Annotated in this window: 58 protein-coding genes and 1 other RNA gene (2 of these 59 only partly in view); 42 read left to right on the top strand and 17 right to left on the bottom strand. The window is 61.6% G+C overall.

Features of this window, described 5'->3' with window-relative positions; translation table 11 throughout:
- The 9 genes from mlaD to hisC form a co-directional block, all read left to right on the top strand.
- On the top strand, positions 1-209 hold the final stretch of the coding sequence (gene mlaD, locus ACVRRC_RS18105) for an outer membrane lipid asymmetry maintenance protein MlaD (protein WP_011912227.1). 250 nt of this gene lie to the left of the window's left edge; the window shows 209 of its 459 coding nt (coding positions 251-459); the start codon falls outside the window, past its left edge; its stop codon occupies positions 207-209.
- An 11-nt stretch (positions 210-220) separates the two neighbouring features.
- Positions 221-868: an MlaC/ttg2D family ABC transporter substrate-binding protein gene (locus tag ACVRRC_RS18100; protein ID WP_013981931.1), complete on the top strand. Its 648-nt coding sequence runs from the start codon at positions 221-223 to the stop codon at positions 866-868.
- Positions 861-1175: an STAS domain-containing protein gene (locus tag ACVRRC_RS18095; protein ID WP_472997328.1), complete on the top strand. Its 315-nt coding sequence runs from the start codon at positions 861-863 to the stop codon at positions 1173-1175. The genes ACVRRC_RS18100 and ACVRRC_RS18095 overlap by 8 nt, the downstream gene beginning before the upstream one ends.
- 13 nt (positions 1176-1188) lie before the next feature.
- Entirely contained in the window at positions 1189-1680 is a 492-nt protein-coding gene (locus tag ACVRRC_RS18090) for a phosphate-starvation-inducible protein PsiE (RefSeq protein ID WP_011912230.1), read from the top strand.
- A 91-nt stretch (positions 1681-1771) separates the two neighbouring features.
- Entirely contained in the window at positions 1772-2011 is a 240-nt protein-coding gene (locus ACVRRC_RS18085) for a BolA family protein (RefSeq protein WP_011912231.1), read from the top strand.
- A gap of 103 nt (positions 2012-2114) precedes the next feature.
- Positions 2115-3380, top strand: a complete 1266-nt coding sequence (murA, locus tag ACVRRC_RS18080; protein ID WP_013981934.1) for a UDP-N-acetylglucosamine 1-carboxyvinyltransferase — start codon at positions 2115-2117, stop codon at positions 3378-3380.
- Between the two features lie 237 nt (positions 3381-3617).
- Entirely contained in the window at positions 3618-4250 is a 633-nt protein-coding gene (hisG, locus tag ACVRRC_RS18075; RefSeq protein ID WP_013981935.1) for an ATP phosphoribosyltransferase, read from the top strand.
- Between the two features lie 293 nt (positions 4251-4543).
- Positions 4544-5851, top strand: a complete 1308-nt coding sequence (gene hisD, locus ACVRRC_RS18070) for a histidinol dehydrogenase (protein ID WP_125872856.1) — start codon at positions 4544-4546, stop codon at positions 5849-5851.
- A gap of 112 nt (positions 5852-5963) precedes the next feature.
- On the top strand, positions 5964-7010 hold the full coding sequence (gene hisC / locus ACVRRC_RS18065) for a histidinol-phosphate transaminase (RefSeq protein WP_014595952.1): 1047 nt from the start codon (positions 5964-5966) through the stop codon (positions 7008-7010).
- 46 nt (positions 7011-7056) lie between these two features.
- Here hisC and algW read toward each other — a convergent pair whose 3' ends face one another.
- On the bottom strand, positions 7057-8208 hold the full coding sequence (algW, locus tag ACVRRC_RS18060) for a Do family serine endopeptidase AlgW (RefSeq protein WP_242100617.1): 1152 nt from the start codon (positions 8206-8208) through the stop codon (positions 7057-7059).
- A gap of 153 nt (positions 8209-8361) precedes the next feature.
- On the opposite strand from algW, the gene ACVRRC_RS18055 reads away from it, so the two are divergent.
- The 3 genes from ACVRRC_RS18055 to cysN all read left to right on the top strand — a co-directional run bounded on the left by ACVRRC_RS18055 (position 8362) and on the right by cysN (position 12136).
- Positions 8362-9120, top strand: coding sequence for a Nif3-like dinuclear metal center hexameric protein (locus ACVRRC_RS18055; RefSeq protein WP_014595953.1), 759 nt, complete (start codon positions 8362-8364; stop codon positions 9118-9120).
- Positions 9121-9308: 188 nt separating this feature from the next.
- On the top strand, positions 9309-10226 hold the full coding sequence (gene cysD / locus ACVRRC_RS18050; RefSeq protein WP_011912238.1) for a sulfate adenylyltransferase subunit CysD: 918 nt from the start codon (positions 9309-9311) through the stop codon (positions 10224-10226).
- A gap of 11 nt (positions 10227-10237) precedes the next feature.
- Positions 10238-12136 (top strand): sulfate adenylyltransferase subunit CysN, encoded by a 1899-nt coding sequence (gene cysN / locus ACVRRC_RS18045; RefSeq protein WP_061374059.1) that lies wholly within the window; start codon positions 10238-10240, stop codon positions 12134-12136.
- A 122-nt stretch (positions 12137-12258) separates the two neighbouring features.
- Here the strand turns inward: cysN and tfpZ are convergent, their stop codons facing one another.
- From tfpZ to ACVRRC_RS18025, 4 genes are read right to left on the bottom strand one after another with little or no spacing between them, the layout of a single operon-like run.
- Positions 12259-12996, bottom strand: a complete 738-nt coding sequence (tfpZ, locus tag ACVRRC_RS18040; RefSeq protein WP_236450819.1) for a TfpX/TfpZ family type IV pilin accessory protein — start codon at positions 12994-12996, stop codon at positions 12259-12261.
- A gap of 8 nt (positions 12997-13004) precedes the next feature.
- Positions 13005-14396, bottom strand: coding sequence for an O-antigen ligase family protein (locus tag ACVRRC_RS18035; protein ID WP_242100619.1), 1392 nt, complete (start codon positions 14394-14396; stop codon positions 13005-13007).
- 24 nt (positions 14397-14420) lie between these two features.
- Positions 14421-14846, bottom strand: coding sequence for a pilin (locus ACVRRC_RS18030; protein WP_061374061.1), 426 nt, complete (start codon positions 14844-14846; stop codon positions 14421-14423).
- A 58-nt stretch (positions 14847-14904) separates the two neighbouring features.
- A complete protein-coding gene (locus tag ACVRRC_RS18025) occupies positions 14905-15324 on the bottom strand; it encodes a pilin (protein ID WP_061374062.1) in 420 nt (139 codons plus the stop codon).
- 319 nt (positions 15325-15643) lie between these two features.
- On the opposite strand from ACVRRC_RS18025, the gene pilB reads away from it, so the two are divergent.
- The 5 genes from pilB (at position 15644) to yacG (ending at position 20372) form a co-directional block, all read left to right on the top strand.
- Positions 15644-17347 (top strand): type IV-A pilus assembly ATPase PilB, encoded by a 1704-nt coding sequence (gene pilB / locus ACVRRC_RS18020; protein ID WP_061374063.1) that lies wholly within the window; start codon positions 15644-15646, stop codon positions 17345-17347.
- A gap of 2 nt (positions 17348-17349) precedes the next feature.
- Entirely contained in the window at positions 17350-18567 is a 1218-nt protein-coding gene (locus tag ACVRRC_RS18015; RefSeq protein ID WP_061374064.1) for a type II secretion system F family protein, read from the top strand.
- Positions 18568-18571: 4 nt separating this feature from the next.
- Positions 18572-19438, top strand: coding sequence for a prepilin peptidase (locus ACVRRC_RS18010; RefSeq protein ID WP_061374065.1), 867 nt, complete (start codon positions 18572-18574; stop codon positions 19436-19438).
- Positions 19439-19569: 131 nt separating this feature from the next.
- Positions 19570-20178: a dephospho-CoA kinase gene (coaE, locus tag ACVRRC_RS18005; RefSeq protein ID WP_080977605.1), complete on the top strand. Its 609-nt coding sequence runs from the start codon at positions 19570-19572 to the stop codon at positions 20176-20178.
- The gene (gene yacG / locus ACVRRC_RS18000) at positions 20175-20372 is read left to right on the top strand and encodes a DNA gyrase inhibitor YacG (protein ID WP_041771656.1); all 198 of its coding nucleotides are present in this window, start codon (positions 20175-20177) and stop codon (positions 20370-20372) included. The genes coaE and yacG overlap by 4 nt, the downstream gene beginning before the upstream one ends.
- A gap of 12 nt (positions 20373-20384) precedes the next feature.
- Here yacG and ACVRRC_RS17995 read toward each other — a convergent pair whose 3' ends face one another.
- Together ACVRRC_RS17995 and ACVRRC_RS17990 are read right to left on the bottom strand one after the other, a co-directional pair.
- On the bottom strand, positions 20385-21065 hold the full coding sequence (locus ACVRRC_RS17995; protein ID WP_472997326.1) for an energy-coupling factor ABC transporter permease: 681 nt from the start codon (positions 21063-21065) through the stop codon (positions 20385-20387).
- A 56-nt stretch (positions 21066-21121) separates the two neighbouring features.
- A complete protein-coding gene (locus tag ACVRRC_RS17990; RefSeq protein ID WP_472997325.1) occupies positions 21122-22162 on the bottom strand; it encodes an NADP(H)-dependent aldo-keto reductase in 1041 nt (346 codons plus the stop codon).
- A gap of 420 nt (positions 22163-22582) precedes the next feature.
- On the opposite strand from ACVRRC_RS17990, the gene rplM reads away from it, so the two are divergent.
- The 7 genes from rplM (at position 22583) to ACVRRC_RS17955 (ending at position 27379) form a co-directional block, all read left to right on the top strand.
- Positions 22583-23011: a 50S ribosomal protein L13 gene (rplM, locus tag ACVRRC_RS17985; protein ID WP_003287302.1), complete on the top strand. Its 429-nt coding sequence runs from the start codon at positions 22583-22585 to the stop codon at positions 23009-23011.
- Positions 23012-23026: 15 nt separating this feature from the next.
- Positions 23027-23419, top strand: a complete 393-nt coding sequence (gene rpsI / locus ACVRRC_RS17980) for a 30S ribosomal protein S9 (RefSeq protein WP_013981948.1) — start codon at positions 23027-23029, stop codon at positions 23417-23419.
- A gap of 254 nt (positions 23420-23673) precedes the next feature.
- Positions 23674-24267: a ubiquinol-cytochrome c reductase iron-sulfur subunit gene (gene petA / locus ACVRRC_RS17975; RefSeq protein WP_013981949.1), complete on the top strand. Its 594-nt coding sequence runs from the start codon at positions 23674-23676 to the stop codon at positions 24265-24267.
- A complete protein-coding gene (locus tag ACVRRC_RS17970; RefSeq protein WP_013981950.1) occupies positions 24267-25478 on the top strand; it encodes a cytochrome b in 1212 nt (403 codons plus the stop codon). Before petA ends, ACVRRC_RS17970 begins: the two co-directional genes overlap by 1 nt.
- A complete protein-coding gene (locus ACVRRC_RS17965) occupies positions 25478-26257 on the top strand; it encodes a cytochrome c1 (RefSeq protein WP_013981951.1) in 780 nt (259 codons plus the stop codon). Before ACVRRC_RS17970 ends, ACVRRC_RS17965 begins: the two co-directional genes overlap by 1 nt.
- A gap of 84 nt (positions 26258-26341) precedes the next feature.
- Positions 26342-26959, top strand: a complete 618-nt coding sequence (locus ACVRRC_RS17960; RefSeq protein ID WP_019405594.1) for a glutathione S-transferase N-terminal domain-containing protein — start codon at positions 26342-26344, stop codon at positions 26957-26959.
- Positions 26960-26971: 12 nt separating this feature from the next.
- On the top strand, positions 26972-27379 hold the full coding sequence (locus tag ACVRRC_RS17955; RefSeq protein WP_011912254.1) for a ClpXP protease specificity-enhancing factor: 408 nt from the start codon (positions 26972-26974) through the stop codon (positions 27377-27379).
- 38 nt (positions 27380-27417) lie between these two features.
- Here the strand turns inward: ACVRRC_RS17955 and ACVRRC_RS17950 are convergent, their stop codons facing one another.
- The 4 genes from ACVRRC_RS17950 to ACVRRC_RS17935 all read right to left on the bottom strand — a co-directional run bounded on the left by ACVRRC_RS17950 (position 27418) and on the right by ACVRRC_RS17935 (position 30863).
- Positions 27418-27996, bottom strand: a complete 579-nt coding sequence (locus ACVRRC_RS17950) for a BON domain-containing protein (RefSeq protein ID WP_011912255.1) — start codon at positions 27994-27996, stop codon at positions 27418-27420.
- Positions 27993-28586 (bottom strand): phosphoheptose isomerase, encoded by a 594-nt coding sequence (locus ACVRRC_RS17945; RefSeq protein ID WP_013981954.1) that lies wholly within the window; start codon positions 28584-28586, stop codon positions 27993-27995. Before ACVRRC_RS17945 ends, ACVRRC_RS17950 begins: the two co-directional genes overlap by 4 nt.
- A 112-nt stretch (positions 28587-28698) precedes the next feature.
- Positions 28699-29061: a YraN family protein gene (locus tag ACVRRC_RS17940; RefSeq protein ID WP_011912257.1), complete on the bottom strand. Its 363-nt coding sequence runs from the start codon at positions 29059-29061 to the stop codon at positions 28699-28701.
- Positions 29061-30863, bottom strand: coding sequence for a penicillin-binding protein activator (locus tag ACVRRC_RS17935; RefSeq protein WP_019405593.1), 1803 nt, complete (start codon positions 30861-30863; stop codon positions 29061-29063). The genes ACVRRC_RS17940 and ACVRRC_RS17935 overlap by 1 nt, the downstream gene beginning before the upstream one ends.
- A 121-nt stretch (positions 30864-30984) precedes the next feature.
- Between ACVRRC_RS17935 and rsmI the strand changes: the two genes are divergently transcribed.
- The 18 genes from rsmI to lpxC all read left to right on the top strand — a co-directional run bounded on the left by rsmI (position 30985) and on the right by lpxC (position 50292).
- The gene (gene rsmI / locus ACVRRC_RS17930; RefSeq protein ID WP_472997324.1) at positions 30985-31848 is read left to right on the top strand and encodes a 16S rRNA (cytidine(1402)-2'-O)-methyltransferase; all 864 of its coding nucleotides are present in this window, start codon (positions 30985-30987) and stop codon (positions 31846-31848) included.
- A 62-nt stretch (positions 31849-31910) separates the two neighbouring features.
- Positions 31911-32270, top strand: an RNA gene (rnpB, locus tag ACVRRC_RS17925) — RNase P RNA component class A.
- Between the two features lie 292 nt (positions 32271-32562).
- Positions 32563-33018: a division/cell wall cluster transcriptional repressor MraZ gene (gene mraZ / locus ACVRRC_RS17920; RefSeq protein WP_003281171.1), complete on the top strand. Its 456-nt coding sequence runs from the start codon at positions 32563-32565 to the stop codon at positions 33016-33018.
- On the top strand, positions 33015-33962 hold the full coding sequence (gene rsmH, locus ACVRRC_RS17915; RefSeq protein ID WP_013981956.1) for a 16S rRNA (cytosine(1402)-N(4))-methyltransferase RsmH: 948 nt from the start codon (positions 33015-33017) through the stop codon (positions 33960-33962). The genes mraZ and rsmH overlap by 4 nt, the downstream gene beginning before the upstream one ends.
- Complete coding sequence (gene ftsL / locus ACVRRC_RS17910) at positions 33959-34249, top strand: cell division protein FtsL (RefSeq protein ID WP_013981957.1); 291 nt, start codon at positions 33959-33961, stop codon at positions 34247-34249. The genes rsmH and ftsL overlap by 4 nt, the downstream gene beginning before the upstream one ends.
- Positions 34249-35976, top strand: coding sequence for a peptidoglycan D,D-transpeptidase FtsI family protein (locus ACVRRC_RS17905; protein WP_011912263.1), 1728 nt, complete (start codon positions 34249-34251; stop codon positions 35974-35976). Before ftsL ends, ACVRRC_RS17905 begins: the two co-directional genes overlap by 1 nt.
- On the top strand, positions 35976-37439 hold the full coding sequence (locus tag ACVRRC_RS17900) for a UDP-N-acetylmuramoyl-L-alanyl-D-glutamate--2,6-diaminopimelate ligase (protein ID WP_048328651.1): 1464 nt from the start codon (positions 35976-35978) through the stop codon (positions 37437-37439). Before ACVRRC_RS17905 ends, ACVRRC_RS17900 begins: the two co-directional genes overlap by 1 nt.
- The gene (locus tag ACVRRC_RS17895; RefSeq protein WP_048328652.1) at positions 37432-38808 is read left to right on the top strand and encodes a UDP-N-acetylmuramoyl-tripeptide--D-alanyl-D-alanine ligase; all 1377 of its coding nucleotides are present in this window, start codon (positions 37432-37434) and stop codon (positions 38806-38808) included. The genes ACVRRC_RS17900 and ACVRRC_RS17895 overlap by 8 nt, the downstream gene beginning before the upstream one ends.
- A complete protein-coding gene (gene mraY / locus ACVRRC_RS17890) occupies positions 38808-39890 on the top strand; it encodes a phospho-N-acetylmuramoyl-pentapeptide-transferase (RefSeq protein ID WP_011912266.1) in 1083 nt (360 codons plus the stop codon). Before ACVRRC_RS17895 ends, mraY begins: the two co-directional genes overlap by 1 nt.
- Before the next feature lie 6 nt (positions 39891-39896).
- On the top strand, positions 39897-41240 hold the full coding sequence (murD, locus tag ACVRRC_RS17885) for a UDP-N-acetylmuramoyl-L-alanine--D-glutamate ligase (RefSeq protein ID WP_472997323.1): 1344 nt from the start codon (positions 39897-39899) through the stop codon (positions 41238-41240).
- Entirely contained in the window at positions 41240-42463 is a 1224-nt protein-coding gene (ftsW, locus tag ACVRRC_RS17880; protein WP_013981962.1) for a putative lipid II flippase FtsW, read from the top strand. Before murD ends, ftsW begins: the two co-directional genes overlap by 1 nt.
- The gene (gene murG / locus ACVRRC_RS17875; protein WP_013981963.1) at positions 42453-43523 is read left to right on the top strand and encodes an undecaprenyldiphospho-muramoylpentapeptide beta-N-acetylglucosaminyltransferase; all 1071 of its coding nucleotides are present in this window, start codon (positions 42453-42455) and stop codon (positions 43521-43523) included. Before ftsW ends, murG begins: the two co-directional genes overlap by 11 nt.
- Positions 43516-44973, top strand: coding sequence for a UDP-N-acetylmuramate--L-alanine ligase (murC, locus tag ACVRRC_RS17870; protein WP_011912270.1), 1458 nt, complete (start codon positions 43516-43518; stop codon positions 44971-44973). Before murG ends, murC begins: the two co-directional genes overlap by 8 nt.
- Positions 44970-45914, top strand: coding sequence for a D-alanine--D-alanine ligase (locus ACVRRC_RS17865; RefSeq protein WP_053527690.1), 945 nt, complete (start codon positions 44970-44972; stop codon positions 45912-45914). Before murC ends, ACVRRC_RS17865 begins: the two co-directional genes overlap by 4 nt.
- Before the next feature lie 3 nt (positions 45915-45917).
- Complete coding sequence (locus tag ACVRRC_RS17860; RefSeq protein WP_011912272.1) at positions 45918-46775, top strand: cell division protein FtsQ/DivIB; 858 nt, start codon at positions 45918-45920, stop codon at positions 46773-46775.
- A gap of 12 nt (positions 46776-46787) precedes the next feature.
- A complete protein-coding gene (gene ftsA, locus ACVRRC_RS17855) occupies positions 46788-48035 on the top strand; it encodes a cell division protein FtsA (protein WP_011912273.1) in 1248 nt (415 codons plus the stop codon).
- Positions 48036-48083: 48 nt separating this feature from the next.
- On the top strand, positions 48084-49265 hold the full coding sequence (gene ftsZ, locus ACVRRC_RS17850; RefSeq protein WP_011912274.1) for a cell division protein FtsZ: 1182 nt from the start codon (positions 48084-48086) through the stop codon (positions 49263-49265).
- A 115-nt stretch (positions 49266-49380) separates the two neighbouring features.
- Positions 49381-50292 carry a UDP-3-O-acyl-N-acetylglucosamine deacetylase gene (gene lpxC, locus ACVRRC_RS17845; RefSeq protein ID WP_013981967.1) on the top strand — a complete coding sequence of 304 codons (912 nt, stop codon included), beginning with the start codon at positions 49381-49383 and terminating at the stop codon, positions 50290-50292.
- 79 nt (positions 50293-50371) lie between these two features.
- On the opposite strand, the gene ACVRRC_RS17840 is transcribed toward lpxC, so the two are convergent.
- The 6 genes from ACVRRC_RS17840 to ACVRRC_RS17815 all read right to left on the bottom strand — a co-directional run.
- Positions 50372-50905 carry a ferritin-like domain-containing protein gene (locus ACVRRC_RS17840; RefSeq protein ID WP_011912275.1) on the bottom strand — a complete coding sequence of 178 codons (534 nt, stop codon included), beginning with the start codon at positions 50903-50905 and terminating at the stop codon, positions 50372-50374.
- Between the two features lie 225 nt (positions 50906-51130).
- A complete protein-coding gene (locus ACVRRC_RS17835; RefSeq protein WP_048328657.1) occupies positions 51131-51529 on the bottom strand; it encodes a Rho termination factor N-terminal domain-containing protein in 399 nt (132 codons plus the stop codon).
- Positions 51530-51580: 51 nt separating this feature from the next.
- The gene (osmE, locus tag ACVRRC_RS17830; protein WP_014595977.1) at positions 51581-51922 is read right to left on the bottom strand and encodes an osmotically-inducible lipoprotein OsmE; all 342 of its coding nucleotides are present in this window, start codon (positions 51920-51922) and stop codon (positions 51581-51583) included.
- A 57-nt stretch (positions 51923-51979) separates the two neighbouring features.
- Positions 51980-53323, bottom strand: coding sequence for a PQQ-dependent sugar dehydrogenase (locus ACVRRC_RS17825; protein ID WP_472997322.1), 1344 nt, complete (start codon positions 53321-53323; stop codon positions 51980-51982).
- Positions 53324-53346: 23 nt separating this feature from the next.
- On the bottom strand, positions 53347-53865 hold the full coding sequence (locus ACVRRC_RS17820) for an MgtC/SapB family protein (protein ID WP_011912279.1): 519 nt from the start codon (positions 53863-53865) through the stop codon (positions 53347-53349).
- A gap of 58 nt (positions 53866-53923) precedes the next feature.
- Positions 53924-54156, bottom strand: the 3' portion of a protein-coding gene (locus ACVRRC_RS17815; protein WP_011912280.1) for a DUF5924 family protein. 790 nt of this gene lie beyond the right edge of the window; 233 of the gene's 1023 nt are visible here — the last part of the coding sequence; its start codon lies beyond the right edge, outside the window; it ends in the stop codon at positions 53924-53926.

Here is a 54156-nt window from a genome sequence, read left to right as displayed (position 1 = left end):
AAATCCAGGAAGACGTGAACATCCTGCCGGCTGACTCCACGGCGTCGATCCTGACGGCTGGTCTGCTGGGCGAGAAATATGTCGGAATCAGCGTGGGCGGCGACGACGAAGTGCTCAAGGATGGTGACACCATTCAGGACACCCAGTCTTCGCTGGTACTCGAGGATCTGATCGGCAAGTTCCTGCTCAATTCTGTGAATAAAGATTGAAGGAGACATCCATGATCACTGCCCTGCGTCGCGGTCTGCTGGTTCTGCTGGCCGTGTTGCCCCTGTTCTCCCATGCCGCGCTGACCGCGCATCAGGTGATCCAGAAGACCACCGACGAGTTGCTGGCCGACCTGAAGGCCAACAAGGAGCAGTACCGCAGCGATCCGGCGGCCTTCTATGACTCGCTCAACGAGATTCTCGGTCCGGTGGTCGATGCCGACGGGATCTCGCGCAGCATCATGACCGTCAAGTATTCGCGCAACGCCAGTCCCGAGCAGATGAAGCGCTTCCAGGAGAACTTCAAGCGCAGCCTGATGCAGTTCTATGGCAACGCCCTGCTCGAGTACAACAACCAGCAGATCCGTGTATTGCCGCCCAGCGGCAAGCAGGACCCCAAGCGCACCAGCGTCGGCATGGAGGTGGTGGGGCGCCAGGGCGAGATCTATCCGGTGTCCTACACCATGGTCAATGACGGCGAATGGCGCGTGCGCAACGTGATCATCAACGGCATCAACATCGGCAAGCTGTTCCGCGACCAGTTCGCCGACTCTATGCAGCGCAACGGCGGTGATCTGGACAAAACCATCGATGGGTGGGCCGAGGTCGTGGCGCGTGCCAAGGACACCGAGGCTGGACAGCAGGCTGTCGGCGATGAGTGAGGCCCGGATCGAGCGCGGTGGAGAAGGCGAGTTGCGCCTGATCGGCGTGCTGGATTACCGCAGCGGCCCGGCCTTGCGTGAGGCTGGTCGGGCGCTGATCGCCGGCAGCTGGGCGCCGTTGACGCTGGACTGCTCGGCGGTCGAGCGTTCCAGCAGTGTCGGGCTGTCGCTGCTGCTGGCCTTCATGCGCGATGCCAAGGCTGCGGGCATCGATCTGCGCGTCAGTGCATTGCCAGGCGATATGCACAAGATTGCAAAGGTGTCCGGCTTGTTGGATATCCTGCCGCTGGAAGCTTCCCAGGTTTAGAAAAGGATGCCTTATGAAACTGCGCTGGGCGGAAAATCTGCGCGATAGCCTGCACGAGCTGGCCGAGTCCCTCGGCAATCTGCTGGTCGAGAGCTTTCACTACCTGGCGCTGTTCGCCATCGGCGCCGTGACGGCCTGGGCGGCAGTCATGGCGTTTCTCGGCATGGTCGAGAAGGGCCATATCACGATCGATGACATCCTGCTGCTGTTCATCTATCTCGAGCTGGGCGCGATGGTTGGCATCTATTTCAAAACCAACCACATGCCGGTGCGCTTCCTTATCTATGTGGCGATCACCGCGCTGACCCGCCTGCTGATTTCCGATATTTCCCATCACCACCGTCCGGACATGGGCGTGGTCTATGTGTCCGGCGCGATCCTGCTGCTGGCGCTGGCGATCCTGGTGGTGCGCTTCGCCTCCTCGCGCTTCCCGGCCGTGCAGAGCGACAGCGGGCTGTCCCGGCATCGGCGCGAGCGCGATCAGGGGGCCGAAACGCTGGATTGAGATCTGTGCGCGAGGTTCGGGGTTCGCAGCCTTCGGGCTTTTTTGTATGATGGCCGGCCCGTGCGCGTCCTGCGCCCGATCGAGGTAGAACATGCAGGCCCTAGAAGTGAAGAATTTCCTGGAAGCGAAGATTCCGGGAGCCCAGGTGGAAGTGGAAGGCGAAGGCTGCAACTTCCAGCTCAACGTGATCAGTGATGAACTGGCCGCCCTGAGCCCGGTGAAGCGTCAGCAGCAGATCTACGCTCATCTCAATCCATGGATCGCCGACGGCAGCATCCACGCCGTCACCATGAAGTTCTTCAGTCGCACAGACTGGGCCGCGCGCGCCTGATCGGCTCAGGCCTGCGCAACCAATCATTCCAGGCAGAGCGCGTCTCGATGGCCGCGCCGCCCCCTTCGACAGTGCTTCGAGCCTGCGGCTTACGGGTATATCCATGGACAAACTGATCATTACCGGCGGCATTCGCCTCGATGGCGAGATTCGCATTTCTGGCGCGAAGAACTCCGCATTGCCGATCCTGGCCGCCACCTTGCTGGCCGACACTCCGGTTACCGTCTGCAACCTGCCGCACCTGCACGACATCACCACGATGATCGAGCTGTTCGGCCGCATGGGCGTGCAGCCGATTATCGACGAGAAGCTCAGCGTCGAAGTCGACGCCAGCAGTATCAAGACTCTGGTGGCGCCGTACGAACTGGTGAAGACCATGCGTGCGTCGATCCTGGTGCTCGGCCCGATGGTTGCGCGTTTCGGCGAGGCGGAGGTCGCGCTGCCCGGTGGCTGCGCCATCGGTTCGCGTCCGGTAGACCTGCACATCCGCGGACTCGAGGCCATGGGCGCACAGATCGACGTCGAGGGCGGCTACATCAAGGCCAAGGCGCCGGCCGGCGGCCTGCGTGGCGCGCACTTCTTCTTCGACACCGTCAGCGTGACCGGTACCGAGAACATCATGATGGCCGCTGCGCTGGCGAACGGCCGCAGCGTGCTGGAAAACGCCGCGCGTGAGCCGGAGGTGGTCGATCTGGCCAACTTCCTCAACGCCATGGGCGCCAAAGTGTCCGGCGCCGGCACCGATACCATCGTCATCGATGGTGTCAAGCGCCTCGGTGGTGGTCGCTACAGCGTGATGCCCGACCGTATCGAGACTGGAACCTATCTGGTCGCCGCTGCGGCGACTGGCGGGCGTGTACGTCTGAAGGATACCGACGCGACGCTGCTCGAGGCTGTGCTGCACAAGCTGGTGGAGGCTGGCGCGCATATCGATACCGGCAGTGACTGGATCGAGCTGGACATGAAGGGCAAGCGGCCGAAGGCGGTCAATGTGCGCACCGCGCCGTACCCGGCGTTCCCCACCGACATGCAGGCGCAGTTCATCGCCCTGAATGCCATCGCCGAGGGCACCGGCACGGTCATCGAAACGGTCTTCGAAAACCGCTTCATGCACGTCTATGAGATGAATCGCATGGGTGCGCAGATCCTCGTCGAGGGCAATACCGCCATCGTCACGGGCGTCGATCACCTCAAGGGTGCCCCGGTCATGGCGACCGACCTGCGCGCGTCGGCGAGCCTCGTGATCGCCGGTCTGGTGGCCGAAGGCGATACGCTGATCGACCGCATCTACCACATCGATCGTGGCTACGAGTGCATCGAGGAGAAACTGCAGTTGCTGGGGGCGAAGATTCGCCGCGTTCCCGGCTGATAGCGATCTGCTGCGCGTCGGTCCTGCTGCGTTAAAAACAGGCTCGGAATTGCTCATTTACAGCTAGTAAACTCTGCTTCCTCGCCTGTTTGACTCGCTGGCGCTCGCCCTTCGGGCCAGCCTTTGGCTGTTACTCTCGTTGGTCATTGCGCCTTGCATGACTCAGTTCGCAAGAACGCCGTTGGTCATTTGGTCGTCCCATCAAGGTTGGCCGTTGCCGTTCAAGGAAAACGCTCCATGCTCACCATCGCCCTGTCCAAAGGCCGCATCCTCGACGACACCCTGCCGTTGCTGGCTGCTGCGGGTATCGTACCCACCGAGAACCCGGACAAGAGCCGCAAACTGATCATTCCAACCACCCAGGATGACGTGCGGCTGTTGATCGTTCGCGCCACCGACGTACCGACATACGTCGAACATGGTGCGGCTGACCTCGGCGTCGCTGGCAAGGACGTGCTGATGGAGTACGGCGGCCAGGGCTTGTACGAGCCGCTCGATCTGAAGATTGCCAACTGCAAGCTGATGACCGCCGGCAAGGTCGGCGCGCCGGAGCCCAAGGGGCGTCTGCGCGTGGCTACCAAGTTCGTCAATGTCGCCAAGCGTTACTACGCCGAGCAGGGCCGCCAGGTCGACATCATCAAGCTGTACGGCTCCATGGAGCTGGCCCCGCTGGTGGGGCTCGCCGACAAGATCATCGACGTGGTCGACACCGGCAACACCCTGCGCGCCAACGGTCTGGAGCCACAGGAGCTGATCGCCACCATCAGTTCGCGTCTGATCGTGAACAAGGCTTCGATGAAGATGCAGCATGCGCGTATCCAGGCGCTGATCGACACCTTACACGCGGCGGTTGAGCAGCATCAGCATTGATGCGCCTCGCGGTCTTCACCGCGCCTGCCTATTCGTGCCATAGCTGAAATTCTCGGGTGCCCGCACGGTGGGCTTGATATTCTAGCGGCGCCTGAGAACCTGGCCGAAGGACGACGGTGCGTCGGTACTGCGGCCTTGGGAGCAGGCTCGGAAGGCCCATCTACAGCTCAACAGCTCATTGAAGGTGCGCCTCCTCGCCAGTTCTGCCCAGCATTGCTTTAGCGCGCGAGACGCTGCACAGGTCTCGAAAGCCAGTTTGTCGATCCGAAGCCCAGCCAACCATGAGGCCCACCATGACCGCACCTTCCGCCATTCGCCGACTCAACGCTGCCGATGCCGACTTTGCCCGTCATCTGGACCATCTGCTGAGCTGGGAAAGTGTTTCTGATGACGGTGTGAACGAGCGGGTCCTCGAGATCATCAAGGCCGTGCGCGAGCGTGGTGATGCAGCGGTTGTCGAACTGACCCAGCGCTTCGATGCTCTGGAAGTCGCCTCCATGGCGGATCTGATCCTGCCGCGCGCGCGCCTGGAGCAGGCGCTCGAGCGGATCACGCCAGCGCAGCGCGCGGCCCTGGAGATCGCCGCCGAGCGCGTACGCAGCTATCACGAGCGGCAGAAACAGGACTCCTGGACCTACACCGAAGCCGACGGCACGGTGCTCGGTCAAAAGGTCACCCCGCTCGATCGCGCCGGCCTCTACGTGCCGGGCGGCAAGGCTTCCTATCCATCTTCTGTGCTGATGAATGCCATCCCGGCCAAGGTCGCCGGTGTGCCGGAGGTGGTCATGGTGGTGCCCACGCCGCGCGGCGAGGTCAACGAGCTGGTGCTGGCTGCTGCCTGCATCGCCGGCGTAGACCGCGTCTTCACCATTGGCGGGGCGCAGGCCGTCGCAGCATTGGCCTATGGCACCGAGAGCGTACCGCCGGTGGACAAGATCGTCGGCCCGGGCAATATCTACGTCGCCACGGCCAAGCGCCACGTGTTCGGCAAGGTCGGCATCGACATGATCGCCGGGCCGTCGGAAATTCTCGTGGTCTGCGATGGCCAGACCGATCCGGACTGGATCGCCATGGACCTGTTCTCCCAGGCCGAACACGACGAGGATGCGCAGTCGATCCTGGTCAGTCCGGACGCCGCTTTCCTCGATCGCGTCGCCGAGAGCATTGCCCGTCTGCTGCCGACCTTGGAGCGCGCCGACATCGCTCGCACCTCCATCGAGGGTCGCGGCGCGCTGATCCAGGTGGCCGACATGCAGCAGGCCATCGAGGTGGCCAACCGCATCGCCCCTGAGCACCTGGAGCTTTCGGTCGCCGAGCCGGAGCAATGGCTGCCGCAGATTCGTCATGCCGGTGCGATCTTCATGGGACGCTACACTGCCGAGGCGCTGGGTGATTACTGCGCAGGGCCCAACCACGTGCTGCCGACCTCCGGTACAGCGCGCTTTTCCTCGCCGCTGGGCGTTTACGACTTCCAGAAGCGCTCGTCGATCATCAATTGCTCGGCGGAGGGCGCTTCGACGCTGGGCAAGGTGGCATCGGTTCTGGCCCGTGGTGAATCGCTGACCGCTCACGCGCGCAGCGCCGAGTATCGGATCAAGTAAGCCGTAAGGTGGGAGCGAGGCCGCCGGCCCCGTCCGCCTGATGTCACTGGTGGAAAGCGTCACGCGATTTCCACCCTACGCCAAGCAAATCGAATTCGAGGAGAGAAGGGCGGTGAGCAAATTCTGGAGCCCCTTCGTCAAGGACCTGGTGCCCTATGTGCCGGGCGAGCAGCCCAAGTTGAGCAAGCTGGTCAAGCTCAACACCAACGAGAATCCCTATGGCCCGTCGCCGCGGGCAATCGCCGCCATGCAGGCGGAAATCAACGACGGCCTGCGGCTGTATCCTGACCCCAACGGCGAGCGCCTGAAGCAGGCTGTGGCGGACTACTACGGTGTGCAGATGGCGCAGGTGTTCGTCGGCAACGGCTCGGACGAAGTGCTGGCGCATGCCTTTCACGGCCTGTTCCAGCATGGCCGCCCGCTGCTGTTTCCGGACGTGACATACAGCTTCTATCCGGTCTATTGCGGCCTGTACGGCATCGACTACCACGCCGTTGCGCTGAACGAGCAGTTCCAGATCGACGTGGCAGATTATCAGCGGCCGAACGGCGGCATCATCTTTCCCAACCCGAACGCCCCGACTGGTTGCCTGCTGCCGCTTGAGGCTATCGAGCGATTGCTGCAGGCCAATAGCGAGTCCGTCGTGCTGGTCGACGAGGCCTATGTGGACTTCGGTGGCGAGTCGGCGATTGCGCTGGTCGATCGCTATCCGAACCTGCTGGTCACCCAGACGCTTTCCAAGTCACGCTCGCTGGCCGGTCTGCGGGTCGGCCTGGCGGTAGGACATCCGGACCTGATCGAGGCGCTGGAGCGGATCAAGAACAGCTTCAACTCCTACCCGCTGGACCGCATCGCCATTGCCGGTGCGGCTGCAGCGTTCGCGGATCGTGAGTATTTCGAGCAGACCTGCCGGCAGGTCATCGCCAGCCGCGAGGCGGTGGTGGCGGCGCTTCACGAGCGCGGCTTCGAGGTGCTGCCGTCGGCAGCGAACTTCATTTTCGCGCGTCACCCTCAGCGCGACGCCGCCGCCATCGCCGCAGCGCTGCGCGAGCAGGGCGTGATCGTGCGTCACTTCAAGCAGCCGCGCATCGAGCAGTTCCTGCGCATCACCATCGGCACGCCGGAACAGAACCAGGCTCTGCTCGAGGCGCTCGGCTAACGCAGGGCGGGCGCGTCCTCCGGTGGTTTTTCGGGGGCGTCCCGGGTTACTTCGGCGCCACTGGCGGGCGCATGCCCACTTCCGCAGTCAACGTCAGCGGTTTGCCGTTGCGCAGAATGTCGATATCGATCTTCTCGCCTGGGCGGGCGCGGGCAACCTGGTTCATCGAGCTGCGTCCGTCGGCGGACTGTACGCCGTCGATGCTCAGGATCAGGTCGCCCGGCTGCAGCCCGGCACGAGCAGCCGGACCGTCGCGGTAAACGCCCGCGACGACGATGCCCGGGCGGCCTTCCTGGCCGAACGACTCGGCAAGCTCTTGGGTCAGCGATTGCACCTCCACGCCGAGCCAGCCGCGAATAACCTGGCCGTGTTCGATGATCGATTTCATCACCTCCAGCGCAAGCTTCACCGGGATGGCGAATCCGATGCCCTGCGAGCCGCCGGACTCGGAAATGATGGCGGTGTTGATGCCGATCAGGTTGCCTCCGGCATCCACCAGCGCGCCACCCGAGTTGCCACGGTTGATCGCAGCATCGGTCTGGATGAAGTCCTCGTAGGTATTGAGGCCCAACTGGTTGCGACCGGTGGCGCTGATGATGCCCATGGTGACGGTCTGCCCGACGCCGAAGGGGTTGCCTATCGCCAGGGTGACGTCGCCTACGCGAATGCGGTCGGAATGGCCGAGCGTGATGGCGGGCAGGTCGGCCAGGTCGATCTTGAGCACGGCGAGGTCGGTTTCCGGATCGCTGCCGATCACCCTGGCCAAGGTTTCGCGGCCGTCCTTGAGCGCTACCACGATCTGCTCAGCGTTGGCCGTCACATGGTTGTTCGTGAGCAGGTAGCCTTCCGAACTCATGATCACCGCCGAGCCGAGGCTGGACTCCATCCGCCGCTGCCTTGGCAGGTTGTCGCTGAAGAAGCGCTGGAACAGGGGATCCTTGGATAGCGGCGGCTGCTGCTCGGTCTTTTCGATAACCTTGGTGGTGTACAGGTTGGCAACGGCCGGTGCGGCCCCGGCCACGGCATTGGCGTAGGAGTACGGGCCCTGCTGCGGTGCGGCGGCCACCAGCGGCGCCTGTTGCAGGCCGAGGTCGTGCTTCTTGAGTCCTACCAGCTGCGGATAACGCTGGATGATCAGCAGTGCTACGAGTAGACCGACCAGCAGCGGCCAGCCGAGGAAACGCAGGGCATTGAACATCGCGCGGGAGTCCGGACAGAGTTGCGGGCATGGGGAGTGCCCCTTAAGGTGGCGGCATTATACGAAGCTGTGACCGAAATGCAGCTTCATCCGTAAGATCGATTCGGTCGCGCTGTTCGACTGCTGCGCGCCGGCTGCGACGAAGGGGAACCCATGCCAGTAGCACTCACCACCCTGGTACAGGAGGCGGACCGGTTTCTCGATGCCGCCAGGATCGCCGATTACTGCCCCAACGGACTGCAGGTCGAAGGGCGGCCGCAGGTCGCCCGGATCGTCAGCGGCGTGACCGCCAGCCAGGCACTTCTGGATGCTGCGGTTCAAGCACAGGCGGATGTGGTGCTGGTGCATCATGGCTACTTCTGGAAGAACGAGGATGCCCGTGTCGTGGGCATGAAACAGCGCCGCCTGAAAACCCTGCTGAGCCACGATATTTCGCTGCTGGCCTACCATCTGCCCCTGGATGTGCATCCTGAGGTGGGCAACAACGTGCAGCTGGCCGCCCTGCTTGGTCTGAGCGTCGAGGGGCCGCTGGAGCCTGGTAATCCGCGGTCGGTTGGCCTGGTCGGCTCGCTGCCCGAGTCGCTGGCACCGGGCGAGTTCAAGGCGAAGATCGGACAGGCGTTGGGCCGCGAGCCGCTGATGGTCGACGGGCACAGGCCGATCCAGCGCGTGGCCTGGTGTACCGGCGCGGCCCAGGGTTATATCGAGCAGGCGGTGGCCGCCGGGGTGGATGCCTATATCACCGGGGAGATTTCCGAGCCCACCGCACATGTCGCGCGGGAGAACGGCCTCAGCTTCTTCGCCGCCGGTCATCACGCCACAGAGCGTTACGGGGTGCGTGCGCTGGGCGAGTACCTTGCCCGGCATTTCGGCATCGAGCACCGCTTCATCGATTGCGACAATCCGGCCTGAGCCGATCCGCACTGTCGCATCACCGTGCTTCCGGCGCCTGTCATTTGCCTGCGTCGGACCGGCTTCGAGTCGGTATAAATCTATAGCTTTTAGGTCTAAAAGGCGGCCTGATTAGAATCTATGGCCGTGTTAGAGTTGCGCCCAATTCACGGCCGTCTGGCCGTCAACCTGCAAAATCGTGAGTAGCCATGGTCGACAAACTGACGCATCTGAAACAGCTGGAGGCGGAAAGCATCCATATCATTCGCGAGGTTGCTGCGGAGTTCGGCAACCCGGTGATGCTCTATTCCATTGGCAAGGATTCGGCCGTGATGCTGCACCTGGCGCGCAAGGCCTTCTTCCCGGGCAAGCTGCCGTTTCCTGTGCTGCATGTCGATACACGCTGGAAATTCCAGGAGATGTATCGTTTCCGCGAGAAGATGGTCAGCGAGATGGGGTTGGACCTGATCACCCACATCAACCCGGACGGTGTCGCGCAGGACATGAACCCCTTCACCTATGGCAGCGCCAAGCACACCGATGTGATGAAGACCGAGGGCCTCAAGCAGGCGCTGGACAAGTACGGCTTCGACGCCGCCTTCGGTGGTGCTCGCCGCGATGAGGAAAAGTCCCGTGCCAAAGAGCGCGTCTACTCCTTCCGTGACAGCAAGCACCGCTGGGACCCGAAGAATCAGCGCCCCGAGCTGTGGAACCTGTACAACGGCAAGGTGAAGAAGGGCGAGTCCATCCGTGTGTTCCCGCTGTCGAACTGGACCGAGCTGGACATCTGGCAGTACATCTATCTGGAGCAGATCCCGATCGTGCCGCTGTACTTCGCTGCCGAGCGCGAAGTGGTCGAGCTCAATGGCACCCTGGTGATGATCGATGACGAGCGAATCCTCAGCTACCTCACGCCCGAACAGAAGGCGAGCATCCACAAGAAGATGGTGCGTTTCCGCACCCTCGGCTGCTACCCGCTGACCGGTGCGGTCGAGTCCACCGCAACCACGCTGCCGGAGATCATCCAGGAAATGCTCCTGACCCGGACCTCCGAACGCCAGGGCCGCGTCATCGACCACGATGCCACGGGCTCGATGGAAGAAAAGAAACGCCAGGGTTACTTCTAAGGAAACGCATCATGAGTCACCAATCCGATCTGATCAGCGAGGACATCCTCGCCTACCTGGCGCAACACGAGCGCAAGGAACTGCTGCGTTTCCTGACCTGCGGTAACGTCGATGACGGCAAGAGCACGCTGATCGGCCGCCTGCTGCACGACTCGAAGATGATCTACGAGGACCACCTCGAAGCCATCACCCGCGACTCGAAGAAGGTCGGCACTACCGGCGAAGACGTCGATCTGGCGCTGCTGGTCGATGGCCTGCAGGCCGAGCGCGAGCAGGGCATCACCATCGATGTGGCGTACCGTTATTTTTCCACCGCCAAGCGCAAGTTCATCATTGCCGATACTCCTGGCCACGAGCAGTACACCCGCAACATGGCCACCGGCGCGTCCACCTGCGACCTGGCGATCATTCTGGTCGATGCGCGCTATGGCGTGCAGACCCAGACCAAGCGTCACAGCTTCATCACCTCGCTGCTGGGCATCAAGCACATCGTCGTCGCCATCAACAAGATGGACCTGATGAACTTCGATCAGGACGTGTTCGAGCGCATCAAGGCCGACTACCTGGCATTCGCCGAGCGCATCGAGCTGAAGCCGTCGTCCCTGCACTTCGTACCGATGTCAGCGCTCAAGGGCGATAACGTGGTCAATCGCAGCGAACGTGCACCCTGGTACCAGGGGCAGTCGCTGATGGAGATTCTCGAGAGTGTCGAGATCGCTGGGGACCGCAACTTCGATGATCTGCGCTTCCCGGTGCAGTACGTCAATCGCCCCAACCTCAACTTCCGCGGTTTCGCCGGGACCCTGGCGAGCGGCATCGTGCGCAAGGGCGACGAGATCGCCGTGCTGCCGTCCGGCAAGACCAGTCGAGTCAAGTCCATCGTCACCTTCGATGGTGAACTCGAGCAGGCGACCCCTGGCGAGGCTGTCACCCTGACGTTAGAAGATGAGATCGATGTCTCCCGCGGCGACATGCTGGTGCATGCCGACAGCCGCCCGCGTATCGCTGACAGCTTCGAGGCGATGCTGGTGTGGATGGGCGAAGAGCCGATGCTGCCGGGCAAGAAATACGACATCAAGCGCGCCACCAGTTACGTGCCGGGCTCCATCGCAAGCATCAGCCATAAGGTGGATGTGAACACGCTGGAGAAGGGCGCTGCGAGTAGCCTTCAGCTCAACGAGATCGGCAAGGTCAAGGTCAGCCTGGACGCGCCGATCGCTCTGGACGGCTACGCACAGAACCGCACCACCGGTGCCTTCATCGTCATCGATCGCCTCACCAATGGCACCGTCGGCGCCGGCATGATCATCGCCGACCCGGTTGCCCATGGATCGGGTGGTCATCACGGTGCGCTGGCGCATGTTTCAACGGAAGAGCGCGCCACACGCTTCGGTCAGCAGCCGGCAACCGTGCTGTTCACTGGGCTTTCCGGCGCCGGCAAGAGCACCCTGGCCTACGCGGTGGAACGCAAGCTGTTCGATATGGGCCGCGCGGTTTACGTCCTCGATGGACAGAACCTGCGTCACGATCTCAACAAGGGCCTACCGCAGGATCGCGCCGGCCGCACCGAAAACTGGCGCCGCGCTGCCCACGTCGCTCGGCAGTTCAACGAGGCGGGCCTGATCACCCTGGCGGCGTTCGTTGCACCAGACGCCGAAGGGCGCGAACAGGCCAAGGCATTGATCGGCGCTGAGCGTCTGATCACCGTCTACGTCCAGGCCTCCCCGCAAGCCTGCCGTCAGCGCGATCCCCAGGGGTTGTATGCGGCTGGTGGGGATAATATTCCGGGCGAGTCTTTCCCGTACGATGTGCCGCTGAATGCGGATCTGGTTGTCGATACCGAATCTGTTGGTATCGCAGAGGGAGTGAGGCAGGTGATTGGACTACTACGCCAGCGGGACGCGATTTAGGTCGCAAGAAAAAACGCCCTGCCAATACAGGGCGTTTTTCTTTGTGGCATCAGGGCGATTGGCGCATTTGGTCCGTACTACGAGACTTCGCGAGATCCTAGCCTGCCCCAGCGTCTCGGTTTTCAGTTCCAAGGCCGAGCATCGACAATAGCGATAACCTCGCCATTGTTTTCTTTCAGCAAAACCACCATGTCTTTCTGATTGGTTTTTACGGGCAGCCAAGCGCCTGCGTTAGGGTGCATTTTAAGGATGGCCGCGACCGCTTCTGGGGCGTTGTATTTCTCAAGCAATGCTAAGGGTTTTGCTGCTTCTTGCATGGCAGAGCCGGCAAGGCTCAACGACTGGTAAAGCTCGGGGTGTTGTGAAATATCGATACCTGCGAAAACAGACTCAAACAGCAAGTCGCTTCTTTCGTCCGCGTCTTCCGGCGCCAGTACAGAAACCCACTTCGGTCCTGTCCATGGAGGGCTTCGATATTCCAGTTGCGCTTCACCTAGCTTGCGTTCGTCAATTTCGTTGACGCGCACTAGCTGGAAGCGGTCATCAGCGAAAACAAGCCATGCGGGGCGGCCATCGGCCACAGCGTGCAATCCATAGAGCAATGCGCCGAGTTGTATAGCACAGATTATTGAGAGATCCATGGTCAAGGTCTTTTTGCCCTGCTTGTAAACTAAAAAAGTAAGGCAAGGGCCGAGAATCAAGTCAATTCCTATCAGCATAAGAAATATCTTGGTCACACCCACAGCCGTGTGAAGCGGGCTGGGATACCAGATAAAGAAGACTAGGGAAACAACCGCTATTGCTACGCAGCCTGAAAGCAGCAGGTGAATAGAAAAAGCTTTGATACGTGGATTGAACATGCAGAGCCTCACATCGGAATCCAGCCCTGATCCCAGAATCTGGGTGGACTGCCAATATTGTGTTCCTTATAAAACCTTATGGATGTTTCATGCAGTAGGGGAACATCCATAATCAAGATGCTTGCAATGATAGCCATCGCTACCATCAACAGTATGGAAAATATTGCATGTTGCATCGGTAGCGCCATGGCGGCAGGGCTTGCAGGGCTTCTCCAGCGAGCCAAGGCTAGCCCGGCAATAACTGCCAGCCAGCCTTCGGTATAGGGCATGGCAAATACTCCATCGACCTGAGCAAGCGTCAATGAGCCTAAAAGAGCCATCCATAATGCTGCATCAAGTATATCTGTTTTGTTGCGGATTATATTCGCTCCGCGCCACATGCCGGTAGTTATACTGAACAGGAATAGCAGCGTAGCCGGTATGCCCCATTCAGCAAGGAACTGCAATGTGGCTTGATGCGGATGTGCGCCGATATGGTTCCATACAGCCGAATAGTGCAGAGGGCCTACACCAAGAAATGGGTTGGCTTTGATCATCCCCCATGCGCCTTGCCAAAGAACATCTCGTTTGGAAAGGTCAAACCTCAAGCCAGAAGGTATGTCTCTGGCTAGCCCCACCCACTCTGGAATGCAAAAGAAAAGTAAAAAATAGACTGCCAAACCGATCAAAGCGAATGTCGCAACCTGCAAGAGTAATGTCTTGTAGCGACCGCCGGTGGCAAGCAGTGTAACCAAACTGGCTATGCTGAGGCCCAGCAAAACGCCACGCCCCGCCAGCGCCCAGGCGATGCACCATTGCAATAGAAGAGTTAAGTAGATGACATTCTGGTTAAATAGCTTCTTATGCCAGTCCTGCTGGAATGCCAAGCCATGCAGGATGGGGATCAGCATTATTTGAAACTGGCCATAGAAGCGTGGGTTGTCGAACCCTGGATACATCAAGTAAGGGTTGACGTCACGTGTGCCAGTAAAGAAAGAGGCTATGTAAAAAGCGAGAAATTGTATTGCCAGAAGTGCTGATGTGACAAATAGGATGAATAGCACCACTTGCTGAGCGGCGGTTTGGCGAAGAGCAGTGCCGAGGTAAATAAGCAGCGCCAAACTGGATGCATATTTTGCCCATTCTTTCAATGCCCATTGCGGGTGTTGAGATAGCAGCGCCGAAACTAAGCCCAAGATAAACGCCAACAACACTGCATTGCTGGGCGGGAAAAAGGCGCTAGGGCGGCGCCAGTAGCCCAGTTGAAGCGCCGCTGAGGCAGCAGCTACAAGCGTTAGCTGAGTGATTCTTTGTTGTTCCAGCCAGCTGTAATCAAGCAGCCAATAACTGACGCTAGTGCTCGAAAAAACAAGCAGAAAAAAAGCCGCAATCAGCATTTCTTTATTTTTAAGAAAGAACATCTAGCTTAGTCGTTTATTGCTACTTTAGAGGCATTTGCCGGGCTTGTACTTGCTGTCCAGATCACTGGTGCAGCCCCACAAGCCCTCCGCCGTGCGGTTAAGGGTAATGGTTTTGCCGTTAAACCGTCCCGGCATTCCGTTTCGTGCGGTACAGGTGATCGAGCCCGTCGCCGTTGCTATAAGCGTCACGGTGCAATAGTTTGTGCTCGCGCCGATACCGATAAATCCCGGCAATCCGGGCACCAGTGAGGGGGTGCGATTCTCGTTGATGGCGTGCTCGAACGCGGCCTTTCCCGGAGTGATTTCGGCCAAGGCGGCAGCGGCTGTCGAGCGCACGGTGTAGTTCTGATAGGCAGGAAAAGCAATGGCCGCAAGAATGCCGATGATTGATAGCACGATCATCAACTCAATCAGAGAAAAGCCGAGGTACGACTTTTTCACAGGCGTCATCCTCCAATGTAGGCGAAAAAAAAGAGCGGTCTAAGCCGCTCTTTTTTAACAGGCTAGATTAGGAGCACTTGCCTGGTTTGTACTTCAGATCAAGGTTGCTGGCGCAGGACCACTCTCCGTCAGCAGTACGATTAAGCGTAATTGTCTTGCCATTGAACTTACCAGCGTTGCCGCCTTTCGCGGTGCACTCGATGTGGCCATCGGCAGCTGTATCAAGCGCCACGGTGCAGTACGACGTGGAATTGGTAATGCCAATATAACCTTCGTCAGTAGCAGTTAGAGATGGAGTTTTGCCTTCGTTGATTGCTTGCTCAAACCCGATCTTGCCGGGGGTGATTTCTGCCAGGGCAGCGGCGGCGTTGGAGCGTACGGTATAGTCCTGATAGGCCGGCAGCGCAATGGCGGCCAGAATGCCGATGATCGCAACCACGATCATCAGTTCGATAAGGGTAAAGCCTTTCTGCATCTGCGATTTCATTTGAATCTCCTTGAGTGTTAAGGCTGTTGAGCCTGTCTGTGCTAAAGCAGTTGGCGTGCCAATTATTGCGGATTATCGTTCCGTAGGTTGCTGGCTGTGATCCGCTTCAACTAAAGGCGTTCTGCAGGAGGTCTGGGGTTCGACTGCTGAGCAAAACTCCGGGCGTATCGGTACCCCTCTGTCCGCTTTTCGGTGCCTGGCTGAGAGTTATCCTGGCTGGTAGTGACGATATGTGACCAATAGCGTCACTCCGTGCGTGCGTTGTTTGCAGGTGGTGGCAACTGCGCTATAAGGCGGCAAAGATTGGAGCGAGATCGCCATGAGCGAAAATATTTCTCTGTCCGGGTTGGCTCGGCAGATGGTGTTGGCTGGTGTACTGGATGAGCGGACAGCACAGCAGGCGCAGGTTCAGGCGCTGCGAAACAAAACATCCTTCGTTACCTACGTTGTCCAGAACAAATTGGCAAAGGGGCGTGCCGTCGCTGAAGTTGCCTCGGAGCAGTTCGGCGTTGCGCTCTTGGATCTGGCGGCTCTGGACAAGGAGGTGCCGCCCAAGGATGTCGTCAGCGAGAAGCTGGCTCGCCAGCATCGCTTGCTCCCGCTGGCTAAGCGCGGCAATAAGCTTTACGTGGCCGTTTCAGATCCGGCGAACCATCAGGCGATTTCCGATATTCAGTTCAGTACTGGGTTAACCACCGAGGCCATCCTCGTCGAGGACGACAAGCTCGGGGACGCCATCGATAAGTTTTTCGATAATGGTTCAACCGGTCTGGAGGATCTGGGCGACGTGGATCTCGACGGGGTGGATGTCGAGACCGTTTCGGATGACATAAAAGGAGACGATGGCGGTGCGGAGGCTGACGATGCGCCGGTCGTGCGCTTCGTCAACAAGATGCTGCTCGACGCCATTCGTGGGGGCTCATCAGACCTCCATTTCGAGCCCTATGAAAAGGCCTATCGAGTACGGTTGCGTACTGACGGAATTCTGCATGAGGTGGCGCGTCCGCCCATTCAACTGGCGCCTCGAATTTCGGCGCGTCTAAAGGTCATGGCAGGGCTGGATATCTCCGAGCGGCGCAAGCCGCAGGATGGCCGGATCAAGATGAAGCTCTCCAAGAGCAAGGCCATCGATTTCCGGGTCAACACGCTACCGACCCTGTGGGGCGAAAAGATTGTAATGCGGATTCTTGACCCCTCAAGTGCTCAAATGGGCATCGATGCGCTGGGATATGAGGAGGATCAGAAGGATCTGTATATGAATGCTCTGCGGCAACCCCAGGGCATGATTCTCGTGACCGGTCCGACGGGCTCCGGTAAGACGGTATCCCTCTACACCGGGTTGAACATCCTCAACACCGTCGATGTGAACATTTCGACGGCGGAGGATCCGGTAGAGATCAACCTCGAGGGTATCAACCAGGTCAACGTCAATCCTAAACAGGGCATGGACTTTTCTCAGGCCCTCCGTGCCTTTCTACGTCAGGACCCGGACATCATCATGGTGGGGGAGATCCGCGATCTGGAGACCGCCGAGATTGCGATCAAGGCGGCGCAGACGGGACATATGGTGATGTCGACGCTTCATACCAATAGCGCTGCGGAAACCCTGACGCGTCTGCGCAACATGGGGGTGCCTGCGTTCAACATCGCGACCTCCGTGAACCTGATCATTGCTCAGCGTCTGGCACGAAAGCTCTGCAATAGCTGCAAGAAAGAGGTTGATGTCCCCCGTGACGTTTTGCTGCGCGAAGGGTTCCCTGAGCAGAAGCTTGGAACCTTCAAGATTTATGGTCCGGTAGGTTGCGACAACTGCAAGGGCGGCTACAAGGGGCGCGTCGGTATTTATGAAGTGGTTAAAAACACGCCATCGTTGCAGCGGATTATCATGGAAGACGGAAACTCCATCGATATTTCAACCCAGATGCGCAAAGACGGCTTCAACGACCTGCGGACCTCGGCTTTGCTCAAGGCCATGCAGGGCGTGACCAGCCTCGAAGAAGTCAATCGGGTCACCAAGGATTAAGCATGGCGCAGAAAGCGATCAGAACCAGTGTGTTCAGCTGGGAGGGAACCGACCGCAAGGGCAGCAAGGTCAAGGGTGAGCTTAGTGGTGCGAGCCCGGCGCTGGTGAAGGCGCAATTGCGCAAGCAAGGGATCAATCCACAGAAAGTGCGCAAGAAGTCCGTGTCTCTGTTTGGAGCGGGCAAGAAAATTAAACCCATGGATATCGCGCTGTTCACCCGACAGATGGCGACGATGATGAAAGCCGGTGTGCCGCTGCTGCAATCCTTCGATATCATCGGTGAGGGTTTCGACAATCCGAACATGCGCAAGCTGGTGGATGACCTGAAGCAGGAAGTTGCGGCAGGTAACAGTTTCGCGACGGCTTTGCGCAAGAAGCCACAATACTTCGATGACCTGTATTGCAACTTGGTCGATTCCGGTGAGCAATCCGGTGCATTGGAAACCTTGCTCGATCGCGTGGCGACCTACAAGGAAAAGACTGAGGCATTGAAGGCCAAGATCAAGAAGGCGATGAACTATCCCGTTGCGGTAGTGTTGGTGGCGGTCATTGTGTCGGCCATTCTGTTGATCAAGGTGGTGCCACAGTTCCAAGAGGTGTTTGCCAACTTCGGGGCCGAGCTTCCGGCTTTTACCTTGATGGTAATTGGATTGTCGGAAGCGCTGCAGGAGTGGTGGTTCATTATTCTGGTAGGGCTGATTGCGGGAGCTTTTGCTTTCAAGGAGGCGCACAAGCGCTCCGAGAAATTTCGCAACTGGTTCGATCGTTTGCTGCTGAAGGTACCAGTTGTTGGCGACATTCTTTACAAGTCATCGGTCGCCCGCTTCGCCCGCACTCTATCGACGACTTTCGCTGCGGGCGTGCCACTTGTGGATGCGCTGGATTCGGTGGCGGGGGCTACGGGCAACGTAGTCTTTCGAGCTGCAACTATGAAAGTCAAGAATGATGTATCCACCGGCATGCAACTCAATTTCTCCATGCGTACTACGGGTGCCTTCCCAACCATGGCGGTGCAAATGACGGCGATCGGCGAAGAGTCTGGTTCGCTTGATGAGATGCTCGCCAAGGTTGCGACTTTCTACGAGGATGAAGTCGATAACATGGTAGATAGCCTGACTAGCCTGATGGAGCCGATGATCATGGCTGTACTCGGGGTTCTGGTGGGCGGCTTGATCATCGCTATGTACCTTCCGATATTCCAGCTCGGCTCTGTAGTTTAAACGTATGTTTATTGATCTTTTGGCCAGCCATGTGCTGGCCTTTGTTTTGTCTGCTGCAGTGCTCGGTCTGCTGGTTGGCAGCTTTCTCAATGTTGCCATCTACCGTGTGCCTATCATGATGCAGCGCGAATGGCGCATGCAGGCGCGGGAATATTTGGATTATCCGCCCGAGCCAATTGGGGAGCGTTTCAATCTATTGGTGCCGAGTTCACGCTGCCCTCACTGCGGTCATCGTATCCGTGCCTGGGAGAACATTCCCTTGGTCAGCTGGCTGGCGCTGCGTGGAAAGTGCTCGTCTTGTCAGGCGCCGATCAGCTGTCGATATCCGTTGGTTGAGCTGGCGTGTGGCGTGCTATCCGGATACGTGGCATGGCATTTCGGTTTTTCCTGGCAGGCAGGGGCGATGCTTCTGCTGACCTGGGGGTTGCTGGCGATGAGCATGATCGATGTCGATCATCAGTTGCTGCCTGACTCGCTCGTGCTGCCGCTCTTGTGGTTAGGGTTGATTGCCAACAACTTTACTCTGTTCGCCTCTCTCGAGGATGCGCTGTGGGGGGCGATAGCCGGTTACCTGAGCCTATGGTCCGTTTATTGGCTGTTCAAGCTGATCACAGGCAAAGAGGGGATGGGCTACGGCGATTTCAAGCTGCTGGCGATGCTTGGTGCCTGGGGTGGCTGGCAGGTTCTGCCGCTCACTATCTTGCTGTCGTCGGTGGTCGGCGCCGTGCTTGGCAGTATTCTGCTGAGGGTGCAGCGGGCTGAAAGCAGTACGCCCATTCCGTTCGGGCCGTATCTTGCGATAGCGGGGTGGATTGCGTTGCTTTGGGGCGACCGAATTACCGAAAGCTACCTCCAGTTCGCTCGCTTCTAACTCCGCTCGGTCGGTCGACCTGTCACCGATCGGCTTTTCTCTGTCGTCCTATTTCGAACGCTGAGGCTTGCGCATAGCTCGCCGAGTGGTTACTACTGCGCGCGTCTTATTTGGCCTGGGATATTAGACGGATGAAGCCTTGGGTTCTCGGGTTGACCGGCGGTATTGGCAGTGGCAAGACTGCAGTGGCAAACCAGTTTGCAAATCTTGGCGTGCATGTAGTCGATGCCGATGAAGCGGCGCGTTGGGTCGTTGAGCCCGGTCGCCCGGCGTTGCGGCAGATTGCTGAGCATTTCGGCGATGCCGTACTGCTGCCAGAGGGCGGCTTGGATCGTGCTGCGCTGCGTGAGCGGGTATTTGCGAATACGGCTGAGCGCCAATGGCTCGAAAGCCTTTTGCATCCTATGATTCGCGCCGAGGTTGCGCAGCACCTGGCGGCAGCGACGTCTCCTTACGCCATCATGGTGTCTCCGTTGCTTATAGAAACCGGGCAGTATCGCCAGGTCGAGCGTGTACTGGTGGTCGATGTGCCAGATACTCTCCAGGTCGTTCGTACCGCGGCCCGTGATCAGGCAACTGAAGAGCAGGTGCGGGCGATTATTCAGGTCCAGGCCAGGCGGGAGGAGCGCCTGCGGCATGCGGACGATGTCCTTGTAAATGACCGTGATCTGGCGTGGCTCAAATCGGAAGTCGAGCGTTTGCACCGCTTCTATCTGACATTGCGAGGAGGCCAGAAATGACCGCGACTGTAGTCGAGTGCCCCACCTGCGGGGCGCCAGTGGAGTGGGGGCCTCAGAGCCCAAGTCGGCCGTTTTGCTCTGAGCGCTGCAAACTCATCGATCTTGGGGCTTGGGCTGCGGAGGAGCACGCCATTCCCGGAAGCGATCTGGAGGATGAGCTGTTTTCCGGTGATCTGCCGCCCCGCGAGCATTGACTCGCAGTTTCCTCATTTATCTTCTTTCCAGGGCGCCTGCAGGTAGCGGCTCTGGTTGAAGCTTTCCATCCAGTCCGGATAGAAGACGACCAGCGCCGTGATTGCCGTGCCGTTGATGAACGCCTCGGGAAACATGACGAGCCAGATGTAGCCGGCAAAGTCTTCCAGCCAGGGCGGCATCGGGTAGCGGCCATCGATCAGCAGTATGCCGAGGGATGCCAGGATGCAGGCCAGGGCGGCGAGTGCCGCTGGAAAGAAGCCCGCAAAGAAGATGAAGACGAAGAGGTTGCGCGGCTGGGATCGCTCCACCAGGCGGGCGCAGATGACTGTGACAAAGACCGGGATCAACACCAGCAGCACGCCGTTGGTCCCCAGGGCGGTGAGATGCTGATGGCCGGTAAGGGTCAGGCCCAGCTGGGCCGCCAGAGCTGCGATGATCGCCAGCGGCCAATCGAGCAGCAGGGTAGCTGCCGTCAGTCCGATGAAGTGGAATGAAAGACCGGAGTCGAAGTCCCGGCGAACCAACCACAGCAGAAAGATGGCCAGCATCGCTCCGAACAGCAGGTGTTGCCGTCGCGCATCGCTGAAGAGCTCGACCCAGGGGGCGCGCCACGCCGCCCAGAGCAAGGCAAGCGAATAGATCAGCCAACCTGCGACAAGGGTGGAGGGAGCTAGGAGATGCGCGGCGATCATCCTGTCGGATCCTGTGTGTCGTTACCTGAAACTGCTGATGGCTCGTTTTTTCTGTGTCAGGGGGCCGGATTCGGTTGCGCCGTATGAATGGCGTCGATGGCTGCTAAGACTTCGTTCGACAGTGTCAGATCAAGGCTGCCGATATTGGATTCGAGCTGCTGCAGTGTCGTGGCACCGATGATATTGCTGGTGACGAAGGGCCGGGATGTTACGTAGGCAAGGGCCATCTGCGCGGGCTCCAGGCCATGCTGGTGGGCTAGGGCGACATAGCGGGAACAGGCGGCTCGTGCCTGTGGGTTGTTGTAGCGTGCGAAGCGCTGGAATAGTGAAAGTCGCGCATTCGCCGGGCTGGCGCCGTTTTCGTATTTGCCGCTCAGCATGCCGAACGCCAATGGCGAGTATGCCAGCAGTCCGCACTGTTCACGCATGCTGATCTCCGCCAGGCCCACCTCAAAGCTGCGGTTGAGGAGGTTGTAGGGGTTCTGTATCGAGACGGCGCGCGGCCATTTGTGCGTCTCGGCCAGTTGCAGGTACTTCATGGCGCCCCAGGGGGTCTCGTTGGAAATGCCAATGTGGCGGATTCGACCGGCTCTGACTTCGTCATCAAGGGCGGCAAGCGTTTCTTCCAGAGGTGTGAAATCGTCGTCCGGCAGGTGCTGGTAGCCCAAACGCCCGAAAAAGTTCGTGCTGCGTTCCGGCCAATGCAGCTGATAAAGGTCGATCCAGTCGGTTTGCAGTCGGCGCAGGCTGTCATCCAGGGCGGTGCGAATGTGCTCACGGTTGAATCGCGGACGGCCGTTGCGAATGTGGCTGATGCCGTTGCCGGGGCCGGCGATCTTGGTTGCGAGTATCCAGTCGGCTCGATCGCCGCGGCTGTTGAAGTAGTTGCCAATGTACTGCTCGGTGGTGGCGTAGGTTTCCGGGCGCGGCGGAACGGGATACATCTCCGCAGTATCGATGAAGTTGATGCCAGCGGCTTTGGCCATGTCGATCTGAGCGAAGGCGTCAGTCTCGGTGTTCTGCTCGCCCCATGTCATGGTGCCGAGGCAGAGTGAGCTTACGTTCAGGTCGGTTCGGCCGAGTGGACGAAATTCCATGGAGTGCCTCCGGGCTGGCGAAAGTTTTATGGATGCGAGATTAACGAAGTTCGCCCAATAGATGACATGAGAGTGATCGCGACCGCCCGAAGTGCCCGATGGGGCTCTGGCATATAGCGCGGTGCATGCGCGCCGGCGCTTGCTGAGATGACGGGCGCTTCGGAACTCCGAGAGGATAAATGTTGGTTGCTATTTTTCTGGCAATCAGGATAATTCCGCAGCCTGTCGGCGGGGATGCCTAGCCCGTCGACGCAAGCCAATGGTAGGGGATGCCTAGCCTACCGAACCACTGCCGTGGCGGACGCGCTGACCCGAGCCCCCGATAGCGTCTGTTTCCGGCTGCCCTGTTCTTGTCAGGGCGAGCACTATTCAGTAAGATTCGCCGTCTTATTTTCAGGGCGGCCCCTGAGGCTATAACGAATGAAGACATTTACTGCTAAACCGGAAACCGTCAAGCGCGACTGGTTCGTCGTCGACGCTGCCGGCCAGACCCTGGGTCGTCTGGCAACCGAAATCGCCAGCCGCCTGCGTGGCAAGCACAAGCCGGAATACACCCCTCACGTCGATACCGGCGATTACATCGTCGTGATCAATGCTGAGCAAGTGCGTGTTACCGGTGCCAAGACCAGCGACAAGATGTACTACTCTCACTCCGGTTTCCCGGGTGGCATCAAGTCGATCAACTTCGAGAAGCTGATCGCCAAGGCGCCCGAGCGCGTGATCGAGACTGCGGTCAAGGGCATGCTGCCGAAGAACCCGCTGGGTCGCGACATGTATCGTAAGCTGAAGGTCTACAAGGGTGCCAATCACCCGCACACCGCTCAGCAGCCCCAAGAACTGAAGATTTAACGGAATAGTTCAATTATGTCGGCGACTCAAAATTACGGCACTGGCCGTCGCAAGACTGCAACCGCGCGCGTCTTCCTGCGCCCGGGCACTGGCAAGATTTCCATCAACAACCGTGAGCTGGATAATTTCTTCGGCCGCGAAACTGCTCGCATGGTCGTGCGTCAGCCGCTGGAGCTGACTGAGACCGTCGAAAAGTTCGATATCTACGTCACCGTTCTGGGTGGTGGTGTCAGTGGTCAGGCTGGTGCTATCCGCCACGGTATCACTCGTGCACTGATCTCCTACGACGAGAGCCTGCGTAGCCCGCTGCGCAAGGCTGGCTTCGTCACTCGTGACGCCCGTGAAGTCGAGCGTAAGAAGGTCGGTCTGCGTAAAGCACGCAAGCGTCCGCAGTACTCCAAGCGCTAATTCGCGCTTTCAAAGAAACGCCCAGTTTCGTTCGGAGCTGGGCGTTTTTTTTGCCTTGCGCTTTTGTTTTGGTGCGACAGTGTGTCGCGCGCTGGAGGGCTTGGTTTGCCTGAGGGTAAAGGCATTGTGACAGGCTATTACCTTGTCAGAAGAGGGTCTTTTCTTTACCATTTGGCGAATTTTTCGCGGCTCAATTTTACGTAGTACATGCCTGCTTCACGGCAGGCCATAAGAAGCTGATGGGAGACGACTGAATGAGCAATGACGGCGTGAATGCAGGCCGGCGTCGCTTCCTTGTGGCCGCCACTTCGGTGGTGGGCGCTGCAGGAGCGGTGGGTGCTGCGGTCCCGTTCGTGGGATCGTGGTTCCCAAGTGCCAAGGCCAAGGCTGCCGGTGCGCCGGTAAAGGTAAATATCAGCAAGATCGAGCCTGGACAGCAAATGGTTGCTGAATGGCGTGGTCAGCCGGTGTTTATTGTGCGTCGAACCGACGAGGTTCTCGGGAATCTTGAGAAGGTCGCTGCCCAGGTGGCCGATCCTGAGTCCAAGGAGTCCGACCAGCCTGCATATGTCGACCCGAAGAACCGGTCTATCAAGCCCGAGCTTCTTGTGGTCGTAGGGCTGTGCACTCATTTGGGTTGTTCGCCTTCGTTCCGTCCCGAGGTGGCTGCGGCCGATCTCGGCGCCGACTGGTTGGGTGGCTATTTCTGCCCTTGCCACGGCTCCAAATACGATATGGCCGGTCGCGTCTACAAGGCGCAGCCTGCTCCCTTGAACCTGCCGGTGCCCCCGCACTCGTACGAGACCGATAATGTCATCATCATCGGTGTGGACCAGGAGAACGCCTGATGAGCAAGTTCATGGAATGGGTTGACGCCCGCTTCCCCGCCACCAAGATGTGGGAAGATCACCTCTCGAAGTACTACGCTCCCAAGAACTTCAACGTCCTGTACTTCTTCGGTTCGTTGGCGCTGCTCGTGCTGGTCAATCAGATTCTTACCGGTATCTGGCTGACCATGAGCTTCGAGCCGTCGGCTGAAGGTGCGTTCGCCTCCGTCGAGTACATCATGCGTGATGTCGAGTACGGCTGGATCATCCGCTATCTGCACTCCACCGGCGCTTCGGCTTTCTTTGTGGTGGTGTATCTGCACATGTTCCGCGGTCTGCTCTACGGCTCCTACCAGAAGCCGCGTGAGCTGGTGTGGATCTTCGGTATGATGATCTACCTCGCGCTGATGGCCGAGGCCTTCATGGGCTACCTGCTGCCGTGGGGCCAGATGTCCTACTGGGGTGCGCAGGTGATCATTTCGCTGTTCGGTGCCATTCCGGTCATCGGCGACGATCTGACCCAGTGGATCCGTGGTGACTACCTGATCTCGGGCATCACCCTGAACCGCTTCTTCGCGCTGCATGTGATTGCGCTGCCGATCGTGATTCTCGGTCTGGTCGTCCTGCACATTCTGGCGCTGCACGAAGTGGGTTCGAACAACCCGCTGGGCGTGGATATCAAGAAGACCAAGGATGAAGCCGGTGTGCCGCTCGATGGCATTCCCTTCCATCCGTACTACACCGTGAAGGACATCGTCGGGGTTGTGGTGTTCCTCTTCGTCTTCTGCGCGGTTGTATTCTTCTTCCCGGAAATGGGCGGCTACTTCCTCGAGAAGCCGAACTTCGAAGTGGCGAACGCGTTCAAGACTCCTGAGCACATCGCACCCGTCTGGTACTTCACTCCGTTCTACGCGATTTTGCGTGCGGTACCTGACAAGTTGCTCGGCGTAATCGCCATGGGGGCCGCTATCGCAGTGTTGTTCGTTCTGCCGTGGCTGGATCGCAGCCCCGTCAAGTCCATGAAATACAAGGGCTGGATGAGCAAGATCGCGCTGCTGGCGTTCTGCATCTCCTTCATCATTCTCGGTGTACTGGGCGTACTGTCGCCGACGCCTGAGCGTACTCTGGTGTCGCGGATCTGTACTGCTATCTACTTCGGATACTTCATCCTGATGCCGTTCTACACCAAGCTCGAGAAGACCAAAGTGGTTCCGGAAAGGGTGGATGGCTGATGAAAAAGCAATTTGCTGCATTGATTCTTGCAATTCTGCCGGCCTTCACTTTCGCGGCCGGCCCGGCGGTACATTTGGATAAGGTCGATATCGACCTGACCGACAAGGCGGCCATGCAGGATGGTCTGAAGACCTTCGCCAACTATTGCATGGGTTGCCATGGTGCGCAGTATCAGCGCTATGAGCGCGTCGCCACCGATCTGGGTATTCCGGAAGAGGTGATGATGGACAATATCGTCTTCACGGACGCCAAGTTTGGCGATCACATGAAGATCGGTATGAAGCCTGAAGACGCCAAAGTCTGGTTCGGTGCCGCTCCGCCGGATCTCACCCTGGTTGCTCGTGTTCGTGGCAACGACTGGCTGTATACCTACATGCGCAGCTTCTATGAAGATCCGGCGCGTCCGTACGGCGTCAACAACAGCGTGTTCCCCAATGTTGGTATGCCGCATGTTCTGGCTCCGCTCCAGGGTCGCCGGGTTGTCGGATGTAAGCAGGTTCAAGTGGTCGAGAATGGCCGCAAGCAGTTCGATCCGCTGACCGGCACACCGATCACTCAGGAAGCCTGTGACCAGATGGTTGTCGAGCCTGGTACTGGGTCGCTCTCCGAGGCTGAGTACGACGAGAAGATCAAGAATCTGGTGACCTTCCTGGCTTACTCGGCCAATCCGGTCAAGCTGGAAAGCCAGCGCATCGGTACCTACGTGCTGCTGTTCCTGGCGGTGTTCTTCGTGTTCGCCTACCTGCTCAAGCGCGAGTACTGGAAAGACGTTCACTAAGCACTTCGCGGTAATCGTTGTACCTTGCGCGCGCCCAATGGGCGCGCGTGTTTTTTCTGCCTCGAGATAAAGTGAGAAGGCCCTATGGCTGCGACCAACCGGTTGGGCTGCTATTCCGATCCTGCCGATCATTACTGTCATCGCGTTCGCCTTGTTCTCGCCGAGAAAGGGGTTAGCGTGGACATCGTCGATGTCGAAGCAGGCCAGTGTCCGGTCAAGTTGGCCGAGGTGAATCCATACGCCAGTGTGCCCACACTGGTGGATCGAGATCTGGCGCTATACGAGCCCGGCGTGATTCTCGAGTATCTGGAGGAGCGCTATCCGCATCCACCGTTGCTGCCGGTCTATCCGGTGGCGCGCGCCAATACGCGTCTGTTGGCGCATCGTATCCAGCGTGATTGGTGTTCGCTGGCCGACCGCATTCTCGACCAGCGCGTCGCGGAGGCTCAGCGCGCTCAGGCACGCAAGGAGCTCCGTGAAAGCCTGATCGGTGTATCGCCGATATTCGCGGAAAAGCCTTACTTCATGAGTGACGAGATCAGCCTTGTCGACTGCTGTCTGTTGCCTATCCTCTGGCGTTTGCCCAGACTCGGTATCGAGTTGCCTCGAGCGGCCAAGCCGCTGCTCGATTACATGGAGCGCAATTTCGCTCGCGAGGCTTTCCAGGCCAGTCTTTCCGCCGTCGAGCGCAACATGCGCTAAGCGAGGTCATCAATGAATTCGAGTCGCCCGTATCTGGTACGAGCACTTTACGAGTGGATCGTCGACAACGATTGCACGCCGCACCTGCTGGTGAATGTCGATTATCCGGGGGTGCAGGTGCCGGCAGGCTACGCCAGCGATGGTCAGATCGTATTGAACGTCGCCCCCAGCGCCGTGCGGCATCTTCATATGGATAACGAGGCGATCAGTTTCGAGGGGCGCTTTGGTGGCGTAGCTCATTCATTGAACGTGCCGTCCGCTGCGGTCATGGCGATCTATGCCCGGGAAAACGGGCAAGGCATGGTGTTCGAGATCGAGCCGACTCCACCGGACGATGACGCGCCGAGCGATGCTGGTGGCGCTGCAGGAGGAGAGGGGCCGCGACCGGGCGGTCGCCCGAGTCTGAAGGTCGTAAAATGAGGTGATGCGGCGCCCGGTGATAGGGCGCCGCTGACCGATCAGTCGATATACTCGAACAGCTTGACGATCCGCTGTACCCCGGCGACGCCCTGGACAAGGTTAGTCGCGCGGCTGCCTTCCTGGCGTGTGACCAGGCCTAGCAGATAGACGATCCCGTTCTCAGTGATCACCTTGATTCGCGAGCCAGGCACGCTGTTGTCGGCGAGCATCTGCGTCTTGATCTTGGTGGTCAGCCAGGAGTCGTTACTGCGTGCCAGTGCGGACGAGGGCTGCAGAATTTGTAGCTCATTGTGTACGCGCTTGACGCGTTGCACGCCGCTGGCTGCCTGTTCTGCCATCTGCTTGAGTTCTTCGCGAGGCGTCTGCCCGGCCAACAGCACGACGCCGTTGTAGCTGGCAACCACGATGTGGCTACGCTGGTCGAGGTCCGGATGGGCCTTGGCAATGTTGACCGCTGCCTTGGTCTCGATCAGCGAGTCGTCGATCTTGCTGCCGATGGTCCGTGTGCCCCGATTGTCGGCGATCGGGTCGTCGCGCGTGGCCGTCAACACCGAGCTGCAGCCGCTGACGGCCAGGCAAATTCCCAGGGCGATGGCAGGCAAGCGGAAACGGTTCATTCCTCACTCCCAAACAGTTGATTGTCGATCAGGTCGCAGAGGCAGTGGATCGCCAGGAGATGGACTTCCTGGATGCGTGCGGTCACTTTTGCCGGTACGCGGATTTCAACGTCTTCCGGCAGCAGCAGCGAGGCCATTCCGCCGCCATCGCGGCCGGTGAGGGCAACTACCAGCATTTCCCGGTCGTGGGCAGCCTGGATCGCCTGGATCACGTTGGCGGAGTTACCGCTCGTGGAGATGGCGAGCAGCACGTCCCCGGGTTGCCCCAGCGCGCGGATCTGCTTTGAGAACACCTCGTTGTAGCTGTAGTCGTTGGCAATCGAGGTGATGGTGGAGCTGTCGGTGGTCAGTGCGATGGCCGGAAGGCTTGGGCGCTCTCTCTCGAAGCGGTTCAGCAGTTCCGAGGAGAAGTGCTGGGCATCGCCGGCTGAACCGCCATTACCGCAGGTCAGGATCTTGCCTTCGCTGAGCAGTGCATTAACCATCGCTTGGCCGGCTTGCTCGATGCTGGGGGCTAGCACCTCCATGGCCTGCTGCTTGGTTTCGATGCTGGCCTGGAAGAGTTGGCGGATTCGGGTTTGCATGTCCATTGGTGGTTGACCTTCAAGGTGGCAGGCTCGCCCGAAAAAGCGGTCGGACGATGCACTTGCGGTTCGCTAGGGCCGGACGGCATCGCGCAGCGGTCGCCGCGCAGTGTTTCGTTCAGCTTTCAAATGCGTTGCGGATCCAGTTCAGGTCCTTTGCTTGGCCTGGCGCGGTGATGGCGACTACGTCGAAGCGGCAAGGGTGCTTGGCCCAGCGGCCATGTGCCTGCAGAAACAACTGGGCAGCCTTGATCAGCTTTTGCTGCTTGCGCACATCGACGCTTTCCAGGGCGCCGCCCCAGGCGGTATGCCGCCTGTAGCGGACTTCGACGAATACTACTGTATCGCCGTCGAGCATGACCAGATCGAGCTCGCCGCTGCGGCACGACCAGTTGCGTTCGAGTAGGCGCAGGCCGCTGTCGCTGAGATGCTGCAGGGCCAGTGCTTCGGCAGAGCGTCCGCTGCTCTGGCTTTCGCTCATTACTGCGGCTCGTCCAGCCGCTCTACGGCGCCATCGCGGAACTGTGCCCAGGGCAGCTGGCGCTCGATTCGCTGCTGTGGGTTCAGGCTTAGGGTGCCGGAAAGCCCATCGAGGTGAGTGTCCGGAAGGGCCAGCAACTGATTGAGTCGGGGTGCCAGCAGGTAGGCGTCGGCACCCATGGCATAGAGCCGGCCGAGGCTTCCGCCCGCTTGCGGCCATTTCTGCTCGACTTCCTGTCGAAGGGGCAGCTGGTCGTTCAGCAGCCATGGCGTCTCGGCAAAGCGGATCCCTTCAAGGTCGAGGTACTGCGTGCGGTCATGATTGGCCGCGTGCAGGTGGGATGTGGCGTATACCGGCAGGTCGCCCGCGTACTGGAAGATCAGGGTCGGCCTGACCTGCTGGGCCTGTTGTGGTGTGGCCGCCAGGAAGATGAAATCGACGTCCTGCCGACGTGTTGGCTGGCTGGCGGTGGATGCGTCTGTGATGCTGCTTACGCGTTGTCCGCGCTGCTCACTGTTGCGTAGCTGCAGCAGATCGGCGATCTGGTTGGCCAGCTGGACAGGTTCGGCCAATGGTTCGGATGCGACCAGCGTTCCGCCTGCTTCCTGCCAGCTCTGGCGGAAGGCTTCCAGAATCCTTGCGCCCCATTCTCCGCGAGGCGCCAGCGCGATTGCGCGGCGATGGCCGTCCGCCCACGCACGGCGAGCGACTTCGCGTGCTTCATCTTCTGCAGCCAGGCCGAACTGGAAGAGCTGAGGTGGTGTGCGCTGTCCGGCGTCGCTGTAGTTGAGTGCCAACGTGGTGATAGGCAGCTGATCACGTTCCGCGAGCTGGCGCACCAGGTCCTTTTCGAGCGGACCGACCACCAGCTGTACGCCAGCGGCCTGGGCTTGGCGATAGAAGTCGTCGATGGACTTCATCCGCGAGCTGTCATACAGCTCGATGCGCAGTTCGGCACCGGCCTGCTGTGCGTGCAGATGAGCAGCCAGGAAACCGTCGCGAAGGGCGCGAGCAACGCTCGCCAGTTGGCCTTCCATAGGCAGAAGCAGCGCTACGTGATTCAGCGGTTGATCGGCGAGTTCACGCAGCTTCTGCAGTGACTCCGGGAGCTGCTGCGCGGCGGGGTGCTGAGGGTTCTGCGCGATCCAGTCGTCGATCGCGCGTTGCTGCTGCGCGATGGTGCCGGCGCGTTTGAGCGAAAGCGCTAAGGCTTGCCAGCCGGCCAGATCGGTATCGGCGGCGCCTTGCAGTTGCTGCTCGGGAAGGGCGGACAGGAGTTTCCAGATGGTTTCGTGGTTGGCCTGCGCCTGCTCGCCGCTCAGCAGTGGCGCAGTGAATACGCGCTCACGGGCGGCTGCTAATGGCTTGTTGTTTGCCTCCAGTGCTTGGGCGCGAGCGAGCTGGCTGCGAATCTGCTGGCTGACGGGAAGCTCGCCCAGACGCTCGAATGACGGGTGCTGCAGCGCTTGTTCTGCCTTTTCGGGCTCCCCGTCGGCGAGTGCGATTTCGGCCTGCAGCGTCAGTGCGAAAATTTGCTGCGCAGGCTTCAGTGCGTCCAGTTGAACCTGCTGCAGAATGCTGCGGGCTTGCGCGCGGTTGCCCTGCTGAATGCTCTGGTCGGCAGCTGCCAGGCGCAGCTGGGCGGCCTGTTCGGCGTCGCTCTGCTCAGCCTGCTTCAACAGTTGCTGAGTGGATGCCTGCGGCGTCCGGGGCAGTTCGCCGAGCGTGGACGAGGGGGAGCTGGAGCAGGCTGCGAGCAGGGTGGCGACGCAGAGGAGAAGGAGGGGGCGTAAGCAAGCCATTGGTTAATCGTTCCTGAAAGCACTGCGAGTGTCGGCCGATTGTACCCAACCACCGAAGGGGCCGCGATGTTGCGGCGGTGAATCGGGCTACAATGCGCATTTCCTGTTTGAGGTAAGCCCTGTGACTGCCAGCGGTGGTGCGAATTCCGGAGTGGGTACGCTTTATGTCGTCGCCACGCCGATCGGCAATCTGGAGGACATCAGCGCCAGGGCGCTGCGTGTACTTCGCGAGGTGGCGCTTATCGCCGCCGAGGACACTCGCCACTCCTCGCGGCTGCTGGCGCACTTCGGTATCCAGACGCCGCTGGCCGCTTGTCATGAGCATAACGAGCGCAACGAAGGGGGGCGGTTCATCGAGCGACTCCAGGCAGGGGGTGACGTGGCGCTGATCTCCGATGCCGGCACGCCCTTGATCTCCGATCCTGGCTACCATCTGGTGCGTCAGGCCCGGGCGGCAGGAGTGGTTGTCGTCCCGGTGCCGGGGGCCTGCGCACTGATAGCCGCTCTCTCGGCGGCGGGTTTGCCGTCGGACCGTTTCATCTTCGAGGGGTTTCTTCCCGCCAAGGCGGCTGCGCGACGTACACGTCTCGAGGCGCTGAAGGAGGAGCCGCGTACGCTGATCTTCTATGAAGCCCCACATCGCATACTCGAGTCGCTGGGAGATTTCGAGAATGTGTTCGGTGGTGAGCGCATGGCGGTGCTTGGGCGCGAGCTGACGAAGGCCTTCGAGACCTTGAAGGGCTTGCCGTTGGGGGCTTTACGCGCTTGGGTCGAGGCGGACAGCAACCAGCAGCGAGGCGAATGCGTGCTGCTGGTGGAAGGGTGGGAGGCGCCGCAAGGCGAGAGCGCGGTGAGTGCCGAAGCGCTGCGGGTGCTCGATCTGTTATTGGCAGAAATGCCGCTCAAGCGCGCTGCTGCCGTCGCGGCCGACATCACTGGCGTGCGCAAGAATCTGCTGTATCAGGCGGCGCTAGAGCGCAAGTAGCAAGGCGCCCTGCCGGCGTTTCGCTTGCGGCATGGTGCGCGCGACGGTACTCTGGCGGCCGGAGAGTCGATCGGACAGTCGCTGTCTCTTTTTGTTCCGGCAAGAAGGGAGGGAGGAAAGTCCGGGCTCCATAGGGCAAAGTGCCAGGTAACGCCTGGGAGGCGTGAGCCTACGGAAAGTGCCACAGAAAATAACCGCCTAAGCGCTTCGGCGCCGGTAAGGGTGAAAAGGTGCGGTAAGAGCGCACCGCACGGCTGGCAACAGTCCGTGGCTAGGTAAACCCCACTTGGAGCAAGACCAAATAGGGATCCATTGGCGTGGCCCGCGCTGGATCCGGGTAGGTTGCTAGAGGCAGTCAGTGATGGCTGTCGTAGAGGAATGGCTGTCCTCGACAGAACCCGGCTTATAGATCGACTCTCCGTTTCTTCCTTCCGTAATCTCCGTTTTTAATTCCGAAAGATTCTTGCTCTTAACAAAGTACTTTAACTTTGTTGAGTAACTCCGTGCTGCTCCTAAAAAGCCATTCTGGGCCTGTCCGCTTTTCCCCATTTATCCCCACCTGACATCGCTAAATTGCCGCTCCGTAAGGCTTTTTCCCGCTGGGCTCGCCTTGACGGTGGGGCGGCTGCGTTTCTATAGTGCGCACAAGTGGTAGGAAGTGGCAGAAAGTGGGTAAATATGGGCATGGATAGCTAATTCAGGGGAAGCGCAAGCGTGTTTCGCGGAGCTAACGCCATCAGTCTCGACGCCAAAGGCCGGCTAGCCATGCCCAGCCGGTACCGTGACGAGCTGAATTCCCGTGGCGATGGCCAGCTGATCATCACGATCGACGCCGTGGACCGCTGCTTGTGCATATATCCGCTGCCCGAGTGGGAACTCATCGAGGCGAAACTTCGTGAGTTGCCTTCCCTGCGAGAAGAGGCCCGCCGCCTGCAGCGTCTGTTGATCGGCAACGCGGTCGACCTGGAAATGGATGGCAGCGGTCGAGTGGTCGTGCCGCCGCGTCTGCGTGAATACGCCCGGCTGGACAAGCGCGCGATGTTGGTGGGGCAGCTCAACAAGTTTCAACTGTGGAACGAGGACGACTGGAACGCGATTTCTGACGCGGACCTGGCGGCCATCAAGCAACCCGGCGGTCTGCCGGAAGAACTACGTGACCTTATCCTGTGAGCCAGATCAGCAGCCTGCGACATATCACCGTGTTGCTCGACGAAGCCGTCGCGGCGCTGAACGTGCGCGCCGATGGTCGCTATCTGGACGGGACCTTCGGGCGGGGCGGCCATAGCCGGCTACTTCTGCAACAGCTCGGTCCTAATGGCCAGTTGCTGGGGTTCGACAAGGACCCATTAGCTATCGCTACGGGACAAGCGCTGGCGGCCGAGGACGGCCGCTTTGTCGTTGTGCAGAGAAGTTTTGCCGAGCTCGGTGACGAAGTCGCGCAACGCGGCTGGACGGGGGGTGTGAGCGGCATTCTGCTTGATCTGGGCGTGTCGTCGCCTCAGCTGGACGACCCCATTCGCGGCTTCAGTTTTCTGAACGACGGCCCCCTGGACATGCGCATGGATCCGAGTCGTGGCGTGAGTGCGGCCGAATGGATTGCCTCGGCCGATGAGGACGAGATCGCACGGGTGTTCAAGGACTACGGTGAAGAGCGTTTCGCCAAACGTATGGCTCGTGCAGTGGTGCAGCGGCGCGCTGAGGCACCCTTCGAGCGAACCGCCGATCTGGCCAAGGTGCTGACCGACGCCAATCCAGCCTGGGAGAAAGGCAAGAACCCGGCAACACGGGCCTTCCAGGGGCTGCGCATTCATATCAACAACGAGCTGGGCGATCTGGAGTGTGGTCTCGACGCAGCGCTGGAAGCGCTGGAAGTGGGCGGTCGCCTGGTCGTCATCAGCTTCCATTCGCTGGAAGATCGCATCGTCAAACAGTTCATGCGTCGGCACGCCAAGGGCGAGGCAGACAAGCTGCCGCGTGACCTGCCAATCATCCCGAAGGCCTTCGAGCCGCGTCTGAAGCTGATCGGCAAGCCGCAATACGCATCCGAAGCGGAAGTGAAAGCCAATCCACGCTCGCGCAGCGCTGTCATGCGTGTCGCGGAGAAAGTGCGATGAGCCGCGTTCTGCGTGCCATGCCCAATGGCAGCCTGCTGATGCTGGTGCTGTTCGTCAGCGTTCTCCTGTCGGCGATCGCGGTTGCCTACTGCGCGCATTGGAACCGTCAGCTGTTGAACGAGCTGTATGGCGAACTCAGCGTGCGTGACAAGGCTCAGGCCGAATGGGGACGACTGATTCTCGAGCAGAGCACCTGGACGGCACACAGCCGCATCGAGACGCTGGCTACCGAGCAGCTGCGCATGCACATTCCTGCGGCGGCAGACGTCCGATTGGTGAAGCCATGATGAGTCTTCAGGGCGCGCTTTATCCCTGGCGCTTTCGCATCGTTCTCGCGCTGCTGGCGTTGCTGGTGGGCGTGATCGCCTGGCGCATCGTCGATCTGCAGGTCATGGATCAGGGCTTCCTGAAAGGCCAGGGCGACGCGCGCAGCGTTCGCCATATTCCGATTCCCGCGCACCGGGGTCTGATCACCGATCGTAACGGCGAGCCGCTCGCCGTAAGCACGCCTGTGACCACTCTTTGGGGCAACCCCAAGGAGCTACAGGCCGCGCGCGCCCGCTGGCCAGAACTCGCCAAGGCGCTCGGGCAGGACGCAGCGGTGCTGAGCGAACGGCTGCAATCGCAAGCCTCGCGCGAATTCATGTACCTGGTGCGCGGCCTGACGCCGGAGCAGGGCCAGGAAATTCTCGACCTGAAGATTCCCGGCGTTTACGCGCAGGAGGAGTTCCGTCGCTTCTATCCGGCAGGCGAAGTGGCAGCGCACGTAGTCGGCTTCACCGACATCGACGATCGCGGTCGTGAAGGCATGGAACTGGCCTATGACGAGTGGCTGGCCGGTGTCCCGGGCAAGCGCCAGGTGCTCAAGGACCGCCGCGGGCGCCTGATCAAGGACGTCCAGGTCACCAAGAACGCCAAGCCCGGCAAGGCCATGGCGCTGTCGATCGACCTGCGCCTGCAGTACCTCGCCCACAGCGAGCTGCGCAACGTCGTGCATGAATACGGTGCCAAGGCGGCAAGCCTGGTGATGGTGGACGTCAAGACTGGCGAGATCCTCGCCATGGCCAACCAGCCGACCTACAACCCGAACAACCGCCGCAACCTGCAGCCGGCGGCGATGCGCAACCGCGCCATGATCGACGTCTTCGAGCCGGGCTCGACGGTCAAGCCGTTCAGCATCGCGGCGGCACTGGCGACCGGCAAGTACCAGCCCGATTCGGTGGTCAACACGCTGCCGGGCTGGATGCGCATCGGCCGCTATACCATCCGCGACGTGTCCCGCGGCGGCATGCTGTCGCTGACCGGAATCCTGATGAAGTCGAGCAACGTCGGCATCAGCAAGATCGCCCTGGATATAGGTGCCGAGCCGGTTTACGCGGTGATGCAGCAGGCCGGCTTCGGCCAGGATACCGGCCTGGGCTTCCCTGGCGAGCGCGTTGGCAACCTGCCCAACCATCGCAAGTGGCGGGATGCGGAAACCGCGTCCCTGGCCTACGGCTACGGCCTTTCCGTGACGGCAGTACAGCTGGCGCACGCCTATGCCGTGCTGGGCAACCAAGGCACCAACGTGCCGCTCTCCTTGTTGCGCCTGGATCGCGCGCAGGACGGCGTGCAAGTTATCGACAAGCAGATTTCCGGCACCGTGCTGCAGATGCTGCGGGCGGTGGTCGAGGAGGAAGGCGGCGGTGGCGCGCGGGCCAAGGTGCCGGGCTACCACGTCGGCGGCAAGAGCGGTACCGCGAAGAAGATCTCCGGTACCGGTGGCTATACCAAGGATGCTTACCGTTCGTTCTTCGCCGGCGTCGCGCCGCTTTCCAACCCGCGAATCGCCGCGGTGGTCGTCGTGGACGAGCCGAGCAAGGGTCAGTATTACGGTGGTCTGGTGGCCGCTCCGGTGTTCGGCAAGGTCATGGCGCGCGCACTGCGCCTGATGAATGTCGCGCCGGACAACCTGCCGCCGCCCGCCGAGCTGCAGACCGCGGAAGCGGCCAAAGGCAAGGGAGGGCGCAGCTGATGCCGATGCCATTGAATCACCTGCTGCCACACGCCGGCAGCGACGTCCTGATCCGCGAGCTGACGCTCGACAGCCGCAAGGTTCGTGGCGGCGACCTGTTCCTGGCGGTGCCGGGGCTGCAGCATGACGGGCGCGATCACGTACAGGATGCCATTGCCCGCGGCGCCGCTGCGGTCGCTTACGAATCCGAAGGGCTGGATCAGGCGCTGACCGGTGCCGCGGTGATGGTGCCGGTGCATCACCTGGCCGGTCAGCTCTCGGCCATAGCCGGGCGCTTCTACGGTGAGCCCAGCCGCAACCTGCGTCTGGTCGGTGTCACCGGAACCAACGGCAAGACCAGCGTCAGCCAGCTGATCGCCCAGGCCCTCGACCGTCTCGGCGAACCCTGCGGGATCATCGGCACCCTGGGCACCGGTTTCTACGGTCAGCTGGAAATGGGGCGGCATACCACGCCGGATGCGATCGGCGTTCAGGCGACCCTCGCTCAGCTGAAGCAGGAAGGCGCACGCGCCGTGGCGATGGAGGTGTCGTCCCATGGCCTCGATCAGGGCCGCGTCGCCGCACTGGAGTTCGACGTCGCTGTCTTTACCAACCTGTCGCGCGACCATCTCGATTACCACGGCACCATGGAAGCCTACGGCGCTGCCAAGGCTCGGCTGTTCGGCGTGCCTGGTCTGAGCTGTCGGGTGATCAATCTCGACGATGGCTTCGGCCGTGCGCTGGCCGGTGAGGAGCGCGAATCGCGGCTGATCAGCTACAGCCTGGAAGACGCCTCTGCCTACCTGTACTGCCCCGAGGCGCAGCTCGACGATGACGGCATTCATGCGCGGCTGATCACCCCGCAGGGTGAGCGCTCGCTGCGCAGCCCGCTACTGGGCCGCTTCAACGTCAGCAACGTGCTCGCCGCCGTTGGCGCCTTGCTCGGTATGGACTACCCGCTGGACGAGATCCTCGCCGTGCTGCCGGAGCTTGAAGGCCCGGCCGGCCGCATGCAGCGTCTGGGCGGCGGCGACCGGCCACTGGTGGTGGTCGATTACGCCCATACCCCCGACGCTCTGGAAAAGGTGCTTACTGCACTACGTCCGCACGCACGTGGTCGCTTGCTCTGCCTGTTCGGCTGCGGTGGTGATCGCGACACCGGCAAGCGCCCACTCATGGCCGAGGTCGCCGAGCGGCTGGCCGATGGGGTTGTGGTTACCGATGACAACCCGCGCAACGAGGCGCCGGAACGCATTCTCGACGATATCCGCAGTGGCTTCGTCAATCCGGAAGCGGTGACCTTTGTGCAGGGTCGCGCCCAGGCGATTGCCCGGCTCATCGCGGCCGCCAATGCCAGCGATGTGGTAGTGCTCGCTGGCAAGGGCCACGAGGACTATCAGGAAATTCGCGGCGAGCGGCTGCCGTTCTCCGATATCGAGGAAGCCTGTACCGCACTGTCCACCTGGGAGAAGCCCGATGCTTGAAGCCATGCGACTGAGCGAGCTGCAGCTGCCGTTGTCCGGCCGTCTGGTGGGGGCCGATGCCAGCTTCTCTGCGGTCAGCACTGACAGCCGGGCGATCCAGCCGGGGCAGCTGTTCATTGCGCTGGCCGGTCCGCGCTTCGATGGTCATGCCTATCTCGCCGAGGTGGCCGCCAAAGGCGCGGTGGCGGCTCTGGTCGCACGCGAAGTCGAGGGCGCGCCGCTGCCGCAGCTGGTTGTCGCCGATACTCGCCTGGCGCTGGGGCGTCTGGGGGCGCTCAACCGTGAGGCCTTCAAAGGGCCAGTCGCCGCCATCACCGGCTCGAGTGGCAAGACCAGCGTCAAGGAAATGCTCGCCAGCATTCTGCGCAGTGCTCACGGGCACGACGCCGTGCTGGCTACGCGCGGCAATCTGAACAACGACCTCGGTGCGCCACTGACGCTGCTGGAACTGAGCGCCGAACACCGCAGCGCGGTCATCGAGCTCGGCGCCTCGCGAGTGGGTGACATCGCTTACACCGTCAGCCTGGTGCGCCCGGATGTCAGCCTGATCACCAACGCCGGAACCGCCCATGTCGGCGAATTCGGCGGCCCGGAAAAGATCGTTCAGGCCAAGGGCGAGATTCTCGACGGCCTGAGCGCAACCGGCACCGCCGTGCTGAATCGTGACGACAAGGCCTACCCGATCTGGGCCGAGCGTGTGGCTGGCAAGCGCATCGTGTCGTTCGGTCTGGACAACCCGCTTGCCGATTTTTCCGCTGGTTCGATCGCCTACGACCAGCGCGGTTGCCCGAATTTCGTACTGACCGGCCCGCTGGGCAACCTGCGCGTGCAGCTCAACCTGCTGGGCCGCCACAACGTGGCCAATGCGCTGGCTGCCGCCGCCGCCGCCCACGCCTTGGGCATCACCGCAGAAGCTGTCGTGGCCGGTTTGCAGGGCCTGCAACCCGTCAAGGGGCGTGCCGTGGCGCAGATGCTCGCCAATGGTGTGCGTCTCATCGACGACAGCTACAACGCCAACCCCGCGTCGATCTGCGCCGCGATCGACGTGCTTGCCAGTTTCGCCGGGCGCACCATTCTCGTCCTGGGGGACATGGGTGAGCTGGGCGAGTGGGCCGAGCAGGGGCACCGCGATGTCGGTGCCTACGCGGCGGGCAAGGTCGACACCCTCTATGCCGTTGGGCCACTGATGGCCCATGCGGTCGCCGCTTTCGGGCAGGGTGCCCGGCATTTCCCTGATCAGGCCAGCCTGATCGAAAGCCTGCGTGCTGAGCAGGGCAGCGGCACCACCATTCTGATCAAGGGCTCGCGTAGCGCGGCGATGGACAAAGTCGTCGATGCGCTCGCTGGGCCATCCATGGAGAAACACTGATGCTGCTGCTGCTCGCCGAGTATCTGCAACAGTTCCACAAGGGCTTCGCGGTCTTCCAGTACCTGTCGCTGCGTGGAATCCTCGGCGTCCTCACCGCGCTGGTACTGTCGCTGTGGATGGGCCCGTGGCTGATCCGCACCCTCCAGTTGCGCCAGATCGGCCAGGCGGTGCGTACCGACGGACCGCAGTCGCATCTGTCGAAATCCGGCACGCCCACCATGGGTGGCGCGCTGATCCTCAGTGCCATCGGCATTTCCACGCTACTCTGGGCCGACCTGGCCAACCGCTACGTGTGGGTAGTGCTGGCGGTGACATTGCTGTTCGGCGCCATCGGGTGGGTCGATGACTACCGCAAGGTGATCGAGAAGAACTCGCGCGGGTTGCCAAGCCGCTGGAAGTATTTCTGGCAGTCGGTGTTCGGCCTCGGTGCGGCGATCTTCCTTTATATGACTGCGCAGACGCCGGTTGAAACGACGCTGATCCTGCCGCTGCTGAAGAACATCGAGATCCCGCTGGGCATCGGTTTCGTGATTCTCACCTATTTCGTCATCGTTGGTTCGAGCAATGCGGTCAACCTCACCGACGGCCTCGACGGCCTGGCGATCATGCCGACCGTGATGGTTGGCGGCGGTCTGGGCATCTTCTGTTACCTCTCCGGTAACGTGAATTTCGCCGAGTATCTGCTGATCCCCTACATCCCCGGTTCCGGAGAACTCATTGTCTTCTGCGGCGCGCTGATCGGTGCCGGCCTCGGCTTCCTCTGGTTCAACACCTATCCGGCGCAGGTCTTCATGGGCGACGTCGGCGCGCTGGCATTGGGCGCGGCGCTGGGCACCATTGCCGTGATCGTCCGCCAGGAAGTGGTGCTGTTCATCATGGGCGGCGTGTTCGTGATGGAAACGCTGTCGGTGATGATCCAGGTCGCCAGCTTCAAGCTCACCGGCAAACGCGTTTTCCGCATGGCGCCGATCCATCACCATTTCGAACTCAAGGGCTGGCCCGAACCCCGGGTGATCGTGCGCTTCTGGATCATTACCGTGATCCTGGTGCTCGTCGGCCTTGCCACCCTGAAACTGAGGTAACCGAGAGTGCTCATCGCTTCCGACCAGTTCCGCATCGTTGTCGGCCTCGGCAAGAGCGGCATGTCCCTGGTTCGCCACCTGGCGCGCCGCGGGCTGCCGTTTGCCGTGGTGGACACTCGTGCGAACCCGCCGGAACTGGCCACGCTGAAGGCCGAGTACCCGGATGTGCAGGTACGCTGCGGCGAACTGGATGTGGATTTCCTCTGTACCGCCAGCGAGCTGCTGGTGAGCCCCGGGCTTGCGGTCAGCACGCCGGCGTTGCAGGAAGCCGCGGCACGGGGCGTCAAGCTGTCGGGGGACATCGAGCTGTTCGCCCGCGAAGCCAAGGCACCCATCGTCGCGATCACCGGCTCCAATGCCAAGAGCACTGTGACCACTTTGGTCGGCGAGATGGCCGCGGCAGCCGGGCGTACCGTGGCGGTCGGCGGCAATCTGAGCACTCCAGCGCTCGATCTGCTTGCCGATGATGTCGATCTCTACGTACTGGAGCTTTCCAGCTTCCAGCTGGAAACCACCGAGCAGCTCAATGCCGAAGTGGCCACCTGCCTGAACATCAGCGAAGACCACATGGACCGCTACAGTGGGCTGCCGGCTTATCACCAGGCCAAGCACCGCATCTTCCGTGGCGCGCGCCAGGTGGTCGTCAATAGGGATGACCGCCTCAGCCGGCCGTTGGTGGGTGAGGATGTGCCGACCTGGACCTTCGGGCTCGGCAAGCCGGACTTCAAGGGCTTCGGGCTGTTCGAGGAAAAAGGCGAGAAGTACCTGGCGTTCCAGTTCGAGGCACTGATGCCGGTGCGCGAACTGAAGATGCGCGGTGCGCATAATCAGTCCAACGCCTTGGCTGCGTTGGCACTCGGGCACGCGGTGGGGCTGCCGTTCGGCCCCATGCTGGATACGCTGCGTCGTTTCACCGGTTTGCCGCACCGTTGCCAGTGGGTCGGTGAGCGTGCCGGTGTCAGCTATTACGACGACTCCAAGGCCACCAACGTCGGTGCTGCGCTGGCAGCGATCGAAGGCCTCGGCGCCGACATCGACGGCAAGCTGGTGCTGATCGCCGGCGGCGACGGCAAGGGCGCCGACTTCTCCGCGCTGCGCGCTCCCGTGGCGCGTTACTGCCGAGCCGTGGTGCTGCTCGGTCGCGACGCCCCGCGTCTGGCCGAGGCGCTGGGCGAAGCGACGGTGCTGATCCGCGTCGCCAGCCTGGAAGAGGCTGTACAGCGCGCCGCCGAATGTGCGGAGTCGGGCGATGCGGTACTGCTTTCGCCGGCCTGCGCCAGCCTGGACATGTTCAAGAACTTCGAGGAGCGCGGTCGTCTCTTCGCCGCTGCGGTGGAGGCGCTCGACTGATGCTCGCCTTCCTGCGCCAAGCCCCTTCGCCCCTGTACGGCCGCCGTGGTGTGGACCTGGACTTCCCCATGCTGGCCGGTTGTCTGGCGCTGCTTGGTCTCGGCCTGGTGATGATCACCTCGGCGTCGTCCGAGGTGGCGGCGGTCAACTCCGGCAATCCGCTGTACCACATGATTCGCCACCTGATCTATGTGGTGCTGGGGCTGGGTGCCGGCGCCGCGATGCTGCTGGTACCGCTTTCGTTCTGGCAGCGGATGGACTGGATGCTGCTCCTGGCGGCCTTCGGGCTGTTGATCCTGGTGCTGCTGCCGGGCATCGGTCGCGAGGTCAATGGTTCCATGCGCTGGATCGGCTTCGGCGCGTTCAACGTGCAGCCGTCGGAGCTGGCCAAGGTATTCGTGGTGATCTACCTGGCCGGTTATCTGGTGCGCCGGCAGGAGGAAGTTCGCGAGAGCCTGTGGGGCTTCGCCAAGCCGTTCCTGGTGCTGCTGCCAATGGCGTTCCTGCTGTTGCTGGAGCCCGACTTCGGGGCGACGGTGGTGATGATGGGCGCTGCGGTGGCCATGCTGTTCCTCGGCGGGGTCGGAATGATCCGCTTCAGCCTGCTGGTGATCGCCGCGGTCGGCGCAGTGGTGGTCCTGGTGCAGACTCAGGAATACCGCCTGCAGCGCCTGATCACTTTTACCGACCCCTGGGCCGACCAGTATGGTGCCGGCTATCAGCTGACCCAGGCGCTGATCGCCTTCGGACGTGGCGAATGGTTCGGCGTCGGCCTCGGCAACAGCGTACAGAAGCAGTTCTACCTGCCCGAAGCGCACACCGACTTCGTGTTTTCGGTACTTGCCGAAGAGCTGGGCATGATCGGCGCGCTGGCGACCATCGCCCTGTTTGCCTTCGTCGGCGTGCGTGCCCTCTACATCGGACTCTGGGCAGAGAAGGCTCGGCAGTTCTTCGCCGCCTATGTCGCCTGGGGTCTGGCGTTCCTCTGGCTCGGTCAGTTCCTGATCAACGTCGGGGTGAATGTCGGCCTGTTGCCGACCAAGGGCCTGACGCTGCCCTTCCTCAGTTACGGTGGCAGCTCGCTGGTGGTGACCTGCGCGAGCATGGCGCTGCTGCTGCGCATCGAGTGGGAAAGCCGCACCGTACTGGGCAGCGAGGACACCGAGTTCGACGAGTCCGACTTTGCCGAGCCCTCGGCCAAGGAGGTCGCTCATGGCCGCTAATGTCCTGATCATGGCCGGCGGTACCGGTGGGCACGTATTCCCTGCGTTGGCCTGCGCGCGCGAGTTCCAGGCGCGTGGCTATGCCGTGCATTGGCTCGGCACGCCGCGTGGCATCGAGAACGAACTGGTGCCTGCTGCCGGGCTGCCATTGCATCTGATTCAGGTCAGTGGACTGCGCGGCAAAGGCCTAGCGTCGCTGATCAAGGCTCCGCTGCAGCTGGTCCGCTCGCTGTTCCAGGCGCGCCGCATCATCCGCGAGCTGCGTCCGGTCTGCGTGCTGGGGCTTGGCGGCTACGTCACCGGTCCCGGCGGGCTGGCGGCCAAACTGGCCGGCGTGCCGCTGGTGATCCACGAGCAGAACGCCGTGGCCGGTACCGCCAACCGCAGCCTGGTGCCGTTGGCCAGCCGGGTCTGCGAGGCCTTCCCGGATACCTTCAGTTCCAGCGCCAAGCGCCGGACAACCGGCAACCCGGTGCGGGAGGAACTGTTTCTGGAAACCCCGCGCGACAGCCTGGCTCATCGTCGGCCGCGTCTGCTGGTGCTGGGCGGCAGCCTGGGTGCCGAACCGCTGAACAAGCTGTTGCCCGCAGCGCTGGCGCAGGTCCCCGCCGAACTGCGGCCGGAAGTGTTCCACCAGGCCGGCAAACAGCACGCCGAAATCACCGAGCAGCGCTATGCCGAGGCGGGCGTCGAGGCCGAGGTTGCGCCCTTCATCAAGGACATGGCGCGGGCTTACGCCTGGGCCGATCTGGTGATCTGCCGCGCCGGCGCACTCACCGTGTGCGAGCTGGCCGCCGCCGGGCTGCCGTCGTTCCTGGTGCCGTTGCCTCACGCGATCGACGATCACCAGACCCGCAATGCCGAATATCTGGCGAAGGAGGGCGCTGCCGTCCTTCTGCCACAAGCCAAGACTGACGCGGCCGCGCTCGCCGCTCAGCTGACCGAGGTAATGATGCAGCCGGAAAAACTCAAGGCCATGGGGGCCACCGCGCGCCGCCTGGCCCGGCCCGACGCCACCCGCAGCGTGGTCGATATCTGCCTGGAGGTGGCCCATGGCTAAGTCTCCCGCTGCGGTGAAAGCCGAAGTACGCCGCATGCGGCGCATCCGCCGCATTCATTTCGTTGGCATCGGCGGGGTCGGCATGTGCGGCATCGCCGAAGTGCTGCTCAACCTCGGCTACGAGGTGTCCGGCTCGGACCTCAAGGAATCGGCCAGTACCGAGCGCCTGCAGAGCTTCGGCGCACAGATCTTCATCGGCCACCAGGCCGGCAATGTCGCCGGTGCCGACGTGCTGGTGGTGTCCAGTGCGATCAATTCGGCCAATCCGGAAGTGGCCCTGGCCCTGGAACAGCGCATCCCGGTGGTGCCGCGGGCCGAGATGCTCGCCGAGTTGATGCGCTACCGGCATGGCATCGCCGTCGCCGGAACCCATGGCAAGACCACCACCACCAGCTTGCTGGCTTCGGTGTTCGCGGCAGGCGGGCTCGATCCGACATTCGTCATCGGTGGCCGTCTGACCGCGGCCGGTACCAATGCCCAGCTGGGCAGCAGCCGTTACCTGATCGCCGAAGCGGACGAAAGCGACGCCAGCTTCCTCCACCTGCAGCCGATGGTGGCGGTGGTGACCAACATCGACGCCGACCACATGAGCACCTATGGCGGCGACTTCGGCAAGCTGAAGAAGACCTTCGTCGAGTTCCTGCACAACCTGCCGTTCTACGGCCTGGCGGTGCTCTGCGTCGACGATCCGGTGGTGCGCGAGATCATTCCGCAGATCGGCCGTCCGACTACCACCTACGGTTTCAGTGAAGACGCCGACGTGCGTGCCATCAACGTTCGTCAGGAAGGCATGCGCACCTATTTCACCGTGCTGCGCGACGGCTGCGAACCGCTGGACGTCTCGGTGCACATGCCCGGCAACCACAACGTGCTCAATGCCCTGGCCACCATCGCCATCGCCACCGACGAGGGCATCGATGACGAAGCCATCGTCCAGGGCCTGGCCGAGTTCGCCGGCGTCGGCCGCCGTTTCCAGGTCTACGGCAATCTGCCGGTGGACGGCGGCAGCGTGATGCTGGTGGACGACTACGGCCACCACCCGCGGGAGGTCGCTGCGGTGATCAAGGCGGTACGTGGTGGCTGGCCGGAGCGGCGCCTGGTGATGGTCTACCAGCCACACCGCTACAGCCGTACCCGGGACCTCTACGACGACTTCGTGCAGGTGCTCGGCGAATCCAACGTGCTGCTGCTGATGGAGGTCTACCCGGCCGGTGAAGAGCCCATCCCCGGTGCCGACAGTCGTCAGCTGTGCCACAGCATCCGCCAGCGCGGTCAGCTCGACCCCATCTATGTCGAGCGTGGCGTCGATCTGGCGCCGCTGGTCAAGCCGCTGCTGCGTGCCGGTGACATCCTGCTCTGCCAGGGCGCCGGTGATATCGGCGGGCTGGCTCCGCAACTTCTCAAGAGTCCCCTGTTCGGTGGCGATGACGCCGCAAGGAAAACCAAATGATGGCTTTGCAATCGACGCGCGACCCCAAGGAATTCGGCCGCGTCGCCGTGCTCTTCGGCGGCAAGAGCGCCGAGCGCGAGGTCTCCCTCAAGTCCGGCGCTGCCGTGCTCGCCGCATTGCAGGCGGCGGGTGTGGATGCCTTCGGTATCGATGCCGGTGATGGCCTGCTGCAGCGCCTGAGCAGCGAGCGGATCGACCGTGCCTTTATCGTCCTGCACGGCCGCGGTGGCGAAGACGGCAGCATGCAGGGGCTGCTGGAGTGTGCCGGCATTCCTTACACCGGCAGCGGCATCCTCGCTTCGGCGCTGGCCATGGACAAGCTGCGCACCAAGCAGGTCTGGCAGAGCCTCGGCCTGCCAACGCCGCGGCACGCGGTGCTGGCCAGCGAAGCCGACTGCCAGGCCGCGGCCCAGACGCTGGGCTTTCCGCTGATCGTCAAGCCGGCGCACGAGGGATCGAGCATCGGTATGGCCAAGGTTGGCGATGTCGCCGAGCTGATCGCCGCCTGGCGCGCAGCGAGCGCCTATGACGCGCAGGTGCTGGTTGAACAGTGGATCCAGGGCCCCGAGTTCACCGTGGCGGTGCTGCACGGTGAGGTCCTGCCGCCGATTGGCCTGGGCACGCCGCATACCTTTTACGACTACGACGCCAAGTACCTGGCCTCCGATACCCAGTACCGCATCCCCTGCGGGCTGGACGCGGCCCGCGAAGAAGCACTCAAGGTGCTCTCGGCGCGTGCCTGCGAGGCGGTGGGTATTCGCGGTTGGGCGCGGGTGGACGTGATGCAGGATGCCGAGGGCAACTTCTGGCTGCTGGAAGTGAACACCGTGCCGGGCATGACCGATCACAGCCTGGTGCCGATGGCGGCGCGTGCCGCCGGGCTGGATTTCCAGCAGCTGGTGCTGAGCATTCTCGACGACAGCCTCGAGGCGGGGAACTGAGCCATGATCACCACGCTGCGTCATTCGCAACCCGGCAACGGACGTGCCTCGCGCAAGCCCGTGCAACGGGGTGCGAGCCGCCTGGTGACGCCGCAGCCGCTGTCGCAGCGCCTGCCCAGGCCCAGCCTTGCCGGTCTGAAGCGTTTCGTCTGGCCGGTGCTGCTGGTCGGCCTGGCGGTCGGGCTGTACGAACTGGGCGAGCGCCTGCTGCCCTATGCCGACCGGCCGATCGCCAAGGTCAGCGTCCAAGGCGAGCTGGGTTACGTAAGCCGCGAGGCGGTTCAGCAGCGCATCGCGCCTTTCGTCGAGCAGAGCTTCTTCAAGGTTGATCTGAACGGCATGCGTCACCAACTCGAACAGATGCCATGGATTGCCCATGTCGAGGTTCGCCGCGTCTGGCCCGATCAGGTGATGGTGCGTCTGGATGAGCAATTGCCGATTGCCCGTTGGGGGGGCGAAGCATTGCTTAACAATAAAGGCCAGGCTTTCTCGCCGGATGACCTGAGCCGATATGAACACTTGCCACATTTGTATGGTCCGAAGCGGGCCCAACAGCGGGTCATGCAGCAATACCAGATGCTCAGCCAGATGCTGCGCCCGCTGGGGTTCTCCATTTCCCGTCTCGAGCTGCGTGAACGTGGAAGCTGGTTCCTGACCACCAACCAGGGCATCGAGTTGTTGCTGGGGCGGGACCAGGTAGTAGAAAAAATGCGTCGCTTCACTGCCATTTATCAAAAGGCACTGGAGCAGGAAAGCGAGAAAATCGCACGGATCGATCTGCGCTATGCGAACGGCCTGGCAGTCGCCTGGCATGAGCCGATCCCGACTGCGACGGATACGACCGTCGCTGCGAAGAATTGAGGAATGAAACACATGTCGAGCGTGCAAAGCGGCAAGATGATCGTCGGCCTGGACATCGGCACCTCCAAGGTGGTGGCGCTGGTGGGCGAGGTGACCGCCGATGGTGAACTGGAAATCGTGGGCATCGGTACCCATCCTTCGCGCGGCCTGAAGAAGGGCGTGGTGGTGAACATCGAATCCACCGTGCAGTCGATCCAGCGCGCCATCGAAGAAGCCCAGCTGATGGCTGGCTGCCGCATCCATTCAGCCTTCGTCGGTCTGGCCGGCAATCACATCCGCAGCCTGAACTCCCACGGCATCGTGGCCATCCGCGACCGCGAGGTGAGTACCGCCGATCTGGAGCGTGTGCTCGACGCGGCGCAGGCGGTTGCCATTCCTGCCGATCAGCGCGTGCTGCACACCCTGCCGCAGGACTACGTGATCGACAACCAGGAGGGCGTGCGTGAACCGTTGGGCATGTCCGGCGTGCGTCTGGAGGCCAAGGTGCACGTAGTCACCTGTGCGGTGAACGCTGCGCAGAATGTCGAGAAGTGCGTGCGCCGCTGCGGTCTGGAAGTGGACGATATCATTCTCGAGCAACTGGCTTCGGCGCACGCCGTGCTGACCGATGACGAGAAGGAGCTGGGCGTCTGCCTGGTGGATATCGGCGGGGGCACCACCGACATCTGCATCTTCACCGAGGGCGCGATCCGCCATACGGCCGTGATCCCGATCGCCGGCGACCAGGTCACCAACGACATCGCGATGGCCCTGCGTACGCCGACCCAGTATGCCGAGGAGATCAAGATTCGTTATGCTTGCGCGCTGGCCAAGCTGGCTGGCGCGGGCGAGACCATCAAGGTCCCCAGCGTTGGCGATCGCCCTCCGCGTGAACTGTCCCGGCAGGCCCTGGCAGAGGTGGTAGAGCCGCGTTACGACGAGCTCTTCACCCTGATCCAGGCCGAGCTGCGGCGCAGCGGTTACGAGGATCTGGTCCCGGCCGGGATCGTTCTCACCGGCGGTACAGCGAAGATGGAAGGAGCCGTCGACCTGGCCGAGGAAATCTTTCACATGCCGGTGCGCCTTGGCGTGCCGCACAGCGTCAAGGGACTGGCCGACGTAGTACGCAATCCAATCTATTCGACGGGCGTGGGCCTGCTGCTGTACGGACTGCACAAGCAGGCCGACGGCGTTCCCGTGCCTGGACTCGGCAACTTTGCCGACGAATCAAAGGCGTCTGTTCTGGATCGGCTCAAGGGTTGGATCCAGGGCAATTTTTAAGCAGTGCGCTGTAAAACCAAAACTAGAAAGCTGGAAGGAGAGAGGGAAATGTTCGAACTCGTAGATCATACCCCGCAAAGTGCAGTCATCAAGGTCATCGGCGTTGGTGGCGGCGGCGGCAATGCCGTGAACCACATGGTTCGCAACAACGTCGAAGGCGTCGAATTCATCTGCGCCAACACCGATGCGCAGGCTCTGAAAAAGGTCGAGGCGCGTACCGTGCTGCAGCTCGGCTCGGCTATCACCAAGGGCCTGGGCGCCGGCACCAATCCGGACATCGGCCGTCAGGCTGCGATGGAAGATCGCGAGCGCATCGCCGAAGTGCTGGAAGGCGCTGACATGGTGTTCATCACCACTGGCATGGGTGGCGGTACCGGTACCGGTGCTGCACCGATCATCGCTTCGGTCGCCAAGGAAATGGGCATCCTGACCGTCGCCGTGGTCACTCGGCCGTTCCCCTTCGAAGGCCGCCGCCGCATGCAGGTTGCCGACGAGGGTATCCGCGCACTGTCCGAGTGTGTCGACTCGCTGATCACCATTCCCAACGAGAAGTTGCTGACCATCCTCGGCAAGGACGCGAGCCTGCTGGCCGCCTTTGCCAAGGCTGATGACGTGCTGACCGGCGCGGTGCGCGGCATCTCCGACATCATGCAGCGTCCGGGCCTGATGAACGTCGACTTCGCCGACGTGAAGACTGTCATGGGCGAAATGGGCATGGCCATGATGGGCACCGGTTGCTCCACCGGCCCGAACCGCGCGCGTGAAGCGACCGAAGCGGCCATCCGCAACCCGCTGCTGGAAGACGTCAACCTGCAGGGTGCACGTGGCATTCTGGTCAACATCACCGCCGGTCTGGACCTGTCGCTCGGCGAGTACGCCGCAGTGGGCGAGATCATCGAGGCCTTCGCTTCCGATGAAGCTACCGTCAAGGTTGGTGCCGTGATCGATCCGGACATGGCTGACGAGCTGCATGTCACCGTGGTCGCCACCGGCCTGGGTCCGCGCAACGAGAAGCCGGTCAAGGTCATCGACAATACCGTGCAGACCGTCGCCGCTGCCGCTCCGGCCCCGCGCCAGCAGGAGCAGGCTGCCGTGAACTACCGCGATCTGGAGCGCCCGACCGTCATGCGCAACCAGGCCCATGCAGCGGCCACCGCTGCCAAGCTGAATCCGCAGGAGGATCTGGATTATCTGGATATTCCGGCGTTCCTGCGTCGTCAGGCCGATTGATTGAAGTTATCAGGAGTATTGGTGTGATTGGTGTTCAGCAAAGTTGGCATCTGCTATTATCGCCGCCAATTGTTGAAAACTATTCGCAACTAGTGCTACAGCGAAGCAAAAGGCCATGATCAGACAACGCACCCTGAAGAACATCATTCGCGCCACCGGCGTCGGCTTGCATTCGGGAGAGAAGGTTTATCTCACCCTGAAACCGGCACCGGTGGACACCGGGATCGTGTTCTGTCGCACCGACCTCAATCCGCCTGTGGAGATTCCCGCGCGGGCCGAGAATGTTGGCGAAACCACCATGTCCACGACGCTGGTCAACGGTGACGTCAAGGTCGACACTGTGGAGCATCTGCTTTCGGCAATGGCCGGCCTGGGGATCGACAACGCCTACGTCGAACTCTCCGCGTCGGAAGTGCCGATCATGGACGGCAGCGCTGGGCCTTTCGTATTCCTGATTCAATCCGCCGGCCTGCAGGAGCAGGACGCCCACAAGAAGTTCATCCGCATCAAGCGTGAAGTGACGGTCGAGGAGGGCGACAAGCGCGCGACCTTCCTGCCTTTCGACGGCTTCAAGGTGAGCTTCGAGATCGATTTCGATCACCCGGTTTTCAAGGGTCGCACCCAGACTGCCAGTGTGGACTTCTCAAGCACTTCCTTCGTCAAGGAAGTCAGCCGTGCACGTACCTTCGGGTTCATGCGCGACATCGAGTTTCTCCGCTCGCACAATCTGGCGCTCGGCGGCAGTGTTGAGAACGCCATCGTGGTGGACGAAACCAGTGTGCTCAACGAAGACGGTCTGCGTTACGAGGACGAATTCGTGAAGCACAAGATTCTCGATGCCATCGGTGATCTGTACTTGCTGGGCACCAGTCTGATCGGCGAATTCCGCGGCTATAAATCCGGCCACGCGTTGAACAACCGTTTGCTCCGCACCCTGATGGCACAGAAGGATGCGTGGGAACTGGTGACCTTCGATGACCCGCAGACCGCACCGATCTCCTACATGCGTCCGGTGGCAGCCGGCTAAGCTGTACCTCTCTTCCTAGATTTAAGGCCACCCTCGGGTGGCCTTTTTTTTTTTTGTGGCAGAGCCGGCTGATTCCGGATCAGTTCATGCCGTCCAGCAGGCCGGCCAGGTCGTCGGCGTGCTCTTCTTCCTGCGCCAGGATGTCTTCGAAGATGCGCCGGGTGGTGGGGTCTTTGTCGCCGATGTACTGGACGATCTCGCGATAGCTGTCGATGGCGATGCGTTCGGCCACCAGGTTCTCGAAGACCATGTCGCGCAGGCCGTTGCCCTCGGCGTACTGCGCATGGGCGCGTTCGGTGAGGCTGTCGGGGTTGAAGTCGGGCTCGCCACCCAGCTGAACGATTCGCTCGGCCAGGCGATCGGCGTGTTCCTGCTCCTCATTGGCGTGCTCGAGGAACTCGGCGGCGGCGACGCTGGATTTCAGCCCGGTCGCCATGTAGTAGTGACGCTTGTAGCGCAGGTAGCAGACCAGCTCGGTGGCCAGCGCCTCGTTCAGCAGGTTGATCACCACCTCGCGGTCGGCGGAATAGCTCTCGGTGACCGCGCCGTTCTCGACGTGTTGACGGGCCCGCTCGCGCAGGCTCTGCTTGTCGCTCAGTTGTACGTAACTCATCGCCATCTCCTGGTCTGTGCACCGCCGTGCAGTGCTTCACGGTTCGCCAATTGAGATCGGGATGCTGGCGAAAAGTTTAGCCTGCGACCTCTTCCGGCGGCGGAGCCTCAGGTTCGGAGCGGCCAGGGTCAGGCTCGTCGATGGGCACCGGCCGGCCCGGGTCCTCGCGCTTGGGATTGCTTGGCGACGGCTCGGGCGGCTGTTGGCTGGTCAGGATTGGCAGCATCAGCTGAGCGCCTTCAGCAGCTCGTCCTTGCGCATCTTCGAGCGGCCGCGAATGTCCCGCTCACGGGCCTTTTCCATCAGCTGGTCGCGGGTCATGTCGGCAAGGCTTGTGCTGGAGGAGCCGGAGCTGCGGGCCGAGCCCTTGTTGGGTGACTTGCCCTTGCGCGCATCGGCGGCGCGATGGGCCGAGTCCTTGCGATCGGCACTCTTGGCCGTTTCGCTCTTGCCCTTGCCGGAACCGCCCTTGCGTTCGCCGCCACCGGACTGCTTGTTGACGGTCGCCCAGGCACGTGCTTCGGCCTCTTTCTCCGAGACGCCACGCTTCTCGTAGCTTTCCTCGATATGTTCGGCCTTGCGCTGTTGCTTGTCGGTGTACTTGGATTTGTCTCCGCGGGGCATGGTGAAACCTCCTCTGGCATCTACCACTGTGCTTGGACGTGAATGCGACCCTCAGCGACGCAGGTTGCGCTGGTTTTCCTCGAGCTGCTTGCAGGTCAGGAAACCCTGGCCATCCACCCGGCCGGCACTGTCGAAACTGACGTAATAGGGCTGCTGCTTGCCGTCCCGGTTGAGGATGTAGTCGTGACACAGGCCCGGTACCACGGTGCGTGCCGTAGCCCGGGACGGTTCACCGCCGATGCTGAGCACGCGCGCCTGCGTCATGCCGGTTTCCACGTCCCGTACCAGCGGCTCGTCGCGATAGGTGATTCGGTCGACGGGGTTCTGCACGTTGCCGGAGCAGCCGATCAACAGAGCCAGCGGAGCGATGAAGAAAAGGGTGCGCTTGAACATGTGAGATCCTCATGCCGGACAGTCATGCATTTATGGCCATCAGGCGGCTCGCAAGGTTCAACGTGGCAAAGCGCCGGCGGCTCGGCGGTCGTCTGGAGTGACCCGCCAGATGACATCACCCACGTCATCGGCAACCAGCAGCGCGCCGTGCCGGTCCACCGCGACGCCGACGGGCCGTCCCATGGCTTCGCCCGCAGCATTGACGAAGCCGCTCAGCACGTCTTCCGTCTGCCCGGCCGGCTTGGCATCGCGAAAGGGAATGAACACCACCTTGTAGCCGCTGCGGGGCCTGCGGTTCCATGAACCGTGCTGCCCTACGAACGCGCCGTGGAGGTAGCGTGACGGCAGCAGCCTGCCCTCGTAGAAGGCGAGTCCGAGGGAAGCGGTGTGCGCGCCCAGTGCGTAGTCCGGGACGATGGCGCGCTCGACCAGATCCGGTCGCTGCGGTTTGACCCGAATATCGACATGCTGGCCGAAGTAGCTGTAGGGCCAGCCGTAGAAGCCGCCGTCCCGGACCGAGGTCATGTAGTCCGGTACCAGGTCACTGCCGATCTCGTCGCGCTCGTTGACGGTGGTCCAGAGGTCGCCGGTATCAGGGTGCCAGGCCAGGCCGTTGGGGTTGCGCAGGCCGGAGGCGAACACCCGCAGCGTGCCGGCCTGCGGATCGACCTCCAGTATCGCGGCGCGGTTGACCTCGGCGGCCATGCCGTTCTCCGCCACGTTACTGTTGGAGCCGCTGGTAACGTACAGCCGCGAGCCATCCCGGCTGGCGATGACGTTCTTGGTCCAGTGATGGTTGATCGGCCCCGCCGGCAGGTCCACTACCTTTTGCGCGGGCGCTGTGATGCGGTGAGCACCCTGTTCGTAGGGGTAGCGCAGCAGGGCATCGGTGTTGGCCACATAGAAGCTGTCGCCGATCAGCGCCATGCCAAACGGCGAATTGAGGTTTTCGAGGAAGGTGGTGCGCACTTCCGGCACGCCGTCACCGTCGCCGTCTCGCAGCAGGGTGATGCGATTGGCGCTTGGTCCACCCGAGCCTGCACGCGCCATGAGCTTCTTCGCGATCCAGCCGCGCAGGCCCTGGTTCTCCTGCTTCGGAGGGGCGTCGCTTTCGGCCACGAGTACATCCCCATTGGGAAGCACATACAGCCAGCGTGGATGGTCCAGGTCCGTGGCGAATGCCTCGACGCGCAGACCGGGCGCGGCCTGCGGCTTGGCGCCGGGTGGCCAGCCTCTGGCCGGGGCGATATAAACCGTGGGCAGCAGCGTCTTGTTCGGCGCGGGCAGGGCAGGTGTCGGGCCATAACCGCTTTCCACCGGCAGCTTGGCGGTTTCGCTGCAGCCGCCAAGGGCAAGCAGCGCGGCGAGAAGCAGCGTGACGATCCGTGTATGGCACAGCATGGAATGACCCTCGGATGGTTCGATCAGGGCGCGCGATTGGCCTCGCGCCGCTTGCGTGCTGCGCGCAGCGCCGTGTGACGCTCCAACCGCGGCATCAGCACGAAGATGGCCAGGGCCAGCAGCGTACTCAGGACAGCGGTGGCTTCATGCCCCAGGCCAACGGCCACTCCGATGGCTGCGGTAAGCCAGATTCCGGCAGCAGTGGTCAGGCCCTTCACATTCTCCACTGAGCTGCCCTTCAGAATAGTCCCTGCGCCAAGAAAGCCGATGCCGGTGACCAGGCCCTGGATCACCCGGGAAATGTCCTCGAGGCTCATGCCGGCCTGCACCGGCACCAGTACCAGCAGCGCCGCGCCAAGGGCCACCAGCATATGCGTGCGCAATCCGGCGGCCTTGCGTTTGCGCTCGCGCTCATAGCCCAGCAGGCCGCCGAGAATCGTTGCGATCAGCAAGCGGCTGCTGACCCGCGTCGCATCCTCCAGGTCGGTGATATCGGAAAACTCCGCGGTCACGGTACTGGAGATGATCGCCCACCATTCCATGTCCTTCTCCATGCCAGGCTGGTCCAGATATGGAGTCGCGGCAGCGGCCGGGGGTTCGCTACTCCGTGACTCGGAAGCGCAGCATGCCGATCATCTGCCCGGCTTCGGTGACGACGCGAACGCGCCAGCGCCCCGCGGGCTGCGCAGGGAAGTTGCGCTTGTGCGTCCAGGCCCGGTAACCGGCTTCGCGACCGCCGCTGATGTCCAGCGCGATACGATCGACGCGCCGCCCGTTATGCGTCCACTCGTGGTAGATGCGCTCTTTCAGCCCGCGCGGTGCGTTGATCGCGG

The sequence above is a fragment of the Stutzerimonas sp. LR2 genome, from assembly GCF_055755175.1.
The sequence above is the reverse complement of the archived record's forward strand: the minus strand, read 5'-3'. Positions and strand labels throughout refer to the sequence as shown.

What these genes read in the sequence shown, in the direction of transcription:
- ACVRRC_RS18100 (WP_013981931.1), top strand. Translation starts at nt 221, where the DNA reads ATGATCACTGCCCTGCGTCGCGGTCTGCTGGTTCTGCTGGCCGTGTTG.
- ACVRRC_RS18095 (WP_472997328.1), top strand. Translation starts at nt 861, where the DNA reads ATGAGTGAGGCCCGGATCGAGCGCGGTGGAGAAGGCGAGTTGCGCCTG.
- ACVRRC_RS18090 (WP_011912230.1), top strand. Translation starts at nt 1,189, where the DNA reads ATGAAACTGCGCTGGGCGGAAAATCTGCGCGATAGCCTGCACGAGCTG.
- ACVRRC_RS18085 (WP_011912231.1), top strand. Translation starts at nt 1,772, where the DNA reads ATGCAGGCCCTAGAAGTGAAGAATTTCCTGGAAGCGAAGATTCCGGGA.
- murA (WP_013981934.1), top strand. Translation starts at nt 2,115, where the DNA reads ATGGACAAACTGATCATTACCGGCGGCATTCGCCTCGATGGCGAGATT.
- hisG (WP_013981935.1), top strand. Translation starts at nt 3,618, where the DNA reads ATGCTCACCATCGCCCTGTCCAAAGGCCGCATCCTCGACGACACCCTG.
- hisD (WP_125872856.1), top strand. Translation starts at nt 4,544, where the DNA reads ATGACCGCACCTTCCGCCATTCGCCGACTCAACGCTGCCGATGCCGAC.
- algW (WP_242100617.1), bottom strand. Translation starts at nt 8,208, where the DNA reads ATGTTCAATGCCCTGCGTTTCCTCGGCTGGCCGCTGCTGGTCGGTCTA.
- ACVRRC_RS18055 (WP_014595953.1), top strand. Translation starts at nt 8,362, where the DNA reads ATGCCAGTAGCACTCACCACCCTGGTACAGGAGGCGGACCGGTTTCTC.
- cysD (WP_011912238.1), top strand. Translation starts at nt 9,309, where the DNA reads ATGGTCGACAAACTGACGCATCTGAAACAGCTGGAGGCGGAAAGCATC.
- cysN (WP_061374059.1), top strand. Translation starts at nt 10,238, where the DNA reads ATGAGTCACCAATCCGATCTGATCAGCGAGGACATCCTCGCCTACCTG.
- tfpZ (WP_236450819.1), bottom strand. Translation starts at nt 12,996, where the DNA reads ATGTTCAATCCACGTATCAAAGCTTTTTCTATTCACCTGCTGCTTTCA.
- ACVRRC_RS18035 (WP_242100619.1), bottom strand. Translation starts at nt 14,396, where the DNA reads ATGTTCTTTCTTAAAAATAAAGAAATGCTGATTGCGGCTTTTTTTCTG.
- ACVRRC_RS18030 (WP_061374061.1), bottom strand. Translation starts at nt 14,846, where the DNA reads ATGACGCCTGTGAAAAAGTCGTACCTCGGCTTTTCTCTGATTGAGTTG.
- ACVRRC_RS18025 (WP_061374062.1), bottom strand. Translation starts at nt 15,324, where the DNA reads ATGAAATCGCAGATGCAGAAAGGCTTTACCCTTATCGAACTGATGATC.
- pilB (WP_061374063.1), top strand. Translation starts at nt 15,644, where the DNA reads ATGAGCGAAAATATTTCTCTGTCCGGGTTGGCTCGGCAGATGGTGTTG.
- ACVRRC_RS18015 (WP_061374064.1), top strand. Translation starts at nt 17,350, where the DNA reads ATGGCGCAGAAAGCGATCAGAACCAGTGTGTTCAGCTGGGAGGGAACC.
- ACVRRC_RS18010 (WP_061374065.1), top strand. Translation starts at nt 18,572, where the DNA reads ATGTTTATTGATCTTTTGGCCAGCCATGTGCTGGCCTTTGTTTTGTCT.
- coaE (WP_080977605.1), top strand. Translation starts at nt 19,570, where the DNA reads ATGAAGCCTTGGGTTCTCGGGTTGACCGGCGGTATTGGCAGTGGCAAG.
- yacG (WP_041771656.1), top strand. Translation starts at nt 20,175, where the DNA reads ATGACCGCGACTGTAGTCGAGTGCCCCACCTGCGGGGCGCCAGTGGAG.
- ACVRRC_RS17995 (WP_472997326.1), bottom strand. Translation starts at nt 21,065, where the DNA reads ATGATCGCCGCGCATCTCCTAGCTCCCTCCACCCTTGTCGCAGGTTGG.
- ACVRRC_RS17990 (WP_472997325.1), bottom strand. Translation starts at nt 22,162, where the DNA reads ATGGAATTTCGTCCACTCGGCCGAACCGACCTGAACGTAAGCTCACTC.
- rplM (WP_003287302.1), top strand. Translation starts at nt 22,583, where the DNA reads ATGAAGACATTTACTGCTAAACCGGAAACCGTCAAGCGCGACTGGTTC.
- rpsI (WP_013981948.1), top strand. Translation starts at nt 23,027, where the DNA reads ATGTCGGCGACTCAAAATTACGGCACTGGCCGTCGCAAGACTGCAACC.
- petA (WP_013981949.1), top strand. Translation starts at nt 23,674, where the DNA reads ATGAGCAATGACGGCGTGAATGCAGGCCGGCGTCGCTTCCTTGTGGCC.
- ACVRRC_RS17970 (WP_013981950.1), top strand. Translation starts at nt 24,267, where the DNA reads ATGAGCAAGTTCATGGAATGGGTTGACGCCCGCTTCCCCGCCACCAAG.
- ACVRRC_RS17965 (WP_013981951.1), top strand. Translation starts at nt 25,478, where the DNA reads ATGAAAAAGCAATTTGCTGCATTGATTCTTGCAATTCTGCCGGCCTTC.
- ACVRRC_RS17960 (WP_019405594.1), top strand. Translation starts at nt 26,342, where the DNA reads ATGGCTGCGACCAACCGGTTGGGCTGCTATTCCGATCCTGCCGATCAT.
- ACVRRC_RS17955 (WP_011912254.1), top strand. Translation starts at nt 26,972, where the DNA reads ATGAATTCGAGTCGCCCGTATCTGGTACGAGCACTTTACGAGTGGATC.
- ACVRRC_RS17950 (WP_011912255.1), bottom strand. Translation starts at nt 27,996, where the DNA reads ATGAACCGTTTCCGCTTGCCTGCCATCGCCCTGGGAATTTGCCTGGCC.
- ACVRRC_RS17945 (WP_013981954.1), bottom strand. Translation starts at nt 28,586, where the DNA reads ATGGACATGCAAACCCGAATCCGCCAACTCTTCCAGGCCAGCATCGAA.
- ACVRRC_RS17940 (WP_011912257.1), bottom strand. Translation starts at nt 29,061, where the DNA reads ATGAGCGAAAGCCAGAGCAGCGGACGCTCTGCCGAAGCACTGGCCCTG.
- ACVRRC_RS17935 (WP_019405593.1), bottom strand. Translation starts at nt 30,863, where the DNA reads ATGGCTTGCTTACGCCCCCTCCTTCTCCTCTGCGTCGCCACCCTGCTC.
- ftsL (WP_013981957.1), top strand. Translation starts at nt 33,959, where the DNA reads ATGAGCCGCGTTCTGCGTGCCATGCCCAATGGCAGCCTGCTGATGCTG.
- ACVRRC_RS17905 (WP_011912263.1), top strand. Translation starts at nt 34,249, where the DNA reads ATGAGTCTTCAGGGCGCGCTTTATCCCTGGCGCTTTCGCATCGTTCTC.
- ACVRRC_RS17900 (WP_048328651.1), top strand. Translation starts at nt 35,976, where the DNA reads ATGCCGATGCCATTGAATCACCTGCTGCCACACGCCGGCAGCGACGTC.
- ACVRRC_RS17895 (WP_048328652.1), top strand. Translation starts at nt 37,432, where the DNA reads ATGCTTGAAGCCATGCGACTGAGCGAGCTGCAGCTGCCGTTGTCCGGC.
- mraY (WP_011912266.1), top strand. Translation starts at nt 38,808, where the DNA reads ATGCTGCTGCTGCTCGCCGAGTATCTGCAACAGTTCCACAAGGGCTTC.
- ftsW (WP_013981962.1), top strand. Translation starts at nt 41,240, where the DNA reads ATGCTCGCCTTCCTGCGCCAAGCCCCTTCGCCCCTGTACGGCCGCCGT.
- murG (WP_013981963.1), top strand. Translation starts at nt 42,453, where the DNA reads ATGGCCGCTAATGTCCTGATCATGGCCGGCGGTACCGGTGGGCACGTA.
- murC (WP_011912270.1), top strand. Translation starts at nt 43,516, where the DNA reads ATGGCTAAGTCTCCCGCTGCGGTGAAAGCCGAAGTACGCCGCATGCGG.
- ACVRRC_RS17865 (WP_053527690.1), top strand. Translation starts at nt 44,970, where the DNA reads ATGATGGCTTTGCAATCGACGCGCGACCCCAAGGAATTCGGCCGCGTC.
- ACVRRC_RS17860 (WP_011912272.1), top strand. Translation starts at nt 45,918, where the DNA reads ATGATCACCACGCTGCGTCATTCGCAACCCGGCAACGGACGTGCCTCG.
- ftsA (WP_011912273.1), top strand. Translation starts at nt 46,788, where the DNA reads ATGTCGAGCGTGCAAAGCGGCAAGATGATCGTCGGCCTGGACATCGGC.
- ftsZ (WP_011912274.1), top strand. Translation starts at nt 48,084, where the DNA reads ATGTTCGAACTCGTAGATCATACCCCGCAAAGTGCAGTCATCAAGGTC.
- lpxC (WP_013981967.1), top strand. Translation starts at nt 49,381, where the DNA reads ATGATCAGACAACGCACCCTGAAGAACATCATTCGCGCCACCGGCGTC.
- ACVRRC_RS17840 (WP_011912275.1), bottom strand. Translation starts at nt 50,905, where the DNA reads ATGAGTTACGTACAACTGAGCGACAAGCAGAGCCTGCGCGAGCGGGCC.
- ACVRRC_RS17835 (WP_048328657.1), bottom strand. Translation starts at nt 51,529, where the DNA reads ATGCCCCGCGGAGACAAATCCAAGTACACCGACAAGCAACAGCGCAAG.
- osmE (WP_014595977.1), bottom strand. Translation starts at nt 51,922, where the DNA reads ATGTTCAAGCGCACCCTTTTCTTCATCGCTCCGCTGGCTCTGTTGATC.
- ACVRRC_RS17825 (WP_472997322.1), bottom strand. Translation starts at nt 53,323, where the DNA reads ATGCTGTGCCATACACGGATCGTCACGCTGCTTCTCGCCGCGCTGCTT.
- ACVRRC_RS17820 (WP_011912279.1), bottom strand. Translation starts at nt 53,865, where the DNA reads ATGGAATGGTGGGCGATCATCTCCAGTACCGTGACCGCGGAGTTTTCC.